Consider the following 57,671-nt stretch of genomic DNA (forward strand, 5'->3'; position numbering starts at 1 on the left):
CACCAGAGATTGATCCAATTATCGCGGCCAGCGGCCGCTCCCACGGTGTGCGCGCGGTATTGTAGGGGCGGATCTTGTATCCGCCCTTTGTGCTTGCGGTTAGCAGGGCGCACACAAGGTGCGCCCCTACGAACAGCCACCAGAGATTAATCCAAGTATCGCAGCCATGGACCGCTCCTTTCGTGTAGGAGCGCTTTTGTAGGGGCGGATCTTGTATCCGCCTGTTGTGCAATTGAGCCTGATCGCGGCCATGGGCCGCTCCTACAGGGGGCTGTTGCCCTGGCGATAAATTTCCAGGGAATATTTCTTTAGTGGAACTTTGTTCCTGCGGGATATTTTCCCGTTTTCTGCCCCGCCTTCCCGCCTGAAGTGCGCTTTATTTCCCGCCGGGCTGGTAATGGGTAAATTTTGTTCGCCAATGCCCCCTGCACCCTTATGGTTCATAACAGTGATGCTGCACCCAAATCGGGCCACATCGCCGTGCATTTGACCCGCCCCGACGCTTCGACCCGAGTCTCCACCACTTTTCTTTTTTACCGCTGATAACTTGCTTGGTCGCATGGCAGCGGTCGTGGGCTGTGCAGATAATAATGACTTCGAGGAAATCGAGAATGTACAGCGACAAGAGAGCGAAGAGCGCCATCTTCGGCGCGGCGATGCTGAGTTCATCCATCGCCATCGGGCAGCAATGCCAAAACCCCGCCCCCGTTTGGGAAGATAATTTCGACGGTACCGCAGTTGATACCACCAAGTGGGAAGTCATGCTCGGCGATGGCTGCAGTTACGGTATCTGCGGCTGGGGCAACAACGAGCTGCAGTCCTACCAGGCCGACAATGCCACCGTAGAGAACGGCATCCTGACCATCACCGCGCGCAAGGAGCGCGTGAAAGCCAAGAACTACACCTCTGCGCGCCTGCGCACCGCCAATATGCCCAACGGCGGCGAGTGGACCAACGGCCGCTTCGAGGCGCGCATGAAGCTGCCCAACAGCTCCGGCATGTGGCCGGCGTTCTGGATGTTGCCCACCGACCCGGCCGAAGGCTGGCCGATCAGCGGTGAGATCGACATTATGGAGGCTACCGGCCAGGCGGACATGTTCGTGTTCGGCACCCTGCACTACGGCGAGCCCTACCCCAACAATTCCCACACCGGCAACAAGGTGCTGAGCCAGCCGGAACCCTGGTCAGCCGACTTCCACACCTACGCGCTGGAATGGGAACCCAACGAAATGCGCTGGTACGTGGACGACCAGCTGTACGCCACGCTCACTCCCGATGACCTCACCGATGCGTCTTACTGGACCTTCGAGAACTACCAGTATCACTTCCTGCTGAACATGGCCGTGGGTGGAAGCCTGGGCGGCCCGGTAGACGATTCGCAGCTGCCGCAGACCATGCAGGTGGATTACGTGCGGGTGTACGACTACGGCCAGCCGAGCGTGGTGGGCGACCGCATTGTGGACAACGGCGAGAGCACTACTTATTCCGTGGCCGGGGCCATCGGCAACGGCGCCAGCTACAGCTGGTCTGTACCTGCCGACGCCACCCTGGTTGCCGGTGCCGGCAGCGACACCGTAACCGTACAGTGGGGCAGCAACGGCGGCGACCTGGCCGTGAGCGTTACCGACGACTGCGGCAGCCGCAGCCTGTCCCTGCCGGTGCACGTATCACCACAGATGGCGCAGGAGACGGTACTCGATGACTTCGAGGCGAACCGCGAGCTGGGCTACACCTACTTCGATGGTACCTTCCTCGCAGACGCGGCCAACCCGGCCCCGGACGCCACCAACGGTTCCTCCACCGTGGCCAGCTATACCCGCTCCGCGGCGGCCCTGTACGACGTGATCGCGGCCGATACTGCTGCGGTTGCAGATGCGGCGCCCCTGCTGGCGGGCACCAAGGCGTTCTATATGGACGTGTTCACCACCGCCGCCCCGGGTACCGAGATCCTGGTGCAGCTGGAGGACAGCAGCCAGGCCACGCCCGACAACTACCCCACCGGACGCCACTCCAAGTACGCGGCCTACGTGGGCGAGGAAGCGGGCTGGCAGCGCCTGAAGTTCCAACTGGCCGACCGCATCGACGGCGCCACGCCGGACAGCGCGGTGAACAGCCTGGTGGTCCTGTTCGACCCGAACAGCCTGAACGGCGACACCTACTATTTCGATAACTTCGATATCTACGGTGCCGCCACCGGTGGCAACCAGGCGCCCACGGCCAGCGCCAGCCACAGCTGTGATGGCCTGAGCTGCAGCTTCGATGGCACTGCCAGCGCCGACAGCGACGGCTCGATCGCGTCGTACCAGTGGGACTTCGGTGACGGCGCAACCGCGTCGACTGCCACCGCATCCCATAGCTACGGCGCGGCGGGCACCTACACCGTGACCCTCACCGTGACCGACGACCAGGGTGCGAGCGACCAGACCAGCTTCGACGTGAGCGCCAGTGACGGCGCGGCGGCCACCACCATGTATGTCTCCAGCGTGGTGAACGGCACCGCATCTGCCGGCAAGGGCCAGAAGTACGCCACCGCCACCGTGACGGTGCTGGACGACCTGGGCCGCGGCGTTAGCGGCGTGAGTGTGACCGGCAACTTCAGCGGCGACATCACCGAGGGCGGTGCAACGGCGACTACCGATGCCAACGGCATGGCCACCGTCACCAGCTCCGCCACGGCCGGTGGCAATGTGTCCGCCAGCTTCTGTGTCACCGACCTGAGCGGCGGCGGCCTGAGTCACGACACCGGCGCCAGCGCGGGCCTCTGCCAGTAAGTAAACAAAAAGAATGCAACCGGGTGGGCCCCCAGCCGCCCGGATTGCACGACGAGGTATCCTCTCCATTGATCATTGGGCCCCGTTTCCGGCTTTGCCGGAGCGGGGCCTTTTTTATTTCTGGTGCAGGCTCTGGCCCGGTTTAGTTTCGCGGCCATGGGCCGCTCCTACAAAGGGGGGAGTGCGGAACGTGCGGGTCCTGTTTTTTGTAGGAGCGGCCCATGGCCGCGAACCAGGCCTGAATTCCGGTAATACAGTTTTCCCGGGCGAAATCCCCTCTCCTGTAGGCCCGGTGCCGGCTGTGGGCAGGGCGCACACGAGGTGCGCCCCTACAACGAGGCGTCGATAAATATTGAGAGGTACGCCGCTGCGTTCCGGGGCGCAATGCCCCGGGCATATTGCGGCGGAAAAAATTCCGTAGGGGCGAACCTTGTGTTCGCCCGGCTTGGGGATTGCCTCCAGGCTCGGGGGTTGGCCGGGGACAGGGCGCACACAAGGTGCGCCCCTACGTGGGATGCCCCGATCGAGCAGGATCGCGGCCATGGGCCGCTCCTACGGCGTGCGCGAGGCTTGTAGGGGCGGATCTTGTATCCGCCCGTTTGTGCGTGCGGTGAGCTGGGCGCACACAAGGTGCGCCCCTACGGGTGCGGGTCAGGCTTCCGGTGTCTGTTTACCGGAATTGCTGACGCCGGGATTGAGGACAAAGTCGTCGCCGCGGGAGGCGCAGCCCTTGCCGGTCTCCCGGTCGCGGGTGCATTGATAGACGCGCACGTAGTCCACTTCCATCTGTTGCGGGAAGGCGCTTTCGTCGATGCCGGTGTCGTTTTCCTTGCCGGCCCAGTTGCCGCCAACCGCCAGGTTCAGCAGCAGGTGAAACCTGCGGTCGAACGGTGCGTGGGGGCTGTCGGGTTCGGCGGTGGAGTACCAGCCGTCGCTGGTCTGGGTGGCGTAATGCACGCCGTCCACGTACCAGCGGATCTCGCCCTGCTCCCACTCCAGCGCGTACTCGTGGAAGCCGTCGGCGGGGTTGGCGCCACCCGGCAGGCGATAGACCTCGCCGCTGTGCACGTTGTCCGGCGCGGGGCCGCCATAGTGCAGGGTACCGTGCACCCGGTCCTCGCCGCCCACATGCAGGTTGACCGCCTCCATGATGTCGATCTCGCCGGAGCTGGCCCACTTGCCGTAGTCCCAGTCGGTGGGCAGCATCCACACGGCGGGCCAGGTGCCCTGGCCCTGTGGCAGCTTCGCGCGGATCTCGAAGCGGCCGTATTTCCAGTCGCCCTTGCCGGCGCTGCGCAGGCGGCCCGAGGTGTAGGTGCCGTTGCCGCTGGTGTCGCCGGCATCATAATCCGGGTGATCGTCCATCACCGCCGGGCCCACCGCATCCTCGCGGATGGCCTTCAGGTGCAGGTGCCCGTCTGCCACCCACACGTTGTCCGGGTCGTCCACGTAACATTGCGACTCGTCGTTGCCGCCGCCCCAGCAATTGCGCTCGTAGCTCCACTTGTCGGTATCGAGTTGTTCACCGTCGAACTCATCGCCCCATACCAGGCAGTAGCCGGATTCCAGCGGCGCGGTGAGGCAGTTGCGGGCCCCGGCGGTCGCAGTGGCCGGGTCGCCACTGTCACTGCAGGCGGTGATGGCAACGGTGACGGCAGTGAGCGCGGTAAGGGCCAGGGGGCCCTGCCATTGTGTATTCACTGCTGCTCCCCCGCTGCCCGCTTCTGCTCCTCCCCATTATCTGCTGCATAGGTCAGGCCGTGGCCGAACGGGAACAGGGGATCGTAATTCTCGTCGCCCTTGTTGATCGGGATCTGCTTGAGGTTTTTCGGCCAGGTGACCGGCAGCTTGCCGGTGGGGGCGTAATCGCCGAACAGCACGTCCGCCACGCCGGCGCCCTCGGAACCGGGCAGCCAGGCGGCCACCAATGCATCCCATGCGGGCAGCTGGTCGGCGACCAGCAGCGGGCGGCCGGAAACCAGTACCACGACCGCGGGGATATCCGCGGCCTGTACTTTCTCCAGTACCGCCAGCTGCTCGTCGCCCAGGGTCAGCGGCTTGCACAGCTCGCACGGTGCCTCGCGGTAGTCGCCCATGCCCTCGGCGTAGGGCTGCTCGCCCACCACCACGATGGCCAGGTCGTGGCCCGCGGCACCTTCACCCTCTGCGCTGTAGGTGACCGGGCCACCGGCGACATCCTTGATGCCCTCGAGGATGGTGGTGCCCTCGGTGATATTACCGGCCTTGCCCTGCCACTCGATGGTCCAGCCACCGGACTGCAGGCCGATATCGTCGGCGTGGGCACCGGCGACGAATACCTTCTGGCCCCTGGCCAGTGGCAGCAGGTCGCCGTCGTTTTTCAGTACGACTAACGATTCGCGCACCGCCTGGCGGGCCAGGGCGCGGTGGTCCGGGTGGCCGAGCAGTTCACCGGCCTGCGGGCCATTGGCCAGCGGCGGCAGCGGGTTGTCGAACAGGCCCGCCTGCAGCTTGGTTTTCAGGATGCGGCTGACGGCATCGTCGATGCGCTCCATCGACACCTCGCCGGCCTCCACCGCGGCGGTGAGGTCGGTAATGAACTGCTGCCATTTCTCCGGCTCCATCACCATATCCACACCGGCGTTCACCGCACGCACCACGCGCTCGCGGTTGGTGTCTGCGGGGATCTCCTTCAGTGCCTCCCAGTCGGAAATGGTGAAGCCGTCGAAGCCCAGTTCTTCCTTGAGTACGCCGGTCACCAGCTCCTTGTGCTCGTGCATTTTCTTGCCGTTGACGCTGCTGTAGGAAATCATCACGGTGCCCACGCCGGCGTCGATCGCCGGCAGGTAGGGGGCGATATGCTGCTCGCGCAGCTCCTCGTCGGACACCCGGGTATCGCCGCGGTCCATGGCGTAGTCGGCATCACCGGTGCCATAGCTGGTGCCGCCGTCACCGACCCAGTGCTTGGCGGTGGCGACAATCTTGTTATTGGCCAGGGTATCGCCGTTCATGGGGCCGCCCTGCAGGCCGAACACCAGCGGCTCGGCGAACTCTGTCACCAGCTGCGGGTCCTCACTGAAGCACTCGTAACCGCGGCCCCAGCGCTCGTCGCGGGTGACGCACAGGGTGGGCGCAAAGGTCCAGCTGACACCGGTGGCGGCCACTTCCCGCGCGGTGGCTTCGCCAATCTTCTGTGCCAGTTCCGGGTTGCGCGTGGCACCCAGGCCGATGTTGTGCGGGAAAATCGTGGCGCCCACCACGTTGCTGTGGCCGTGCACGGCGTCGGTGCCGTAAATGATGGGGATACCCAGGCGCGTGGAGGTGGCGGCGTCCTGGTAGTCGCTGATCATCTGCACCCACTCCTCGCGGGTGTTGTCGCCGGGGAAGGAGCCACCGCCGTTGAGGATCGAGCCCAGGTGATAGTTTTTCACATCTTCCGGGGTGGCGTGGCGGCGCTCGGCCTGCGTCATCTGGCCGACCTTTTCCGCCAGTGTCATGCGGCCAACCAGCGCGGCCACGCGGCTGTCGATATCGCCCGCTTCCGCTTTACCGGATTCTGTTTCGGCGGGTTTCACTGCATCCGGCTCCGCGGTGCAGCCCCCCAGGGCCAGCAGCAGTGCCATTGCACAGGCGCCGAATCGGCCAGGATTATTGGCAAACATTTTCTCTCCTCCACTGGTCGGCCAGTCCGGGCTGCAACACTGCCGCTGCCCGGCTGGCGATTATTTTTCGTAGTGTAAATCACAATGCCCGGGCGAGTGCCCGGGCATTGCGTTGTGCCAGTCGGTGCTGGCGGTAAAGGGCAACGGTTATCAGCCCTGGCAGCGGATCACCGCGTCGCCGGCCTTGTTGGGCACGTACTTGATATTGGCCACGGCCAGCTCCAGCGCGCCCTCGCTGCGCAGTGCCACGGCGTTGGATACGCGGCTGAAATCGGCGCCCTTGTCGACGAAGCACTGCAGGTCGATGGACAGCTTCTGCCACTCGCCCGGCTGCAGTGCCTGCAGGGCATTCTGCAGCGGCAGTTCCGCGGTGCAGTCGTCACCACAGGCAATCACGGCGTTCACCGGTTGCTCGGGCTTGCTGTCCACGCGGATGTCCAGGGTCAGGGCGGCACCCTCTTTCAGGTAGCGGCTCAGGTCCTGGGGCTGTTCCGCGGCCAGCTGCACGCTGCCCGGGCGCAGGCCTTTCCACTGGATACGGCGCGCGTCTTCCTGGGATTCCATATCGATGGAGGCCACGGTGATGTTCTCATCGTCACCGCTGGCGGCGCGGTTGCCGGCGACGGTCACCGGTGCCTGGCCGGCCTCGGTGATCTGCAGCTGCCACGGGGAGCGCGGGCGGGACACCAGCATCCACGCATCTTCCAGGGCACCGTCGGCATAGGTCTGGCCGTCCTCGGTAAGCTCATTGCTCACCAGCGACTCCTGGCCGGCGCGGAGGCCGTAGCCCAGCTTGAACAGCGGTGCGTATTCCTTGTGGTAGGGATTCAGTACGGTCTGGTGTACCTGCTCCGGCCAGCTGAACGGCAGGGTGCCGGTAAAGTCGTAGCGCACATTGCCCTCAGCATCGGTGAACAGTACATCCGCTACACCGGCGCCCTCGGAACCCGGCAGCCAGGCGGCGACGAAGGCGTCGGACGCGTTCATTTCCTTGTTCACCCACAGCACGCGGCCGGACAGGAATACGCTCACTACCGGGATGCCCTGGGACTTGAGTTTTTTCAGCAGCGCCAGGTCGGCCTTGGTGGCCACCTGGTATTCCAGGCTGGACAGGTCGCCGTGCCATTCCGCGTAGGGGTTCTCGCCGAACACCACGATGGCCACATCCGGCTTTTCGCCGTTGGCAAAACTGTCGGCGGCAAACTCGCCCTGCTCGCTCAGGACCGCTTCACCACCGGCGCCTTTCACGGCTTGCTCGATCCCCTCGAAGATGGAGGTGGCACCGGGGAAATCCTCGCGGGTGGTACCGGTGCCCTGCCAGGTGATGGTCCAGCCACCGGACTGCTTGGCAAGGTTGTCGGCGCCATCGCCGGCGACCAGGATATTCTGGGTCGGCTTCAGCGGCAGCAGCTGGTCGTTGTTCTTCAGCAGCACCAGCGACTTGCGCACCGCCTCGCGCGCCAGCGCGCGGTGCTCGTCATTGCCGACGATATCTTCCTTGCCGGCCAGCGGGCGGTTGTGCTCGAACAGGCCTGCGCGGACCTTGACCCGCAGGATGCGGCGCACCGCGTCGTCAAGGCGCTCTGCGGGAATCTCGCCACTCTGCGCCTGGGCCAGGGTGTTCTTGTACAGCTCTTTCCAGTCGGACGGCACCATGAACATGTCCAGGCCGGCGTTGATGGCCGCGGCACAGCTGTCGACGGTGCAGCCGGGCACGAACTTGTGGCCATTCCAGTCGCCCACCACAAAGCCGTCGAAGCCCAGGCGCTCCTTGAGCACGTCGGTCAGCAGGTATTTATGGCCGTGCAGGCGCTCGCCATTCCAGCTGTTGAAGGAGGCCATCACTGCCTGCACACCGGCGGGCAGGGCACCGAAGTAACCGGCGGCATGCACCTCGGCCAGTTCCTTTTCCGGCACCTGGTTGTCACCGCGATCGATACCGCGCTGGGTGCCGCCGTCACCGATCCAGTGCTTGGCGGTGGCTACGAGTTTCTCGCCGCCGAGAAACTCCTCGGAGTTCTTCTCGCCCTGGGTCCCCTTGACCATGGCCTCGGCGTAGGCTTTCACCACAGCCGGGTCCTCGGAGTAACTTTCGTAAGTACGGCCCCAGCGGTCGTCGCGTACGACAGCCACGGTGGGGGAGAAGGTCCAGTCGATGCCGGTCACCGCCACCTCGCGTGCGGTGGCCTCGCCGATGCGGCGGATCAGGTCCGGGTCACGGGCGGCGCCCAGGCCGATATTGTGCGGGAACAGGGTGGCCCCCATGACATTGTTGTGGCCGTGCACGGCGTCGCTGCCCCAGATGATGGGGATGGCGGTGCCGCCGTCGGAGGTGTCCATGGAGGCCTCATAGAAAGCCTCGGAGAGAGCGTGCCATTCCTGCGGGGTAGCCAGCTTGTTGTTGTGCGGGTAGCTGCCGCCACCGTTCAGGATCGAGCCCAGGTGGTACTTCTTCACGTCTTCCGGGGTGACGTACTTGATCTCCGGCTGGATCAACTGGCCGACTTTTTCCTCCAGCGACATCTGCGCCATCAACTCATCGATGCGTTTCTCGACAGCCGGGTCTTTCGGCAGCGCCGGTTCCAGTTTCGGCCACACGCTGATATCGCCGCCGCTTGCCTCGACTTGCGCCGCGCTGCTCGTCTCGGGTTTTGCTTCGCTGGTCGCCGCGCGCTCGCCGCAACCGGCGAGGATTGCGCTGCACAGCAACAGGCCGGTGCCCATCTGCCGGGAAAAAGACATGGGTTCTCTCCTCATTTCTTCGGGAACTCTGTTATTCGTACTTTTTGTTCGCACTTGCTTTTATTCATTGCTGCCCGGGAACGCCGCCGCCCCGTGCAGGGCCGGGAACGGGTGGTGCACCAGGTACACCGGCAACTCGGCCAGGTAGCCGGACATGGGGCCCTTGGCCCGCAGCCGCCGCTCAAAATCACTGCGCACCAGCAGCGGGTGCATCTTCGGCAGTATGCCGCCACCCAGGTACAGGCCGCCGCGGGCACCGAGCACCAGTGCCACGTCGCCACAGAAGCCGCCCAGCAGGCCGCAGAATGTGTTTACCGCATCGCGGGCCAGCGCACATTCGCCCACCAGCGCCGCAGCGCCGATGTCAGCGGCGCTGCGGGCCGGCACAGCGGCATCCCGCACGGCGACCATTGCCCGGTAGATATTTTCCAGCCCCGGGCCACTCAGCAGGTGCTCCGCGGAGACATGGTCGAACTCGCGGTGCAGGTAGCGGATGATGGCGAATTCCTCGTCAGTGGCCGGGGCGATACTGGCGTGGCCGCCCTCGCCGGGGCGGGCCTGCCAGCCCGCTGCCGTACGCTGCAGGCCGCAGACACCCAGGCCGGTACCCGGGCCCACCACGGCGCGCACGGGCTCACTTTCCGGCAACGGGCCGGTGAGGTTGTCGATTCTTTCCAGGTGGGTGCCATCCAGGCCGGGACAGGCCAGGGCCAGGGCGGCGAAGTCATTCAGCAGGGAGACGCGGCGATAGCCCAGGGCCTCCGCCAGCGCGGCGCCGGTAAAACTCCATGGCAGGTTGGTGACCGCCACCCGGTCCCCGTCCACCGGCCCGGCCACGGCGATACAGGCCTCACCGATTTCCGCCGCCGCGGCGGCGGGAATCGCCTCCAGGTAGGCGCGGATGGCATGCTCAAGAGAGGCATGGCTGGCACAGGGCAGGGTGAGGATCTCCTCCACCGCGGCGTCGCCCGGGGAGGTAATGCCAAAGCGGGCGTTGGTGCCGCCGATATCGGCAACGAGCATCCGCTGCCGGCCTGTTATTGAAGTCACACCGGCGTCGTTTCCCGGCTTTCCTACCTGTATCGCTGCTGCCTGCATATCCGAACCCGCTTACCCCTTTAACCTGCTGGTTATCGTTATTCTTGGCCGCCACGTGTAACGCACGACCGGCAGCATGACAAAATGCAATTACCTGCCTTCGCTGCCAAGGGGCCGCGGCGGGATAGTCGGCGGGGTGGTCTGAATTCCGGACAAGAGGGAAGCTGCCCGGCGCGCAACTCAGGTGCGGTTGCGCAGCAGCGGGGAGAATGTGCCGTAGTAGACGATGTAGCAGTAGCACAGCAACGGCACCAGGAACGACAGCTGGATACCGATCTGGTCCGCCAGGATGCCCTGCAGCAGGGGCACGAAGGCACCGCCGACGATAGCCATGCACAGGATGCCGGAGCCCTGGCTGGTGTGCCGGCCCAGGCCCTGCAGGGCCAGGCTGAAGATGGTGGGGAACATAATCGAGTTGAACAGGCCCACGGCAATGATGGCCCACACCGCCTGCATGCCCGAGGTGGCCATGGCCAGCACGATCATCACCGCGGCTCCCAGCGCACAGGTGGCCAGCATCACGCCGGCGGAGATATAGCGCAGTAGCAGGGCACCGGCGAAGCGGCCGATCATGGCGCCGCCCCAGTAATAGGACACATAGCGCGCGGCCTCACCGGTGCTCATGCCGGCCACGCCGGGCTCGCCGAAGAAGTTGACCAGGAAGCTGCCGATTGCCACCTCGGCGCCCACATAGACGAAGATCCCGATGGCACCCAGGGACAGGCGGGGATGGCGCAGCAACTCCAGCTTGCTGTCGGCGCCGGGGCGCACCTGCGACGGCAGCTGGTGGCCGGGAATGCTGGGCAGGCGGATCCAGGAGAAGAACGCCACCATCAGCAGCAGCACCACCGCCAGCCAGAAATAGGGAGCCTCCACCAGCGCCGCTTCCTGCGCCCGGAAGGCCTGCAGCCCCTCGGCGGTGGAACGGTCGATACCCACCGAGACGCCGGCAAAAATCACCAGCCCGCCGAAGAATGGCGCCAGGGTGGTACCCAGGGAGTTGAACGCCTGGGTCAGGTTGAGCCGGCTGGGGGCGGTAGCGGCACTACCCAGGGCAATCACGTAGGGATTGGCGGATACCTGCAGGATGGTAATGCCCGCGGCCAGGACGAACAGGCCCAGCAGGAATACCTCGTAGACCTGCATGCGTGCGGCGGGGATAAAGATCAGGCAGCCGGCACAGGCAATCAACAACCCCATCACCAGCCCCAGCTGGTAGCCGACGCGCTTCAGCAGCTTGCCGGCGGGAATGGAGACGATGAAGTAGGCGGCGAAGAAGCTGAACTGGACGAAGATCGCCTTGGTATAGCTCAGCTCGAATACGTTCCGCAGGTGCGGCACCAGGATATCGTTGAGGCTGGTGATAAAGCCCCAGATAAAGAACAGGGAGGTGAGCACCACCAGGCCGGTGCGCGTCGGCACAGTGGCCGATGCGGCCGACTCGATCGGCGTTGCCATGCCCGCATGGGATCCGCCTATCTCGCCCGTGCCGGTGACTAACTCTTTCATCGGGAATCCGGTCTATTGCACCTGCCTAGCTCGCTGGAAACAGCCTGGTTAAAACGCGTGGCGGCTGCTCGCGCAAGCCGCCCGCGGGCGCGAACCTGTGCGGCTCGCAGCAAGAGTCCTGTGAGACTGTCTTTGCGTCGCTGGGTCGTTTTTATCACGGCGTTGCCGCTTTTCTTTTGCCCCGCACATGGCGGGGGCCCTGCAGAGGGCGGGACGACCCTACCCTACTACACCGGCGCACTCTAGCACAGCTGCAGTTTGCACCCCCCCCTGCGCAGCGGGCGCTCGCGGTGACCCGGACTGAAACTGCGCCGGACAGGATAGGCAGGTGTTTCCGTGACCGTATCCACCGGCCCGGTGGCCGCAACCGACAAGGCGGGCCAAAAACCCGACAGGGCGGATCGGGAGTCAGGTACGGCGCTGGCCGGCCCGGGGCCCGCGGGTTAATATCTGTGCAGCGGCAAAACACCGCTAAAGATGAGAGAGAGATAACATTTATTACCGGGCCACTATGGCAGAGACTCCCCCGCAGCAATCGGACCTGTCGGTCAGGCTGCATTCCCAGCGCTGGTTCTGGAAACTGCAGCTCATCAGCTGGCTGGGGATTCTGGTGGTTACCTTCCTTTCCCTGACTTTCTGGCACAGTTCAGTCGAGTGGCCGCGGTTCGAGCCCGGCAACACCCTGTTCCAGTGCTCGGTGGCCTTCCTGCTGTCGCTGCTGTTGCGACCGATCTTCGATATCGCCTGGGACACTCCCATCGCGCTGCGCACCTTCCTCTACCTGGTGGCGGTGGCGGTGATTGCCGGCATCTGGACCCTGGTGCGCATGGAGATGTATATCCGGCTCACCGGTGAGCACTCCCTGTGGTCCGAGTTCGGCGGCTGGTATTACGCCTCCCTGTTCGTGTTCCTGTTCTGGAGCGCCCTCTACTGCGGGGTGAAATACTACCTGCTGCTGGAGCACGAGCACGAGAAGATGCTGGAGGTGGCCGCGGTACACGAGCGGGAACAGATTCGCCGGCTGCACGCCGAGGCGGTGGCCAAGGAGGCGCAGCTGAAGATGCTGCGCTACCAGCTCAACCCGCACTTCCTGTTCAACACCCTGAATTCCATCAACGCGCTGATACGCTTCGAGCAGGCCAGCGAGGCCCGCGACATGGTGGTGCGCCTGAGCCAGTTCCTGCGCCACTCCCTGACCGAGGACCCGGTACAGAAGGTGACCCTGGAGCAGGAAATCAACGCGGTGCTGCTGTACCTGGAGATCGAGAAAACCCGCTTTGCCGACCGCCTGCAGGTGGAACTGGAGATCCCCGCGGAGCTGAATACTGCCCGCGTGCCCAGCATGCTGCTGCAGCCGCTGGCGGAGAACGCGGTGAAGTATGCCATTGCCCTGAGCGAGTCCGGCGGCCTGATCAAGATCGGTGCGCGCCAGCTGGACGACAGCCGGCTCGAGCTGCGCGTCTGCGACTCGGGCAGCCGTGACGACAATTCCGGGGCGGGCGCACCGGAGCAGGCCTCCACCGGCGTGGGCCTGGCCAATGTGCGCGACCGCCTCAGCACCCTGTATTCCAATAACTACAGCCTCAGCCAGGAGCGCAAGGAGAACGGGGGCATGATGGTCCGCATCAGCCTGCCGCTCGAACTCGCCGCCACCGGAGCCGGGGCAACAACACGACGGGAGGTAGTCGCATGAGCCACCTGAGAGCGGTGATCGTCGATGATGAACCACTGGCCCTGCGCCTGCTGCAGGCCATGCTGGAAGAGCTGCCGGATATCGAGGTGGTGGCCAGCTGCCGCAACGGCCGCGAGGCACTGAATGCGGTGGCCCGGCACACACCGGACATCCTGTTCCTGGATGTGCAGATGCCGGGCATGAACGGCTTTGATGTGGTGCGGCGCCTGCAGGGCGACACCATCCCGCTGGTGGTTTTCACCACCGCCTACGACCAGTACGCCGTCAACGCCTTCGAGGTGCATGCGGTGGACTATGTGCTCAAGCCCCTGGAAACCGAGCGCCTGCAGACCGCACTGTCGCGGGCGCGGGAACGCCTGCACGCGGGTGCGGGCCAGTCCGGCGCCGGCGGCAATGGCGAGAAGAACCGCCTGCTGGCTTCCATGGAGGATATCGAGCAGCGCGAACAGCCGGATACCGGCGCGCCAGCCGAGGCGCCGGCGCGGGAGGGCAAGGCCAAGCTGGCAATCAAGGACCGCGGCCGTATCACCATGATCTGCCAGGCGGATATCGAGTGGATCGACGCCGCCGGCGACTATATGTGCGTGCACGCCAGTGGTGAGACCCACGTGATGCGCAGCACCATGAAGGAACTGCAGGAACAGCTGTCGTCCGAGACCTTCAAGCGGGTGCACCGCTCGACCCTGGTGAACCTGAACTTTATCGAGCACATCAAGGTGCTGAGCAAGGGCGAGTACCTGCTGACCCTGGCCAGTGGCTCGGAGGTCAAGGTAAGCCGCAACTACCGCCAGCCGATCAAGGAATACCTGGACGCCAGCCGCGGCCAGGCCGCCGCGACACCCCGCTGACGTTTCCTCCGGGATGCGTGTGGCATCCCGGTTCCTCTCCTCCCTGTTATCGGCACGATCCATCCCGGTCGCGGCCAGCGGCCGCTCCTACGTCAGGGGGCGACAGGCAATCCCTATCGCGGCCATGGGCCGCTCCTACAGGAGAGTAGCCGCACTCCGGTGCACGATCCCCGTGTAGGGGCGCACCTTGTGTGCGCCCTGCTCTCCGCACGCACAAAGGGCGGATACAAGATCCGCCCCTACAAACCTCGCGCACTCCGTAGGAGCGGCCGCTGGCCGCGATCCAACTCAATCGGGGCATCCAACGTAGGGGCGCACCTTGTGTGCCCCTACCGGACCGGTTTTGAAGACCGCAGGTTTCCGGCAGGCATAAAAAAGCCCGGCAAGCTTGCGCTGCCGGGCGAACCCTTTCCTAGGGAGATGATGAAAAGCCTCTCAGCTTTCCATGGCGATACGGTGTCCACGGATACCGTAAAAGAGGATGTAGAGATAACAAACGATGGGCAGGACGAAGGCCAGCTGGATGCCGATCTGGTCGGCCAGCACGCCCTGCAGCAGCGGCACCACGGCGCCGCCGACGATGGCCAGGCAGAGGATGCCGGAGCCCTGGCTGGTCGCCGGGCCCAGCTTGGCCAGTGCCAGGCTGAAGATGGTCGGGAACATGATGGAGTTGCACAGGCCCACCGCGAGGATGGCGACCATCGCCACCTTGCCGGTGCCGCCTATGGCCAGCGCCAGCAGCACACAGGCGCCGGTGGCACAGATGCCCAGCACCTTGCCAGCGGGGACATGGCGCATGACAACCGCACCGATAAAGCGACCCACCATGGCGCCGCCCCAGTAGTAAGCCACGTAGTAAGCTGCCTTTTCCTCGGTGAGGCCGGCGATATGCGACTCGGAGAGGAAATTCACCAGGAAGCTGCCGATAGCGACCTCGGCACCCACGTAAACGAAGATGGCCAGGGCACCCAGTACCAGATGCGGGTGACGCCAGGCGGAATCACTGTTGCCAGACGACTCCAGGGTCGGTGCATGCCCATCGATGCGCGGTAGCTTCAGGAATGCAAAGGTGATGGCCAGCAACGCCAGTGCGCCCGCCAGGATCAGGTAGGGCAGCTCCACTGCCGCAGCCCGCTCCTCGGTGGACAGTTCGCCCGAACCGATACCGGCAACCGACAGGATCAGGAAGGCACCGAAGAAGGGCGCCACGGTGGTGCCCAGCGAGTTGAAGGCCTGGGTCATGGTCAGGCGACTGGCTGCGCTCTTCTCGTCTCCCAGTGCGGTGACATAGGGATTCGCGGAAACCTGCAGGATGGTGATACCGGAAGCCAGCACAAACAGCGCAATCAGGAACAGGGTATAGACCTGCAGGCGCTCCGCGGGCACGAACAGCAGGCAGCCAACCACCGCCACCGACAGCCCCACCACGATACCGCGCTGGTAGCCGATAGCGCCCACCAGCTTGCCCGCCGGCAGGGAGATCAGGAAGTAGGCCCCGAAGAAGCAGAACTGCACCAGCATCGCCTGGGTGTAATTCAGGTCGAAGACACCCTTCAGGTGCGGAATCAGGATGTCATTGAGACAGGTAATGAACCCCCACATGAAAAACAATGAGGTGAGTGCCACCAGCGCGAATTGCTGGCTGGACTGCGAGGACGAAGGCGCGCTGACCGCTCCCGTCTCCAGGTTTGTTCCCAGTGTTGCCATCTTTATTTTTCCCAGTACATCAATTTTTTGTTCGGGCTTATCTACCCCGCTGCCGCGCTCTCATCATTCGCGGCACCGGTTGTGCGAGGCTTGATTGGAGCTATTTCTATCACGCGAAACGGCGCGGGCGGGGGGCTTTTCGATAAGAAGGATCAAATGGGGGGTAGCAGGGACCAGGATAGACGCATGAATTCAGGCCCCGCAGCATCCGGCCAATTACCCCTGCCACGGGACAGTAGCGTAATCCCTGCTGGGACAAATTGAGATGACCCGGGTGCCACTGCGGTGGGGCACCCGGGTTGCAGCAACAGCCCGGTCAGGCCGGCATTGCCTTGCAATAGTGGTCGATAAACTGCCGGTGGTCGGGCAGGTTGTCCACCTGTCGGCGAACGCCCTTGCGGATATTGTCGAGAAAGCTCTTCAGTTCCTCATCGCCCATCAAATCCACTATCGGGTGGTAGCGCTCCGGCATCAAGCCCTGTCCAAGCATTACCTGCAGCCAAGAGCTCTCGCCAAAGAGTTCCGGCGGGAATTTAAACACTACCCCGCTCTCGCGAAACATCTCAAGCCGGTGCGCCAGCGAATCCGGGATTGGCATCGAGCGGCAATAGCGCCAGAACTTGCTGTCCGTGCGGTCGGTGACATTGTAGTGGAGGATGATGAAGTCGCGGATGTTCTCCATCTCCCGCACCGTCTGCGCATTGAACTCATCGATATCGGCCTGAACGATCCCCCGCGAGGGAAACAGCTGCATCATCCGCACGATATTGCGCTGGATGAGGTGAATACTGGTGGACTCCATCGGCTCGATAAAGCCACTGGATAAGCCCACGGCAACGCAGTTCTTGTTCCAGTGCTTGCGGCGGGTACCTGTCCGGAACGGGATGATCCGGGGTTCATTGAGCAGCTCGCCCTCGATATTGCCCAGTAGCAACTCCCGCGCCTGCTCATCGTCCAGGTAACGGCTGCAGTACACCAGGCCATTACCGACGCGATTCTGCAACGGAATCTGCCATTGCCAGCCGGATTCGTGCGCGATAGCCCGGGTAAAGGGCACCGCCGGCCTGGTGGACTCGGTCTGCACTGCCATAGCGCGGTCACAGGGGAGCCAGTGGGTCCAGTCCTCGTAGCCCGTATGCAAGGCACCCTCGATCAGAAGACCACGGAAGCCGGTACAGTCGACAAATAAATCACCCTCGATTACCTGGCCGCTGTCGAGCTGCAGGCCCTCGATAAAGCCAGTGTCGGCATTCAGGCGCACGTCTTCAATCTTTCCCTCGACCCGCTTCACGCCGTGGGACTCGGCAAATTTGCGCAGGAATTTTGCGTAGAGGGTGGCGTCCAGGTGGTAGGCATGGTTGCGGTCCTGGTCCGGCAGCACGGCGAAGCGGTGCTCACGCGCCGCCAGGTGTTCCTTGCAGTAGTCACCGATCGGGTACTCAATCCCCTGCTCAAGCCCCTTGAGCCAGAAGTGCTGGAAGCCGCAGGCCCAGCAGTCCTTACCCAGGAAGCCGAAGGAGTGCAGGTAATCCTCGCCCGGCACGCGCCAGTTCTCGAAATTAATACCCAGCTTGAAGGTGGCATTGGTGGCAGCCATGACCTCCGACTCTTTCAGCCCCAACAGCTGGTGAAAGACATGCAGAGTGGGAATGGTGGCTTCGCCCACCCCGACAGTGCCGATCGCATCCGACTCCACCAGGGTAATGTCCAGGTTTTTCCCGATCAGCTTGCCCAGCGCTGCCGCGGCCATCCAGCCTGCAGTACCGCCACCGGCGATCACCACCCGGCGAATTCTTTCTGTGTCCACGTTACACCTCAGCTTTTATTTTGTGGGCCCGCTGCCGACAGCGACGACACAGGCTCGCTTTCAATTTTTCATTCGTTCCAACAGGTCCGCCCGCAGCTTCTGTGCGGCCTGCTCATCCAGTGGCTCCTGGCGCAGGCCCCGGGCGCTTGCGGGGATATGGCTCGGGCGTCCCGGACCAGCTTCGAACACGTAATAATCGAACAGTGCTTTCCATGCCTGGCGCAGCTCTGGTGAGAGACCCCGCACGCTCAACATGGCATGCAGCAGCGCACTGCTCGGCGCCCCCGCGTAGTCCGGTGATTCGTTCCACCAGTGGCTGTAGAGCACATTGAGGGCATCCAGCCCCTCGACGTGGTGCCACCACATGCCCGGCAAAAAGAGCGCATCGCCGGGATTCAGCTCCGCCACCTGCGCCGCTTCCAGCGCTTCGCGGAACCCGGGGAAGCGCTCGAAATCCGGTTGCCGGAAATCAACCAGGCTGATCTCCTGACCGCCCGGTGCGAACCCAAGAGGACCCGGGTACAGGTTCGCCACCTGCTCCGGCGGGAACAGGGTAAAGCGACGGCGGCCGGCAATATTGCAGGCCAGGTTGTGGGGAAAATCGTAATGGGCCGCGATGCGCGTGCGGTTGCCGAGCCACAGGAAGCCGATAGGCGAGAGGTCTTCCAGGCCAGCTGAATTCTGCTCGGCAAACCCCGGGAACCAGCGAGTCACATCGGTAGAGGCCATGTAAAGCGTTGGCGGTGACGGCTCATCGGCACAGTCGAGCATTTCCTGCAGCAGGCGACGCAGGTCTACGCGGCCGTTGCGGAAATTGAACCCATCGAGTGCCTCGTTATAAAACACCCGCCCATCCAGAGCGGGCTCGCCGTAAGCCGCGTTGACGGGCATACCGTTGTAAAATTTGTTCAGGTAGGCAGCCGCATCTCGCGGCGAGGCCGCACAGGCTTTCACTGCAGGCCAGTCGCTGCAGAAGTTGCGCAGCACAACCGGCTGCTCCGACTGGAACAGCTCTGGCGGTACGACGCCGGGGCGGCAATCGTCCCGCTCGGCGGCGAAAGCCAGGCCGAATTCGGCGAGGCACGGCTGCTGGTTCACGCCTCGGCCACCCGACGATTCTTGGCTTCCAGGAGCTGCCGTACATTCGACTGGGAAGCCATGGCCATATAGATCGGCTCGAGGTAGCCCGCCTTGTGCAGGCTGGTAAGTGCGTCAGTGCCCAGGTCGCGAAGCTTGTCCTCATTGATGGTGTAAAAGCCCACCAACTGGTTTTTATCGCCGCTGTCCAGCTGCACCTCCAGGGTGAAGGGCTCGAGCAGCTCGTGCTCGACCAGGGCATCGATAAAACCTTCTGCCGCATTCAGGCCCTGGTGGATTGCCTCCAGCATGTCACCGATGTTGTCGAGATACGGGGAATTGCCGCCGAACTCCATGAACAATCGCTCGCCGCGCTCGGTATTTACGCGCGGATTCTCCATGTCGATGTGAATCACGCGCTGCTGTTTTTCAACACCGTCCTCGGTCACCGTTTGCCGGCCAATCAGGAAAGGCTGGCGGCGGATTGACAGCGGCACGTAGGAAGCCTGCCACTTGCCATGTTCCAGAAACAGGTTTTCTCCCTCGCGGAATCCCAGCAGCGCCAGGGCAAAAAATCGCCCGGTCTCCGGGTGCTTCTGGAAGAAAATGGGGTAGTAAGCCTGCAGGGAGCGGAATTCCAGGGGGAAGGTCAGGGCATACCAGACGTTGTCCCCGTATTCCTCTGCCCGCTCGGTGATTACCCGCAGGTCTTTATGTTCAACGCTGTTCAGCGGTACTGCCTTTGCCATTTTTTTATTTCCTCTCGGTTCATACCTGCGCCGGGCTCAGCATTGCTGGCCAGCGGCGAGGTGGATGCGTTGCAGCAGTTCGCGATTGCTGGGCAGGGTCCGCTGCAAGCGCTCCCGGTTTTGTATATTGTCGTAAAACTGTTTGTGCGCGGCCTGCTCCATGGCCGGTCGCACGGTCCACGGGAGGGGCTCGGTCACAAACCCCATGCCATAAAGAACATACTGGTAGCTGGCGGCTGGAAACAGTTCGTCGGCTATCTCTGTTTCCTCCAGCCACGGTGATCGACGCCGCCACAGCGCCAGGGATTCCTGCAAGCGCGCGGGAATACCGGCAGGATCGCGGTGATCCATCCAGTAGGCGCTATCCTCGCGCTCAGACAGCACATAGTGGAGCTTGAGGAACTCGATAATACGTTGCCAATGGTGCGCGAACTTGCGGTTAAAGCGCACCGCAACCGCCTCCATCATCGTGCGGTCAGGCGGTAGCTGTTCCGCCAGCATCCTGGCCGACTGTTCCACCAGGACCAGAGCCGATGCTTCCAGCGGTTCGATAAAACCTGCAGCCATACCGATGGCAACACAGTTCTTGTGCCAGAACTGCTCGCGGTAACCGGGCTGGAAGCTGATCTTGCGCAACTCTGCACGCTCGGCGCCGCCGGAACCCAGCGCCGGCTCAAGATAGCGCCGCAGAACCTGCTCGGCATCTTTGTCGCTGGTATGCGCACCGGAAAATGTATAACCCACGCCACGGCGGCTGGGCAACCCGATATCCCAGATCCAGCCGGCCTCTCGGGCAGTGGAAAGGGTGCAGGACGCGATGGGGCTGTCGGCCTCGGGATAGGGCACCTGCACCGCCAGGGCAGAGTCGTTGAACAGTACATCCCGCTGCTCCCGCAGACCGATACTGTAGTGCCCACCCAGCAACAGGCTGCGCGCACCGCTGCAGTCCACGAACAGATCGCCTTCCAGCACCGCGCCCGACTTCAGCTGCAGGCCTGTGATGTAGCCGTGCCGGTCGTTGCGGATATCGGTCACCCGATCCCTAAGGTGCTCAACGCCCAGGCGGGTAGTGCAATGCTCCTGCAACAAATCAGCAAACTTCCCCGCATCCAGGTGGTAGCCGTAGTTGAGGTTGAAAGCATACTCCGGCGTGGTGACCTGCTTCGGAGCCAGGTTCAGGCGGCTGATATGCCCCTGGGGACAGACCGCATCGCCGAACGACATTTCTTCCCGATGCGGTTGCCAGAATGGAACAGGGTTCTGCTGGTGAAATCCTGCGGGGACAGTGAAAGGGTGGAAATACTCGTCGCCACCGGATGCATCGCCCCCGCGGCACCAGCCCAAAAAGCGGGTGCCCTGCTTGAAGCTGGCATTGCAACGGAGCAGGAACTGGGTCTCTGAAATGCCGATGCGCTTGAGTGTAGAGCGCATCGAGGGCCAGGTTCCCTCACCCACACCGATGGTGGGTACATCCGGAGACTCCACGAGAGTAACCTGCAGACCGCGATCAGCACCCGCGGCATACTCTGCCGCCAGCACACCGGCGGTCAGCCAGCCCGCGCTGCCTCCACCCAGGATCACCACTTTCTTGACTGTTGTTTCACTCATATGCGGTACCACATGCCGAAAAGCACGATCCAGCAGCAGGGTATCATGAACAGAAACAGAAAAGCCGCTGTCACCAGCGGCTTCCCTGCTACCTCTGCTAGAAGATGTGCGTCACGCTATTGCTTAGAAAGCGTAGCGTGCACCCATCTGCCAGCGGGCCCCACCCTGGTATACACCCAGGGTCTGCTGGCTGGAACGGCCATACACACGGCTGTACTCATCGGTCACATTCAGGCCTTCGAGGAAGACCTCCAGACCTTCAACCTGCGGAACCTCGTAGCCGATGTTCAGGTCGATCTGGCTGTAAGCCTCAGTGTACGCCGGGTTGGCACCAGTGCCCTGACCACGGGAGTTCAGGAAGTCATCGCGCCAGTTGTAGGCGATACGCGCCTGGAAGCCGTTCTTGTCATAGAAGCCCACCAGGTTGGCAGAATCGCTCAGGCCGATCATCGCTTCCTGGTCCTGCAGCAGGTAGGGGTTGTACTCAACACCCGCCTCTACAATGGTGTAGTTAGCGATCACACCAAAGCCGGTCTCACCAAACATGTGCTGTACCGCGAATTCCCAGCCATCGATGGTTTCCTTCCGGTCACCGTTCTCGGGAATGCTCAGCAGGAAGGTCATTGCCGGGTCGGTCTCCGGGTTGCCGGTGATCGTGACGGTACCATCCGCGCCTACGTCTACGTAGGGGTCATCGGCGAAGTTGTCACCGATATACTGGCGAATATCATTCACATCAGTGAAGCCAGCATCACGGGCCGCCTGTACCAGTGCACCCTGTGCCGGGTTCGGGATACCGAAGATCTCGGACTCGGTGGTGCCGTTGGAGATGAAGTTGGCAATCCGCTTGGTGAAGTAACCCGCTGACGCGTAGCTGGACTCACCGTAGTACCACTCAACCGACAGGTCGAAGTTGGTGGACTCGAGCGGCAGCAGTGCCGGGTTACCGGCAGAGCCGCTGCCACCGTCGATACGGGCCAGGGAGCCAATGGAAGTACCGCCCTTGATGGCGTCGTAGCTCGGGCGACCGATGGTCTCGCTAGCAGCAGCGCGAACAACGACGTCCTCAGTGACATCCATCTTGAAGTTCACACTGGGCAGCCAGTAGTCGTAATCTGCGGTCTGGGACAGGAAGCCAGTACCGGAATTCACCAGCACAACCTCGTTGGCAGAACCCCAGATAGCCTGGTCGTAAGTCGGCGATGCGGATTCCGAATCCACCTCAGTGGTCTCGTAACGCAGGCCCAGGTTCAACTCATAGGGCATCTCGCCAGCACCGGTCTGGAACGCAGACTCGAAGTTATACTGCGCGAAGGCGGCAGTAGTGGTCTCTTCGGTAGTGCGGTCGGTGGCCTGGTCATAGGCGGTAGACGGGCAGAACTGGGTGCCGCAGTCGCCGACCAGCCCCGGCCAGATATCGTCACCGTACAGGTCTTCGGCGATCGCGCGCACAGTCTCGAAATCCCAGTCGAAGTAGACATTCTGTGCATCTGCACCGCCGATCTCGGAGAAATCACCAGTGGCGATATCGAACTTGTCTTGGATGGAATCGGCCGGGAACAGGGAATCGTCCAGGTCGCTGGCCGGGCCTGCACCGCCCCAGGCGTCGCGCTGCACTACTGCCATCTGCGAGCGATTGGTAACCGCCTGCATGCTCAGGCCGAAGTCGATGTCACTGGACTCATTCAGCTCGAAGTTACCGCTGAAGCGGAATGCATCGATATCGGAGCGGTCACGGGAGTTGGTGAACACGCTACCGGTGACCAGCATGTCGGACGGCTGTACGTCGTTGCCGCCACCGACAGACAGAGCCGGGAGGGCCTCAGTGAAATCGGTGGTAGCGCTGGTGCGCACGAAGGCCGCGGTGGACAGCAGGGCATCTGAACCCCAGGGGCTGTCGGGGCGACGCTCGGCGTCAGAGGTGTGGGCATCGAATGCCAGGGACAGGCTCTCGTTGACGTCCCACTCCAGGTTTACACCCAGGGTCTGGCCGCGGTAGGCCTCGGCGCTCTCACCGGCAGCCATGGACAGGTCAGCCGGGGCGCCGTAACTCTCGGAGTAGATCAGCGGAGTGGCGATAGGGCCATCGGACCAGACGTTTTCAGACGGGCCGAAGTTGTACCAGGCCGAGATATCGTTGTACTGCTTCGCGATATCGTTCGAATAGTACATGTAGTCCATGGTCGCAGTGATGTCGTCGGTCGGCGCCCACTGCAGGACCAGCTGGCCGTTGGTGCGCTTGCGCTGCTGCTCTTCGAACTTATAGACGGTAGTCTGCGGCACTGAGTAGATGTCGTCAGGACCGGGACGGTTAACCTGGTTTTCCTGGGGCACGCCGCCCCACTCAGCAGTACCGGCACCCCAGTTCTGGTCCACGGTACCCGCAAAGCTGCGCCAACCGGTGCCAACCAGACCCTGCTGGCTGCCGCTCTCGCGCTCCTGGACACTGGCGGCGATGACTACACCGAATTCACCATCGGCGAAGGTATCGGCATAGAAACCGGAGTATTCCGGGGTGATGTTAGCCTCTTCGGAGGACTCATCCATCACGCCCTTGGTGGCGAACTGCAGGCGACGCTCGCCAATCTCGAGCGGGCGGGCAGAAAGCAGGTTGATGGTAGAACCGATACCACCGCTCGGCACCAGGGCATTGCTGCTCTTGGCGACCTGTACACCACTCACCATCTCGGAGGCAATATTCTGGAAGTCGAAGGAGCGACCGCCGGTGGTGCGCGCCAGCTGGCGACCGTTCAGGGTAACCAGGTTGTAGTCAGGGTTAATACCGCGCACGGTAACCCGGCTGCCTTCCCCGTTAACCCGGTCGATGGACACGCCGGTGATCCGCTGCATGGATTCGGCCAGATTGGTGTCCGGGAACTTGCCGATATCCTCGGCCGAAATGGCATCCACGATACCATCGCTATCACGCTTGACGTCCATGGAACGGTTCAGACTGGCGCGAATGCCAGTAACCACTACTTCTTCCAGGGCTGCGTCCTGGGCCAGGGCACCCGAGGGCAGCATGGTTGCGCCCAGGGCCATGGAAATTGTGACCGCGAGACGGTCTTTGTGGAAAATTTTTCTTCTCATCAGCCTTTCCCCGAATTATTAGGTTCTTTTGACTCTCTCTGGATACTGCCCTGGCGAAGCCTGTTCTATCTTTATCGCGGTTACTGGCACGTCACTGGCCAGCTTTGCTGCTGTCGCCCGGCTACCACATCATTCCCGGGGCAGTGTTCCGGGTCTGATTCGGGGCGCGACAACGCTTCTTCGCTGCGATTGAATACTGCCGGGTTTGACGAGTACATCAATTCAGGGAGGGCACAAACAGGATATCCCGGATTAAATGCGCGGCAACAGGGATTTTGCGCGATCGGACGGTCCAAACTGGTGCAGCGAAAGATGACCGATGGTCCACAAACCGGCCGCTGGCCGGGACTAAAATAGCCCCAAATTAAGCCATTACATGTCGGAACCAGAGAAAATGAGTGATCCGTTCGACCTCGAGCGCTTTGTGAACGCCCAGGCCCCCTGTTACGAGTCGGTACTCGCGGAACTAAAGGCCGGCAACAAGCGCAGCCACTGGATGTGGTTTGTATTCCCCCAGGTCGAGGGCCTGGGCCACAGCCCCATGGCACAGCGCTATGCCATCGGCAGCCTGGACGAGGCCCGCGCTTACCTGCAGCACCCGGTACTGGGCACACGCCTCCGGGAGTGCTGCGAACAGCTACTGCAGCTGGAGGGACTTTCAGCACACGAGATCCTTGGCAGCCCCGATGACATGAAGCTGAAGTCATCGATGACACTGTTTGAACAGGTGGCGGGAGCGAACAGCCCCTTTGGGCGGGTGCTGGAGCGATACTATGGCGGCGAGCGGGATCGCCGGAGCCTGGAGCTGCTGGGAGCCTGAGCCGTCCAGATACAACAAGGGGATGCAGCCGCATGAGGCGCACGAGATCACTGCCTGACTTTCCTGTCCCAGCCCCTTTTACGGCCAGAAATGCTGCGATGTCCGCTTTCAACAGTAGAAAATATTTAATTATGTGATATAAATCACACAGATTTTGAGAACCAGTAACGCAGGAATCGCTTCCTGCACCAGCTTCGGGCCAGGGCGGCAGGGATCACAATCGCCTGTATCCACACTGTGGACGACGCGCCGGAACCTTCCCGACTGTGGCCGCTGAGAAAACCAACAACAGAAAGAGCAGTGGATGAAGCCGGATACGCAGCTACTGAAAGCCGTTTGGGAATCCTCCCGCCAGCATTTGAGCGACACCCATGTGGGACTTGAGAGGTACGACCTGGATAACCTGGTGTCCTCCGTATTCAGCAGTGGACCATTTTATTTTTACGTGGTCGATTTCAAGACCTTTCACCTGGATTATGTCAGCCCATCGATCACCGCTATCCACGGGCTCCAGCCGGAAACGGTCACTTTCCAGGATATCCTCGATTGTGTGCACCCGGACGACATGGGTTTTGTTTCCCGCGCCGAGCAACGGGCGATCGAAATCGTCTACGAGCGGATCCCACCGGAGAAACGCAAGCTGTACAAGATTTCATACTGCTTTCGCTTCCGTACAGCCGATGGTTCTTACCAGCTGTTCAATCACCAGGCGATCATGCTCACAGAGGATGAAAATAACCGCCTGAGCAAGAGCCTGAATATCCACACCAATATCAGTCACCTGAGTAGCGAAAGTAATCACCGGCTGTCGGTGATCGGCATGCTGGGGGAGCCCTCCTTCCTGAATATTGAGATCGAAAATGAGGCCCCCGTGCCGGCGGCTTCACAGCCACTGTTTACCGACCGGGAGATGGAAGTGATCCGCCTGCTATCCCAGGGAATGACCAGCCGGGAGATAGCGGCCAGGTTGTATATCGCGGTGGATACGGTCAAGAACCACCGCAAGAACATCATGAAAAAATCCGCCTGCAAAAATGTGGGGCAACTGATTACCAAGTGCATCACGCAGGGGCTGCTGTAAATATACCGGCATGTCATGACGTGTAATCATGACAGCTGCCAAATAGCCCCAAGGGGCTATTGTGAATGGCCGGCCAACCGGGAAAATGAAATCGACCTCCCAAGAAAGGACGCAGAGCCCGAGGTTTAGCGGTACAAGGATGTACCGCGCTTTCAGCTACTAGTGACTGCCATCGGTGCGGCTACTGACTGGCGCTGCTTTTCGCCATAGAGGCATTCCACCAGGGTGAGTGCAAATGCCATGGCCGTTCCCGGCGCCTGGCTGGTGACCAGGTTGCGATCACAGACAACCGGTTCACCTCTGGCGGCAAGAGCCTGCTCGCCAAGCTCTTGCCGAAATCCCTCGTGACAGGTAGCAATCCGCTGGTCCAGCATCCCGTGCCGGCCAAGCACGACTACCGGCGCCGCGCAGATTGCCCCCAGCCAGTGGCCAGCGGCCAACTGCTCCCTGGCCATCTCCACCAGCGCTGCACAGCCGGCCAGGTGTTCCGCGCCCGGCATACCGCCGGGCAGGACAATCAGGTCCCAGGCCCGCTCACAATCAGCCAGCAGGCAATCCGCCGTTATCACCACACCACGGGATGCGGTGATGGTTTGTGACGCCATGACCGAGGCGACAGTGACGTTCGCGCCGGCACGGCGCAGCACATCGATCACCGTGACCGCCTCGATCTCCTCACTGCCATCGGCAATGGGCACCAGTACCCGCTTTTCTGTTTTCACCTTGCCTCCCTGGCTTGTGCCTCCTGCTTAAAGATGTGCGCTGGCCCATCGGCCACGGGCTAGCGCCAGTACTCCCCGGTTACCGCATTCACGTACATCTTTTGCCGGTTGCGGGGACTCTCAAATACTACGATATCGCCATTGACCGCGATCAGGTTCCAGCGCAGATTGACGGCTTTCTGTACCTGCGCGGCGGCGGGGGAGTCCGCGAGTTTTTGCAATTCTGCCTCTGCATCAAATCCATTGGCAGCGGCCACACTGATACCCTCGCCGATAATGGCAAAGACCAGCTCCTCCTCCTGCTCCAGTGAAATGATCGGGTAGACGACCTCATCGTAGGCCCCGATACGATAGCTTTCTGCATCCGGGTCCAGCGGCGTCAACATGACAATAAAGCCCCGCTTGCCCGCCCGGATACTTTCGACCTGGCGGATGCGCTCGGCTTGCCCCAGGCGCGGGTCATCTGCAGCCAGGTCGACAACAAAGACCTTGTTGTCGGCCACCTTCTCCGGGGTCCAGGTGCGCAGGAATACGTTGGTGGTATTTTCACTGCCCCAGGACCACTGGGGATTGGCCAGGGGAGCGTTAAGCACTTCGGAAAAATAGGAAGTGATGTTCATTGCCATTCCGGAAACCTCAGCCTGTTTATTATTTTAATCAGGCCGAGGTTAGCACGATCAGGCAACCCGGTGGACGGCAATTACAGCCTTACCGACCAGAACAGCCGGATCACATTGGCCCCAAAGCTGTAGCCGGGTTCCTCCCCCGGGGCAATAGTGTTTTCCGGGTTGTGCACGGTGACATCGCGGAAATCATCGTACTCAAACAGGATATGGTCCCAGTAGAAGTTGATGGTGTTTTTGCGGTCGAACAGGGACCAGCGTTCAGGCAGCACGTAGGCGACGCCGATACCGATGGAGATATCGGAGAAATTACTCAGCTCCTTGTCCCGCGCACGGAAATTTGTGGCATCGCGGTAGGGAAAGAGGTCACTGTAAAAATCTGCAGCGTCCTGCTGGTAAAAGCGCAGCTTTCCCTCGAGGATCCATTCATCCTGCTCCCTCAGGGGGTGGGTATAGCGAAACTCGATATTGTCAGCCTCGACACCCCAGCTGTCCGCATAACGCCGGTATTCGGCCCGTATGGCAGCCCGGTAGGGCAGGCGATACTTTGCCCGCAGTGCCACTGCATCACTGTTGCGGGTGGTCGGGTAGATCTCCGGCTGGTAACTGAATCCCAGGGCCGAGGCGGGATCGGCGTAGCGTACTGTGCGATAGGGGTTGTTCAGGAAACCCTCGTCCGCGACCGTTTCCACACTCAGCTCGGCAATCAGTTTAGTGGTCAGGATCTGGTTCCAGTTGACCGCGTAACGCCGGTGCTGTGCATCGGCGGCGAAGTCCGGGTCACCATTGCGGAAAACATCGTCGTTGCCAAAGCTTACCCGCATATCCAGGGTGCTCAGCTCGCCGAAGAATGCCTGGCTGATACCAAAGGCTACTGTCTCCGCCTGGTAATCGTTCTCCGAGCTGTTGGTATAACCAATGCTGACCGTGGTCTTGTCCACCAGGTAGTCGGCGCCCAGGGAATATTCATCCCGCTGTTCCGAGTAGGGACTGGCGGTCGCCTCCACGTCGATGGAGGCGCCGGAGATCATATCGACGTAATAGTTGGCCGACAGGGATACCGAGTTGCCCACATTTTTCCGCACCAGTATCGACGGCCCGTCGATCGTCACCCCGCCGCCACTGTAAGAGTGGTACATGGTATCGGCGCGCTCCTCGGGGAGTACCGCGGCAAGCGCAATTACAGGAAAAGCCAGCAGGATTGCCAGCAGTCCACCGAACGTACCTGAATGACGCGAGCACCGCCGGGTGCCGAAATGTGGAGCGCAGCAGCCCTGAAGCGAATTTTTAGTTGCAGCCGCAGCCACCGCCACTCCCCCCTTCCGCACCCCGGGCCGCTTCGCGGGCCTCGTACACATGATTCATATAACCGGCAGCCACCGGGTCCATTTCGAACGCCATGATCGGGTCGGCCAGGTAATGCCGCTCGTAGGGGGCCACCCAGGGACTGACAGAACAGCCGCTGAGCAGCGCCATGCCGGTGCCGAGTAACGCCAGGCGACGCAGGGTGGAAAACATGGGTTACTCCCGGATCAGTTCCTTGATGATTTTCTTGTAGGCCGCCTCGTCGCCCTCGCGATAGCCGCGATGGATGTGGCGCACCTTGCCGCTGCGATCAATGAAGACACTACTGGGCATGGCATCGATACCGAACTTCTTGCTTACATCGCTGCCGCTGTCGAACAGGATGGGGAAATCAACCGGGATCTTCGCCAGCATCTGCTCTGCGTCACTGCGCTGGGCATCTACATTGACGCCCCAGACCTGGAAACCCGCGGCGCTGTAGCGTGCATGCAGGTCATCCAGCAATGGCATCTCCTGGCGACAGGGACCGCACCAGGAAGCCCAGAAATTGAGCATGATCACCTCGCCGCGTTGCTCAGCCAGGCGCAGGTTGTCGCCGCTGTTGGAGGCCAGGGTAAAGTCCGGCGAGGGGGCGTTGGCGCCGGCCAAGGATGCAGTCAGTGCCAGGGTTATGGTGGCTAGAAAACGAAACATGATGGTTCCCTGTTGTTATCTGGTTATGGTTTTCTGGACGTTGTTGTCTGGATGGTGGTGAACTCAAAAAGTCCTGGTACAGCCGGCCGCTCAGAAATATACCGACAGGCCCAGCTGGGCGGAGAGGTTGTTGGTCACCTGGGCCTCGCCAAACAGCTCGTGCTCAAAAATATGGTCGCGCACGTCCAGCCGCAGCGACAGCCAGTCGGTGGGCAGTACACGGATACCGGCACCGATGTTATAGGTAAAGTGGTCCTCGTCGGCGAAACTGGTATTGCCAATGCCGCCAACCAGGTAGAAACCGCCGTTCAGGGCCCAGTCGTCGAAAGCAAAGTATTCACCCGGGAACAGGTTCCAGGCCAGTGACAGGTTGTAGTAACTGAGTTCCCGCTCTTCATCGGTCAGCAGCGGCGCGGCACCGCTCAGGCGCTCAAAACTGGATTCCCCCAGCTCGGTCTGGCCGTAGCCGGCCTCCATAAAGAAGTCCTCGCTGATATGGTATGCGAGCGCGCCGCCGTAAACCGCGTTGGAGCCGAAATCCTCCACGTTCATAATGCCGCCGAGGAATGCGGTGACCTCAAAATTCTCACTGTCGATATCCGCCTCGCGAATCTCACGCCGCTCAAGGCCGGGCGAGACGATGTCATCCAGTACCGTCGTATCCTGCTGCGCACTGGCCGGTCCCGCGACCAGCGCTGCCAGGTATGCGGCCGCGATTACAGAAAGACGTCGAAGCCCAGTTTCCATTCGTAAATCTCCTGGTTGCTCTCCCGCGAGGTGAGCAGGTAGTGATTGGCTACTTCCGCGCGCAGGGCAAACTGCCGCGACAGGTGTGTGCGCAAACCAAAGCCGGTCAGCATTGCCGTATCCTGCCGGTCTTCCGTGGCGACAATGGTGGCGTTGGGGGAGGTAATATTGATTCCGGTGCCGAGCATGAAGTAGGGCGACACCCGCCACTGCGGAAACGGTTGGTGCAACACTGCCACCTGGTAAGTCTGGCTGTCGGAAAATTCTCCCACTGCCTGGGTGGCCCGCAGCTCGCCGGAAAGGTTGGCGGTAAAGCGGTAGCCCAGACTCACCCCCATGGCATTGGCGCCCTCGAAATCGCCGTAGGTAAAGCCGAGGTTAAAGCGTTGCGAGCGGTAGTCGCTGTAATCCGGCAGCGGGATTCGCACGGGCTCGCCCCCGGCATCACGGATCTCGGCCAGGTCGGCGATACGCGTCCAGCCACGGATATTTTTGCGGGTCGCCACTTTCACCCAGTCGGTGCGACGCTTCAGCAGCCACAGGGGCTCGCCGTGCTCGGCCACATGAAAGATCGGGTAGCCGCGCCCGGGGCCGGTGTAGATGTTTACGTAGGGGGACTCGACAAATACCTGCTCCGCGTCAGCCGGCGGTGCAGTGGGTGCGCCACTGGCATGACCGATCGCCGGCAGCAGTGTGCACACCAGGGCCAGGAGCAGCCGGCGAGCGAGGAAATCCGGATGATACAACGGACTGTCCATGATTCAGTTCACCGGCGCTTCGAACGGGTTGTTGTAATACTGCGCACCGATATCAATCCATTCAGAGATCAACCGCAGTTCCGCCGGCTCCAGGTAGCCCGCGTGGCTGGCGCCGGCTGCAAACACATCGAAGAAGCGACTGCCGTTGGCAGAATTACCGACGATACGCTCGATTTCCACCACCACCATCACCGGGATCGGGTTGCCGTTCTCGTCCAGCACCAGGTTGCCGTCCTCATCGGTCTCGTACAGCAGGTTGCCATCGTCGTCCCGGTCCTGCACCAGCACTTCCTGCAATGCACCGTCCACCAGTTCCTGGGTGGGATTGTCGAATGACAGCTCCACGTATGAAGTCATCCAGTCGGCATTAAAGGGTGAAGCCTGTGAGGCCAGGTCCAGTTGCGCGGCGGGTACCCGGGCCATGCCATTGGCGTCACGGCTGGAATGGCACTGCAGGCAGCGGTTGTCGGCCACTACATTGCCCGCGCCATCAGTAACCGGGCGCTCCCGTTCCCACAGCGGCTGGATATGCAGCGGGTAGTGGATCACGCTGCGGCAGCCGGGCGCCCAGCTGTCGCGACAGGTGGGGCTCACCGGCTGCGCGGTGGCCAGGTCGGCATAGGGGATAGTGGTGCTGGGGTCCTTGGCGCGGACGGCGGGGTCGGTCCACAGGTCCGCGAAAGCGATATCGCCCCCGAGCTCTGCCTCACCGGCGATGCGCGCCAGCAGCTGCGCCATGGTCTCGCCCATTTCCGCCACCAGCGCGGGCTCGGTATTGGGGAAAGGGATTCCGGAGGTGGCGGCACCGCCCCAGGCGGGATCCGGGTTCTTGTCCGGGCGCCCGTGGGGTACCTCGCTGTCGCCGGTGTGGCAACCGTTACACTGGCGCACCTCACCGGCGCGCAGCTGCAGCCAGCTGCGATGGCGCCCGGCAATGCGACGACCGTTGGCATCCACCACGCCGATCGCCAGCGGCATATCCGCCGGCAGTTTGACCCGCACCGAGCCGTCCGGCTGGATCGGCGTATAACCGAGGATTTCGCGCATGCCCTGGGCGCGGCTGCGACCGAATGCGGAAGCATCGAAATCGAGCACACTGTCATCCGGGATACCCACCCCCTTGATCACCCGCAGGTACCGGGCCGGTCGCTCGGCAGCGGTGGTCTCTGCGGGATCTGCAAGCGGCGGGATTCCGGCGATATCCTCGCCATCAAAATCGTAGACGCTGCGGATATCCAGCACACCCGCACCCTCGTCCACCAGTTCCCGGTCCAGCTCGGTGGCCGGAATCAGCTCCGGGATATACTCCGGCACTGTGCGCGGCTCCAGGGTGACACCCTCGCTGATCATCTGACCCTCTTCGGCCACCACGATCGGCTGCTGGGTGCCCTCTGCATAGTCATAGATCCACAGCCCGTAAAGCGGGTCTGCCGGCATAATATCGGGGATTGCCAGCCACTCGTCGGTACAGGGCCGCGGCAGCTCGGTCTCCGGTTCCAGCACCCGGCACTCACTCCAGCTCACCAGCAGGCGACTGGTACCGTCGTAAAACGGCCAGGCGGACGCAAACAGCCCATGGGGGGAGAGGGTGCCGTCAGTAATGACCTCGTCCACGGAAATGGAGGCCTGGCCCACCAGCTCCCGCGGTGCATCACTGCCCTCCACCGGCGGCGTGTAGGCCTCGGTGTATTCGATGCTGTCGATGGCCACCAGGTCACCGCCAAAAGTAATTCCCTCGGGGCCGCGCAGGGTCACCAGCAGGCGGCCGTCAGACAGTTCCCGAGGCCGTACGAACGCTGCCTCGCTTTCACCGGTGCCGGTCTGCTGGCTGTGGTAACCGTAGTGAAAGGCCAGGCCGGTGCCATCGGGATCGACGGTATAGAGGGAGAGATTGTCCACCCCGGCCATATTGTCCCAGCGATTGAACAGCACCCGGCCATCGTCCAGGACCGTCGGGTGCAGGTCGTGGCTCTGGTTGTAGGAAATCTGCCGGATATCGGAGCCGTCCCCTTCCATGACATGCAGGACGAAGGCCTCCTGTTGCAGGTCTTCTGCCAGTGATGAAAACTGCGGTTTGTTATCGTCCAGCAGCAACGCCCGCGAGCGACGCTGGCGTGTGGAAGTGAATACGATACGGCCGTCGGGCAGGAAGGCGGGGCCAATATCCTCCCCCTGCTCGGCAATCAGGTCGGAGTCGATAACCCGGCGCAGGGTGTCGGAATCACGCTCGTAGACCCAGATATTCCAGGTGGGCTGTTCATCGTCATCGGCATCCTCGATCTCCGGGGCGCGCATGGCGAACACCAGGGTTTCACCATCGGGCGAGACATTCAGGTCCTTGACGTCGTACTCGCCCTCAAACAAACCGGCCGTCAGCGCCCGTTCCGGCGCACTGGGCGTGGCGCGATCCTTGATTACCAGCTCCGCCCCGGGATTAAAATTGTCCGGGCGATAAATATTGTCTTCGCTGAGTGCACCGTCGTCCTCGAAACCCAGCTGCCTGCGCACAAACGCTACTGGAAAATCTACGACTACCGGGTCTTCGGCCTGGTCACCGCCGGTGCTCGAGCCGCCATTCCCGCTGCCACCACTACAGGCGTGCAGCAGGCACAGGACTGGCAAAGTGCAAATTAATCTCGCTGTAATATTCACTTACGCCAACCCCAATAAATTCCATTAACCTAGACTGCGGCCCATGGAATTCTCTCCGCCACCATGACAACACTCAAGGCAATCACGCTGAAAATGCCAACTGCAACCCACTTCTCGGCAGTGGCGCTGGCAAATCGGTAGCCAGCTCTTACCATCGCAGGTCTCAAACTCTCAGCTGGCTCCCTTTTCAATGGATATGAAACCAACCCGCGTGCGACGGCAACTGGCTACCGGTATCGCACTGGGCAGTGCACTTTGCTCGGCAATGGCCCTGGCTGCGCCACAGGAACAGGCCCTGCAGATGCACAGCCGCCTGACTGGTATCAAGCCCACTGAAACTGTCTTACTGGATATGGCCCGGGATATCGGCGATGGCAACCCGGAAGCCGCCGCCTATACGGCGATGGAAAACAACGCCTTTTACAATGTCACGCTGAAAAACATTGCCACTCCCTGGACCAATCGCGACCGCGATGTATTCGCACCGTTGAACGACTACACCGCAACGGTGATCGGGATCGTGCGCGACGACCTGGATTTCCGCCAGGTACTGTCCGGCAATATCATTTACACCGGTGACAGCGGGCTCGGCCTACCCGGTTACAGCAACAGCAACAACAATCACTACGAGGCCCTGGAGAGCGGAGGCTATTCCCTCCGGGACAGCCTGGTGCAACGCAGTCAGTCCTCGGTAACCGGCCTGCCGGCGGCAGCCACCGCCGGGGTAATGACCACTCGCGCCGGCGCCAAGGCGTTTTTCTATGCCGGCACCAACCGCGCCATGTTCCGCTACACCCTGCTCAACCACCTGTGCCGCGACCTGGAGCAGGTACAGGACACCACCCGCCCACCGGACCGTATTCGCCAGGATGTGAGCCGCAGCCCCGGCGGCGACAGTCGTGTCTTCCAGAACAATTGCGTTGGTTGTCATAGCGGCATGGATCCCATGGCCCAGGCATTTGCCTATTACGACTACGCCTACGACCCGGACAGCGATCCCACCGGCGAGAATGGCCGGCTGGATTACAACGTCGCCGGCGAGACCGACCCGGCCACCGGCAGCCGGGTCAAGGCCAAGAACCAGATCAACAGCGCCAACTTCCCCCACGGCTTTATCGTCCCCGACGATCGCTGGGACAACTACTGGCGCCAGGGACCCAACCAGCACCTGGGCTGGGACGCGGCCCTGCCTGGCGGCGGCAATGGTGCCAAGTCGCTGGGTGAGGAACTGGCCAGCAGCGATGCCTTTGCCCGCTGCCAGGTGACCAAGGTATTCCGCCAGGTGTGCCTGCGCGCGCCGGAGGACAGCAGCGACCGCGCTGCGGTGGATACCATTACCGAGAGCTTTGTGGGCGGGGGGTATCGCCTCAAGCAGGTATACGCCGATTCGGCGATTTACTGCGCGGGGGAATAGGACATGGCCATGACAAACCAGAGGATTTTCGCCGCGCCCCGCACCGCCCTGCTGACCAGCCTGGCCATGGCGGCCGCCCTGGCGGGCTGTAGTGGTGGCAGTGGGCAGGACACCGAGCAGCTCCCGGATACCAGTGGCAATACCGGTGGCGGCGTAACCTATTCCGGCCCGGCCCCGCGGGACGAGGATGTGCAGCAGTACAAGCGCTTTATCTGGGACAACCTGGCCGGCGAGGATCGCTGCGGCAGCTGTCATGTCGAGGGCGGCCAGAGCCCGCGGTTTGTGCGCGGCGACAATATCAACACCGCCTACGATGAGGGACGGGACCTGGTCGACCTGGCCCGCCCGGCGGAATCGCGACTGGTGACCAAGGTGGGCAGCGGGCATAACTGTTGGCTCGACAGCGCCAGTGCCTGCGCCGAGATCATCACCAACTATATCGAGGAATGGGCCCGGGAGAGCGGCAGCCTGGTCAATACCGTGCAGCTCACCGCGCCGGTAGAGCGCGAGCCCGGCCAGAGCAAGAGCTTCCCGACGTCCAGCGGCAGTTTCGGCAGCACCGTCTATCCACTGCTGCGCACCTATTGCGCGGGCTGCCACAGTGAGGATGCGGCCACGGCACAGCAGCCCTATTTTGCCAGTGTCGACGTGGAGCAGGCCTACGAGGCGGCGAAGACACGCATGAACCTGGACACCCCGGCCAACTCGCGCTTCTCGGTGCGCCTGGGGCAGGAATTCCACAATTGCTGGGATGACTGCGCCGCGAACGAGGATGAGATGACCGCGGCCATCCAGGCCTTTGCCGACAGCATCCCGCTCAGTGCCGTGGATCCCGACTGGGTGATCAGCAAGGCCCTGCGCATGACCGATGGCATTGTCGCCAGCAGCGGTGGGCGCATCGAGAACAACGCCATCGCCCTGTATGAATTCAAGACCGGCAGCGGCACTACCGCCTATGACACCTCCGGCGTGGACCCGGCCATCGACCTGACCCTGTCCGGGGATGTGGAGTGGCTGGGCTCCTGGGGACTGCAGATGAAGGGCGGCAAGGCACAGGGAGCCACGGCTACCAGCCGCAAGCTGTTCGATACCCTGACCGCCACTGGCGAGTACTCCATCGAAGCCTGGGTCGCACCGGCCAATGTATCCCAGGAGGGACCGGCGCGGATCGTCACCTATTCCGGCGGCAACAATATCCGCAATTTCACCCTCGGCCAGGCGATGTATAACTACACCTTCCAGAATCGCGGCGACACCACCGACGCCGATGGCATGCCGGCACTGGTTACCGACGACATGGCCGAGCGGGTCCAGGCCACCCTGCAGCATGTGGTGGCCACCTACGACCCACTCGAGGGACGCAAGCTTTACGTCAACGGGGAATATACCGGCGATATGGATCCCACCGACCCGGCGCTGCTGGGCACCTGGGATGACACCTTTGCCCTGGCGGTGGGCAGCGAGGTCTCCAATGACAACCAGTGGCAGGGCTCCGTGCGACTGCTGGCGGTCCATTCCCGCGCCCTGTCGGCGGAGGACATCGCCACCAACTACAGCGCCGGTGTGGGCGAAAAATACTTCCTGCTGTTCAAGGTGGAAGAGCACACCGGTGTGCCGCAGGGCTATGTAATGTTCGAGGTACAGCTGTTCGACAATTACGGCTACCTCTTCAGTGCCCCCAAGTTCATCAGCCTGGACAACAGCATTGAACCCACCGGATTTCCGCTCGAGGGCATGCGCATCGGTATCAACGGGCGCGAGTCGGAAGTGGGGCAGGCCTGGGCCAACCTTTCGACCACGATCAACGCCACGGATTACACGCCCGGGGAAGGACAGCTGCTGTCGCGCCTGGGGTCGATCATTTCGGTGGACAAGGGCCCGGAATCCGATGAGTTTTTCCTGACCTTCGAGCGCCTCGGCGATGCCACCTTCGCCCGGGTCGAGCCAACCCCGGCGCCGCCGGCGCAACCGGCCGACCTGGATCCGCAGCCGCGGATCGGCCTGCGCCGCTTCGAGCAGATACTGGCCAACCTGTCCCGTGCCACCGGCATTGCCAGTAGCCATCCGCAGGTTGCCGAGACCTGGGAGAAGGTCAAACGCCAGCTGCCGGTGGAAAGTGATATACGCGGTTTCCTGGCGGCCCAGCAGATGGGCATTACCCAGCTGGCGGTGAAATACTGCAGTGTGCTGGTGGACGACGCCAGCGCGCGCAGCAACTATTTTGCCGGCTTCGACTTCAGTGCCCCGGCCAGCTCCGCCTTCGACAGCGCCAGTAAGCGTGCGCAGGTCATCGACCCGCTGGTGGAAAACCTGCTCGGCCACCAGATGAACTGGCACGACGGCACAACCTCGCAATTGTCCACTGCGCCGGACCTGGCTGCGGTGGAAGGCGAACTGGACAGCCTGATCGGCACCATGACCGCCTGCGGCAGCAGCTGCGCGGCCAACCGCACCGAGACCACCGTCAAGGCAGTCTGTGCCGCCGCCATGGGCAGCGCGATGACACTGATCCACTGACAGCTATCAAGTACTGGACCGCGGCCCCGGCCGCGCAGGTGAACTGAAACTCCCAAGGCATTCCGGTGGGCCGGCATGCCGCCCCAGCCCGGACAGAGACCATGAGCAAGAAAAAGCATTTCGACCTCGACGAACCCCTGCGGCACCCGGACCACCACCGGCCGGTATCGCGGCGGGACTTTCTCGGCCAGGGTTTTCGTGCCGGCCTCGCCACCCTGATGGGCGGCTCGGTATTCAGCCTGTTCGCCAATCCGCAGGCGGCGCAGGCCGCACTGTCATCCGACCTGGAGGCGCTGCGCCAGCAGTGCGGTGTGAGTGCCACCGGGGCCGGCAAGATTCCGTTTATCTGCTTCGACCTCGCCGGTGGGGCCAATATCGCCGGCTCCAATGTGCTGGTGGGCCAGCGCGGTGGCCAGATGGATTTCCTCAGCACCGCCGGCTACGGCAAGCAGGGATTGCCCGGCGATATGGTGCCCTCCATCACCGACGCCGCCGGCAACAGTTTTACCAATACCGACCTGGGGCTGGCTTTCCACAGTGACAGCGGCATGCTGCGCGGGATTCTTGACAAGGTTACTGCCGGCACCGCAGCGGCGGTCAATGGCGCCGTGATCCCGGCGCGCTCGGAGAATGACACCGGCAACAACCCACACAACCCCATGTACGGCATCAACCGCGCCGGCGCCGACGGATCCCTGCTGGGCCTGATCGGTTCCTCCACCAGCGAGTCCGGGGGCAACTCCATGGCCCCCGCCGCCATGATCAACCCCGAGGTGCGTCCCACCAAGGTGGACCGGGCCTCCGATGTCACCGGGCTGGTGGACGTGGGCGACCTGGTGGGCCTGCTGAGCCAGGAGGATACGGTGGCGGTGATGGAGTCCATGTATCGTATCTCCGACGCCAAACTGGGGCGGGTCAATACCCGGGTCAGCGCCGACGCGGTGATCAAGGACCTGGTGCGCTGCGGTTATATGAAGAGTGCCGACCTGGCGGATCGGTTCGGCGACCCCGGCGCGCTCAACCCGGAACTGGACCCGGATATTGTCGGTCCCGCAGGCATCTTTACCAGTGCCGAACTGAGCGGCGACCGCGAGTTCCAGAAAACCGCCGCGGCGATGAAGCTGGTGATCAACGGCTATGCCGGCGCCGGCACCATCACCATGGGCGGATACGACTACCACACCGGCGACCGCGCCACCGGCGAGATCCGCGACCTGCGCGCCGGCCGCTGTATCGGCGCCTGCCTGGAATACGCCGCGCGACTGGGCAAGCCGGTAATGATCTATGTGTTCAGTGATGGATCGGTATTCAGCAACGGCATGCTCGACGATTCCATCGAGGGGCGCGGCAAGGGGGTCTGGACCGGGGATAACCAGCAGACTGCCGCTTCGTTTTTCCTGGTCTACAACCCGGCCGGGCGGCCGCAGCTGCTGGGAGGCAACGCCGCCGACCAGGCGCTGCACCAGCAGCTGGGCTACATGCGCGCTTCGGGCGACGTGGAAACGGCTTCCAGCCCGGCCGCCAACAACGTCAACCTGCTGGTGGAAACGGTGGTGCTGAATTACATGGCCCTGCACGGTGAGCAGGGAAATTTCGCCAACCTGTTCCCGAACCACGGCCTGGGCAATGCCAGCCTGATGGACAGCATGACCGCTTTCGCACCCATTGTTTAACGGCCGCAGCGCAGCGGTGACCAGGAATCCCCGATAAAAATCCAATGACCAAGTGGTATCGAAATACTGTCGCCGGTTGCCTGGCACTGCTGCTGGCAACCCCGGCGCTGGCCGAGTGGCACTATGCCCGTGAGGCCATCATGGGCACCGAGGTGACCGTGCAGCTCTGGCACGAGGACCGCGCCCGCGCGGAAGATTTAAAAAAGGCAGTGCTGGCTGAATTCCGGCGACTGGACGCGGCGCTGTCGCCCTACCGCGACAACAGCGAGCTGTCCCAGGTCAACCGCACCGCAGCAACAGGCGCGGTGGCGATTACCGACGAGCTGGCAGACCTGGTCGACAAGTCCCTGTGGTACAGCGAGCAGACTGGCGGCGCCTTCGATATCACCTACGCATCGCTCGGCCAGCACTACAACTTTCGCGCGGGTCGCCGCGCCGACACTGAAACCACAGAGAAACTGCTGCCGGCGATTGATTATCACCACCTGCAACTCGACCGGGAACAGGGCACGCTGGCGTTTGCCCACCCGGATACACGCATTGACCTGGGCGGTATCGCCAAGGGTTATGCCGTGGATCGCGCCGTGGCCATACTGCGCGGCGCCGGTGTGCACCACGCCAGTGTCAGCGCCGGTGGCGATGCGCGCATGCTCGGCGACCGCCGCGGCAAACCCTGGCTGGTGGGCATCCGCCACCCGCGGGAAAAATCGAAAAATGCCGCGGTGATCCCGCTCGAGAATACTGCCATCTCCACTTCGGGGGATTACGAGCGTTTCTTCATCGATAACGATGAATCACGAGTGCACCATATTTTCGACCCGACGACCGGACTGCCGGCAGAGACCGGGGAAACAGATAGTGACCGGCTGATCAGTGTCAGTGTGATCGGTCCCCGGGGTTTCGACACAGATCCGCTGTCCACCAGTGTCTTTGTGCTGGGCAAGAAGCGCGGGCTGGCACTGATCGATCGACTGCCGGAATTCGAGGCCATTGTGATCGACAGTAACCGGCAACTGTACTTCAGCAGGGGCCTGCAACAGCCAAAATAATTCGGGTATTCGTCGCCATGGGAGAATTGCCAACCGCATCACACCCGCGACATGATCCCCTGAGATAATTCACGGCAATCGAGACTATCGTAGGAGCGGCCGCTGGCCGCGATCTTGCAATTGACTGATCCGCAGCGGCTTTCGCGGCCAGCGGCCGCTCCTACAAGAGAAAATATGACAAAGGCTGTTCCCATGCGCCGCTGTATCCAGCAATTCGCTTTCCTCCTCGTTTTCGCCACCGGCGTGCCGGCACAGGCCGCCGATAACGCTTACTCCGCCGGTGCCGTGGAAGACCTGAAAGAGAATGTGCTCAAGCTCAATCGCGACCTGCTGATCCTCGAGGAGGACCTGCTCTATCCGGCACAGAGCCAGGTGGCCTTCTACGTCTCGATGGACGTGGGCCATTACTTCCAGCTCGATGCGGTAAAACTGCATATCGACAACAAGCTGAGCGCGAGCCACCTGTACACCGAACACCAGCGGGATGCACTGGTCCGCGGCGGCATCCAGCCGTTGTTCAAGGGCAACCTGAAATCCGGCACTTATACCGTGACCGCATTCTTTACCGGCATCGGGCCGCAGGGGCGCGAGTACAAGCGTGCCGCCACACTGGAGCTGGAAAAGACCGACGAGCCCGCGGTGATCGAGTTGCGCATCGCCGACTCGGCCGAACGCCAGCAGCCCGAGTTTGAGCTGGTGGAGTGGCCCGCGCCGTAAACCAACATGATGTTCCGCGTGTTTTGCTCCCGTCTTGTCCTCGCTGCGGCCCTCTCCGGCGCCGGGGCCAGCCCGTGGGCGCAGGATCGCGATGACAATGGGGATGGTGCCGGCCAGCAGGACAGGCCTTACCAGCAGGCCCAGGATATGCGCTACGGCGCCGGCCTTTACGATTACTTCCAGGGCAATTATTTCGATGCCCTGAGTACCCTGCAGGTGGCCGGACACCGGAGTGAACTGCATGCGCACCGCGACAACGCGGCCCTGATCGAGGGCGGCATCGCACTGGCATTCGGGCTACACGATCGCGCCGAAATTTTATTTAACGAACAACTGCAGCAGGTCGACAGTGCCGATAACGAGCGCTACCGCGCGGTAGCCTGGATGAAGCTGGCCGAGCTCAATTACCTGCGACGGGAATGGGACAGCAGCGCACGCCAACTGCAACTGTCCGGCGCCGCCGACACAACCGACCTGGGCCTCAACCTGGCGCTGCGCAACGGTGAGCTGGCGCGCGCTGAAGCCTTGCTGGACGGCCGCGGGCCGGTGGTGGAGGCCCTGCCGCCGGCAAAGCGCATCCTCGGCCACCTGAACCTGGCTGCGGCCCTGGCGCGGGGCGGGCGCCTGGCCGAAGCAACCACTCACTATCGCCTGGCGGTGGCGCTCGTGGACGGGATCGACGAACCCGCGGAGCAATTACTGGTATTGCGGGACAAGGCGTATACCGGCGCCGGCTACAGCCTTACCCTGCAAGAGGATTTCGCTGCAGCGATGACGGAGTTCCGCCGGGTGCGCCTGCACACCCCCTGGTCCGATCGCGCCCTGCTGGGGCTGGGGTGGGCGGCCATCAAGGGCGGCGACTACAACGCCGCCAACGACGCGCTGCACTTTTTAATCCAGCGCAGCCCGCTCTCCCCCGAGGTACAGGAGGCGCTGGTAGCACTGCCCTACAGTTATGAACAGCTGGCGCGCCCGCGGGCGGCGCTGCAAAGTTACCGCCATGCGCAACAGCAATACCAGCGGGCCCGGGACGACATTGCACGCCTGGCACAGCAGCTCGATACCCTGGCGCTGGCACCAGCCGCCGGCGCCGGTGAGGCGCAGCGCTATGGCTGGCTGTTGCCGGCCGAGGTGCCCGGCCCGGTGGCGGACAAGCGTCGCTACCTGAAGCGGCTGCTGGACAGCGACCGGTTCCAGCTGCGACTTTCCGAATTGCGCGACCTGCACCAGTTGCAGCGGGTACTGGAGCGCTGGCAGGCGCGCCTGCCGCTGTTCCAGCAGTTGCTGCGTGCCCGCAGTGAGCGTCGCCAGTCGATCCTGGCGGATTACCGCAGTGCCCAGTTCGACCAGCAGGTGGACCTGGCCCGCGAAAGGTACCGGCAACTGCGCGCGGGCCTGGAAAAGATTGAACGCGAGCGCGATGCCCTGGCACTGATGCAGGCTGGCGCAACGGAAGACGATCCGGCGGTGGAGCTGCTCGCCCTGCAACAGCGGGCAGCGCGGCTCTACCGGCAACTGCAGGCGTCGGGCAAAGTCGGTGAGCGGGAGCGGCAGGTACTGGCGCGCGCCCACGGGCTGCTGCTCTGGCAGGCCGCGCAGGCCTGGCACGACAACCTGTGGCGGCAGCAGCGCGCGCTCGACAGCGTCGGTGTGGCGCTGGAACAAGCGGCGGGCAATCGCCGGCAATTACAGCAGACTGCCGAGCGGGCTCCCCAGCTCAGCAGCCTGGGCGCGCGGGTGCAGTCTGCACTGCCCCGGGTGCGCAGCCAGCAGCGCGCGGTCAACCGCGCCAGTGCGGTGCTGGAAGCCGACATCCGGCGCGACCTGCGCGCTGAACTGGCACGGGTCGACCAGCGCCTGCGCCAATACAGTGCCCATACCCGGCTGGCTATCGCCCGGCTGCAGGATGCCGCCCTCCAGGAAGGCACCACCCACGAACAGGCACCAGGCGGGCGGGAAGCAGCCCCGGCCTCGGAACTGGCGGGGGGCGCACCGTGAAGCATCCCCGTCACCTGCTGGCCGCCGCAGTGTGCAGCCTGGCCCTGGCCGGCTGCAGCCAGCCACAGGTTGCCACCCTCGCGGACCTGCCCGGTGCCGGCCTGCCGGCTGAACCGGATATCCGGATTCCGCAGGTACAGATCGATACACTCCAGCGCAACTACAAGCAGGCGCTCGTGGACCAGCAGGATCCCGCCGTGCGCCGGCAGATCAGGATGCGCCTGGCCGACCTGGAAATGGAGCGGCTGGAGCAGCTGCAGGCTGACAACCCCGGGCAGCGGGTGTCCTTCCAGCCCGCCATCGAACGCTACCGCGCACTGGTCGCCGCACAACCCGGCGATGACTACCTCAATTACCGCCTGGCACGGGCCGAGGCACTGGACGGCAACCAGGGCGCCGCACTGCAGGCACTGGAAAATATCGCCAGCGCGAGGCCGGAATCGCCATTCATTGCCGAAGTACTGTTCCGCCGCGGCGAGGCCGCCTTCAACGACCGCCGCTACCGGGACGCGGCACGGGATTTCGACGCCGTGCTGGCCCAGGGCGAATCACCGTTTACCGATAATGCCCGCTATATGCTCGGCTGGTCGCAATTCAAGGCATCCGACTACCCGGCTTCGACGCGCACCTTCCTGGGCCTGCTCGACACCCTGCACAGCCGCGCACCGCTGGATGAACTGGACAGCGGCGACCGCCGCCTGGCCGATGACAGCCTGCGCGGGCTGGCGCTGGGATTCAGTTACCAGGGCGGCGCCGGCGCCATCGAGCCCTACAACCCGGACCGCGGGGCGCGTCCCTACCAGCACCGCATCTATCGTGCGCTGGGGGACTGGTACCGGGAGAAAGAGCGTTTCCGTGAGGGCGCCGACAGTTACCTGGCCTTCGTCGAAAACTATCCCGGCAGCGCCGAGGCGCCGGCGTTGCACCTGCGCGCCATCGAAACCCTGCAACAGGCCGGGCTGGACGCCGAGGTGATGCCGGCCAAGCGCGAATTCGTGCGGCGCTATGGCATCCACAGCGATTACTGGCAGGCGGCCGACGACACCCAGCGTGAACAACTGGGCGCCTGGCTGCGGCCCTGGCTGGCGGAGCTTGCGCGCTTCGACCACGCCCGCGCCCAGGCCCTGCAGCAAGAGCAGCCCGGCAGCCCGCGCGAACGGCGCCAGCTGGCCACCCGGGCACGCCAGGCCTATCTCGCCGCCGCAGCCATGTACCGCGAGTACACCGAGACGTTCCCGCAGGACATCGAGACGCCGGCAATGGCATTCCTGCTGGCGGAGTGCCTGGAACAGGCCGGCGACCGTGCCGGGGCCTGGCGGGCCTACCGGAACGTGGCCTCCACTTACCCGAAACACGAGCAGGCCACCGAAGCGGGCTATTCCGCGATCCTCAACGCCGAGGCGGTTTACCGGGAGACTGCCGCCCAGGCAAACGCAGGCGGGCAACGGGACGAGCAGGCGACCCTGTGGCGGGATCGTGCCATCGAGGCCGGGCAGTACTTTGTCGATACCTGGCCGCGCGACCCGCGCGCGCTGCCGGTATTGCTCGATGCTGCCGACAAGCTGTTCCAGCAACGCCGTTACGCCGAAGTGATCGTTGCTGCCGAGCGCGCAGCCAGGTGGCAGCCGCCACCGGACCTGCAGCAGCGCCGCAACCTCAACCTGCTGCTGGGCCACAGCTATTTCGAGCAACGGGATTACCCGGCCGCGGAACAGGCCTACGCCCGCGTGCTGGCGGGAACTGCGGCAGGCGTCCCTGCGGCAGGCGTTCCTGCGGCAGGTGATTCCATTGCGGCTACTGCCCGGCAGAAAATGCAGGCCGCCATCTACCGCCAGGCCGAGGCCGCCCTGGCGCAGGGAGACAGCGAGCTGGCAATCACTCACCTGCTGCGGGTCCGCGACAGCGGGCGCACCGACATTGCCGCCACCGCACAGTACGATGCCATCAACCAGCTGGTGACCCTTGAGCAGTGGCAACGCGCAGCCACCGAACTGGCGGATTTCCGCAGTCACTACCCCGCCCACGCCCTGACCCCCACCCTCACTGCCAAGGCGGTGGTGATCTACCAGGCCCTGCAGATGCCGGGCGCCGCGTCGGCCGAGCTGCTCAGGCTGGCGCAGTCGGACGCGGACCCGCAGGTGCGTCGCCAGTCGCTGTTCCTGGCCGCCGAGGGTTTCCGCGAGGCGGGCGAGACCGATCGCGCCATCGCGGCCTTCCAGCAGTACAGCGAACAGTGGCAGGAGCCCCGCGAACAGCAGCTGGAGGCGCAGTACCAGCTGGTACAGCTGACCGGCGAGGCCGGCGATAGCCGTGCCCGCACTCGCTGGCTGCAACGCCTTGGCCAGGCGCAGCCGCGGAGTGAGCGGGCCCGCTACCTGGCAGCCTATGCCCGCAGCGAACTGGCTGAACAGAGTTACCAGGCTTTTGCCGGCATCCCGCTGGCACTGCCACTCAAGGCCAGCCTGGCCAGCAAGAAACGCGCGCTGGAAACCACCGTCGCGGACTATCGCGAGGTGCTCGACCTGGGCGTGGCCGAGTTCTCCACCCAGGCCAACTTCCGCCTGGCGGAGGTCTACCGCACCCTGAGCGGCGACCTGATGGATTCCGAGCGACCACCGGGGCTATCCCCGCTGGAGCTGGAACAGTACGACATCCTGCTGGAAGAGCAGGCATTCCCGTTTGAGGAAAAGGCCATCGAATTGCACGAAGCCAATATCCAGCGCACCGCCGACGGAATGTATGACGACTGGGTGCGTCGCAGCTTCCGTTCGCTGGCAAAACTGCTGCCGGCGCGCTACCAGAAACCGGAACAAACCGCGGAGTGGAGCGATGCCCTGCACTGATGACAGCGTCGCGCGTGTCGTGACCCGCGCAGCCGTGGTGCTCACCCTGGTGTGGCTGGCCGCCTGTAGCCAGACCGGCCCGCGCGCGGGCGGTGATCCCGGGGCAACAGGCAGCGCCACGGCGCCGGGCACTGCCGCCAGCCCCAATCCCTACCTGGCCTCCCGGGTATCCGTGCCGGGCGCGGCCCGCAGCGGTATGGCACAGGCGCGGGAGCTGCTGGAGAGCGGCGATGCCGCTGCGGCCGAGAAACGGCTACTGGGCCTTACCGCAGAGTGGCCGGAATTGTCCGGGCTGTGGCTCAACCTGGGCATCGTCCAGCGCCACCTGGAAAAGTACACCGAGGCCGAGCAGAGCCTGCGCAGTGCCATTGCCGCCAACGATGACAATGTATTTGCCTGGAACACGCTCGGGGCACTACTGCGTGACCGGGGACAGTTCGACGCGGCAGAGCAACACTATCGCGGGGCGCTGGAACGCTGGCCGGACTTCGCCGCCGCCCACCGCAACCTGGGCATTCTCTACGACCTGTACCTGCAGCGTCCGCAGGAAGCACTGCAACATTACCGGCGGGCGCAGGAATTGCATCAGTTGCGGGACCCGGAACAGGAACCGGACCGGCAGCTGGCCGGCTGGATCGTCGACCTGGAGCGCCGACTATGACATCACCGCAACCACAACGCACCAGGCTCTACCTGGCAACCACACTGCTTGCGCTAACCGCGCTGGCAGGGGCGGCACAGGCCGAAGAGCCGATCGAACTGGAATCGACGATTATCGGCAGCCAGGAGCAACCCAAGGTGCTGTACATCATCCCGTGGAAACAGGCCGACAGCCTGCAGAAAATTGACGGCGGCCTGCCGCAGACCATCGACGATATATTCGAGCACCAGGAATACTCGGAGCTGCAGCGCGAAATGGAAAACTCGGGCCAGGACAACAGCGACTCGTCGCCGGAATAGGCCGGCAGGATCGCAGGCAACTGTGGCCAGGAATACTTTTTAAAAATTGCAGGGCGCGACTGTGCGCCCCAGCTATCCACCGAAAACCCCGGAGAACAACATGGAATTCACTCAGGCGCTGTTGCGTTTTTTCCAGAATGGCGGCCCCTTCATGTACCCCATAGCGCTGGTACTGGTGATCGGCCTGATCATGGTGATCGAGCGCTGGATCTTCCTGTCACTGGCCCGCAGTGCCAACCGCAAGGCCTATCGCCAGGTGCTGCCGCTGCTACAGCAGCGTAACTACAACGGCGTGCTGCAGGTGGCCCGTGACAACAAGGCGGCCATGGGCCGGATTGCCGCCGCCGGTATCGGCACCCTGCAGTACGCAAAGCGCGATGAGAATATTGCCCTGGCAATCGAGGAGGGCATCCTCGAGGCGGTACCGCGCCTGGAAAAACGCACCAATTACCTGGCCACCCTGGCCAACATCGCCACCCTGCTGGGCCTGCTGGGCACCATCATGGGCCTGATCGCCGCCTTTACCGCGGTAGCCAATGCGGACCCGTCCGAGAAGGCCTCGATGCTGTCATCCAGTATCTCCGTGGCCATGAACACCACGGCCTTTGGCCTGATTTCCGCGATACCCCTGTTGCTGGCCTACTCCATGCTGCAAAACAAGACCAATGAAATCGTCGACAGCCTGCAGATGGCCGGGGTGAAGTTCCTCAACCTGCTCACCATGGGGCGCGCACAGGCGGCTGAGCAACGCGCAGCCAAAGGCTGACGGCATGCTGAAACTGAATATTCGCCGACGCGGCGGCATCGACCCGGAGCTGGACATCACCTCGTTTATGAGCCTGATGGTCATCCTGGTGCCGGTGTTGCTGTTGAATATGGTGTTCTCGCATATCGCCATCCTCAAGCTGAACCTGCCGGGCCTCAGCGACGGTAATCCCGCGAGCGAGGAAAACCGCCAGCTGGAGGTGGTTTTGCGCGATCGCCATATCGATATCAATTACCCGGCCGGGGTGCGGGTACAGCGGGTCGAGCATGTCGATGGCGTACCCGATTTCGAGCGCATGTCCGATGTCCTGCAGGAAGTGAAGCGCCAGCTGCGGGAGAAGTCTGTGGACAAGAAAGACATCCTGATCCTGTCCCAGCGGGATACGCCCTACCGCACCCTGGTAAAAGCCATGGATACCGCGCGCAGCTATCGCGCCGTGGTCGCGACTTCAGTCGTGGATGCGGAACTGTTCCCACAGATTTCCCTGGGTGACGCAGCGGAACCCACGGCAACGGCAGCGGGGCAGTGATATGAACCTGAACGTCGGTAAAAAATTACAGGAGCGCCGCGAGCGCCAGAAAAAACAGCAGTCACGCCTCAACCTGGTATCGCTGATGGACATTTTCACCATCCTGGTGTTCTTCCTGCTGGTGAATTCCTCGGACGTGGAGGTGCTGCAGAGCGACAAAACCATCAAGCTGCCGGAGTCCACATCGAAGCAGAAACCGGAGCTTACCCCGGTGGTGCGCATCAACAACGAGACGCTGTTTGTGGGCAACCGGCCTGTGGCCAGTATTGGTGAGATCAGCAGCGACGCGGAGCAGATCGAACCATTGCTCAAGGAACTGCAGTACCTGGCCCAGCGCGCCGAGCCCCTGTCAGAAGCGCAGGCAAAAACTGGCCGCGCGGTGACCATCATGGGCGACGAGGAACTGCCATACCAGCTGCTGAAACAGGTGATGCGCACCTGTGCGGCGGCGGATTACCGGGATATTTCCTTCGCCGTGAGCCAGGCCGCGCCCGACGCGGCGGCTGGCGATGAAATTGCAGGGCGGGGGCCGGGAGCCAGATGAGTGCCGCAACCCTTTCCCGACCGGCCCCCTGGCAGTTACAGGAAACTGAGCTGCCCTGGACTTCCGCCGCGGCTGAAGATGCACGTTTCCGGCGCCTGCTGAAGTGGGGCCTGGGCGCCCTGTGTGTACTCGGCGTGGTCATCAGCCTGGTACCGGTGCCCGAGCTGACCCGCGAGCAGGCCGAGCGGGTTCCGCCACAGCTGGCGCGGGTGATCCTGGAAGAGAAGTCGAAGCCCAAGCCACCGCCACCCAAACCGGCCCCCGAACCGAAACGGGAAAAGCCACCTGAGGCAAAGGCGGAAAAGCCCAAACCGAAACCCGAGCCCCGGCCGGAGCCAGAACCGCAAACCAGGCCGAAGCCGGCTCCGGCAAAGGTGCAGATGGCGCGGGAGAAAGCCGCCAACAGCGGCCTCTTGCAGATGCAGGACGACCTGGCGGCAATGCGCGACACGGTCGATGTGGCAGAGGTTTCCCGCAAGGCAACCGCGAGCGGGGCCGCGGCGAGCAGCGCCCAGCAGGTCGACCGGGCGGTAATTGCGAACCGGGCGCAGACCCGCAGCGGCGGCGTCAGTGACAGCAACCTGAGTCGTGATACCGGCGGTGCCGAACTGGCACAGCGGCAGGCGACCCGCGTCGCAAGCGCCCAGGCCAGCAACGCCGCCCGGGCATCCGCGCGGGAAACCCGGCGCGAGACCTCGGTGCGCCCGGAGGACGCCATCCGCAGTGTCATGGAGAATAACAAGGGGGCGATATTCGCCATCTACAACCGCGCCCTGCGCCGCGACCCCACGCTGCAGGGCAAGGTTACCGTGCAACTGGTGATCGAGCCCAATGGCAGTGTTTCGGATATAAAGCTGGTGGGCAGCGAGCTCAATGCACCGGCGCTGGAACGCAAGCTGCTGGCGCGAATCCGCTTGATCAACTTCGGCGCGGCCAATGTGGAGCGGGCGACCCTCAATTACTCCATCGATTTCCTGCCTTCCTAAAGCCCTGCGCCGGACCAGCCCCGGCGGTCAGGGTAAGCGGCGCATATCGAGCAGCGGCATGCGCCGGCGGATCTCCGCCAGGCGCTTGCCGTGCAGGTCGGCGGCCAGCACGGTTTCCTCCTCGCCGGCCTCGGCCAGCACATCGCCCCAGGGGTCCAGTATCACCGAGTGCCCCCAGGTCCGCCGCCTCGGTGAGTGCTGCCCGCACTGGTCGGCGGCAACCACGAAGCAGCCGTTCTCGATCGCCCGGGCCCGCAGCAGGGTCAACCAGTGGGCACTGCCGGTGACATGGGTGAAGGCCGACGGCACCAGCAGGATTTCGGCGCCGCGGGCGGCGAGTTCGCGGTAGAGTTCGGGAAAGCGCAGGTCAAAACAGATACTCAGCCCCAGGCGGCCCCAGGGGGTCTCCACCACCTGCAGCGAGTCGCCGGCCTCGATACCGGCGGACTCACGGTAACTGCGCGCCGCATCCTCCACCTCCACATCGAACAGGTGCACCTTGTCGTAGCGCGCCCGGCACTGGCCACGGTCGTCATAGACCAGGCAGGCGGAGCGCACCCGGCCCGCGTCAACGGCACTGCCGTCCGGCCGCTGGTTCAGGGGCATGGCACCGGCTACCAGCCACAGGCGGTTTTCCCGCGCCCAGCGCTGCAGCGCCGCCTGGACCGGCTGGCGTTCGGGGTCTGCCTCCGCGCTGGCGAAGGTCTCTGCCACTGCCGCACTGCCGCCATCGGCCAGGTGGGCAAAATATTCCGGCAACAGCACCATTTTCGCCCCTCCGGCCGCCGCTGCCCGGACCAGCTCCCCGGCCCGCGCCAGGTTGGCGGCCACCGAGGCACCGCTGCTTATCTGGATGGCGGCAATTCGCAGGTCTCGCATGACAATTTGTCTCCGCTCGCGTTGTTGCTCTCTGCCCAGCAGCTTATGCCCTGGCCGGGGTGGATGCCAACGGCGGCAGCGCAGCGCACAAAAAAACCGGCGGGGCTGAACTGGCAGCCGCGCCGGTTTTCGCTGGCACCATAGCCCGGCTCAGTTAAGGTCCGCGGCGTACTCGCGCAGCACTGTCAGCGGAACCACTTCCAGAGCCTTGATATGGGTGCGCTGCAGGTATACCCGCGGGGCCATGCCCTCTTTCTGCGCCTCCAGCCAGCGGGCGGCACACAGGCACCAGCGGTCCCCCGGGGCCAGGCCGGGAAAGCCGAACTCCTTCTGTGGAGTGCTGAGGTCATTGCCCCGGCTGCGGGAGAATTCCAGGAACTCCTCCGTGACAGCCACGCACACGGTGTGCGACCCCAGGTCCTCGGCGCAGGTATTGCAGTGCCCATCGCGGAAAAAGCCCGTCAGCGGTTCCATGCCACAGGCCAGCAGGGGGTCGCCAAAGACGTTGATCGGTTCATCCATTTTCATCGTTCTCTCCCCTGTCTTGCTCTTTTTCTTCCATCTCCGGGAATCTCAGTTCAACCACCCGCCAGTGCAGGCCCTGGCGCTCCAGGATCAGGCGCAGCTCGGTTTTATCGCTGGCGCCGTAGTCGGCGGCGATGTGGTTAATACCCGTGAACCCCCAGCGGCGCAGCTGCAGGTATCCGGCATCCTCATCGGTTTTATCGTCGCTACCGGCCGGGGACAACTCGCGCCCGGGCTGTGGCGGGTAAAGTTCGCGCTCAAACTGCCAGAGCGCATCACCACCGCGCAACAGGGCAGCCAGAGACTCGCCGGTTACCAATCCCTCCAGCAAGGGTCCCAGGAACAGGTTGGCGCCGGCGCTCAGGAAGTCGCTGAGGTCCCGGGGCATGTCCTCGCCCATGGAGCCGCGCAGGCTCTGTTGCAGGTGGCGCTTCAGGTTGGTACGGACCGCGGGAAGGTCGACATAACCCCGGAAACGATCCATATCCTCACTATGTGCGGTGGCGGCAACCTGACTGGCGGCGTACCACGGCATGCCCACATAAGCGGCAGCCAGCAACAGCATTGCCAGCATCAACCATTTTCTCACTGGCTCTCTCCAGTCGGTAACTGTTGGCGCAGATATTAGCGAAAGGAGACCACCACTGCACGGGCCCTATTAGCAGACGGGCCGGTTGTTGCTACAGCCGCATTGTAATGGCGCGTGATTGTTCGCTCACCGGCTGTGTGAGATATTTGCACATCTGTACCCGGCCTACGGCAACCTGATCCGGGTACCCGCAGCAGTGCAGGCAGGTCGGAATGACTCGACGTCGACTCCCCTCACTGGACGCAAAATAAAAATACAGATCAATGGAGTATGACATGAGTGATATTTACCAGGCCCCGGAATCAGAACTCACAACCGGGGAGAATGGCGGCGAATACGGATCACTGGAGAAAGGGCTGGCGGGGGATTACAGCCTTTCGATTGGTGCGATTATCGGTGAGGCATGGCGCCGGATCAGTGGCAGGAAGCGCACCATCTGGCTGGGTACCCTGCTGCTGATCGTCGCGTATGTGATTATTGATTACGTCACCGGGCTTTTCACCGGCATCAACAACTGGAGCCTGGAGGGCACCTCCGTCGGCGTGAACAGCTCAATCTATAACGGCCCCTCGCTGTTGCACCAGCTTGTTATCACCGCGGTCACTGCCCCACTGACCGCCGGCCTGATGATGATTGTGGTCAAGATCGCGCGCGAAGAGCAGGTCTCCGGCTCCACCGTATACTCCTACTTTGACAGGATTGTACCGCTTGCCATCTGCAGTGTGCTGATGTCCGTCCTGGTCCTGATTGGATTTATGCTGCTGGTATTGCCGGGTATCTACCTTTCCATTGCTTACATGCTGGCCCTGCCGCTGATCGTGGACAAGGGCCTGGGTCCGTGGGAAGCGCTGGAAACATCCCGCAAGGCAATTACCAAGCACTGGTTTGCGTTCTTCGGGCTGGTCATCGTCTGTGCCCTGATTTATATCGCCGGTGCACTGGCGCTGATGATTGGCCTGATCTGGGCCGTTCCCACCGGCCTGCTGGCCCTCGGCATTGCCTACCGCAATATTTTCGGTGGTGCCGAAGACTGATCGGGACGGGAGGGGGGTACTGCGTGCTGGATACCCGCTACACAATCGAGACCCCCGAGGGCATAGACCTGCAGGCACAGGTGGCGGGGCCGGTGCCGCGGGTGCTGGCCTATGCGGTAGACCTGTTCTACCGCACTGTCATTACCATTGCCCTGTGGCTGGGACTTAACCTGGCCGGCATGGACACTGCCGGCTGGGGCATCTGGCTGCTGGGCTCTTTCCTGCTGGAATGGTTTTACCCGGTAGTATTCGAGCTCTGGCGCCACGGCCAGACACCGGGCAAACAGGCTTTTGGTCTGATGGTGGTCAATGCAAACCTGACCCCGGTCTCCTGGAGCGCTTCACTACTGCGCAACCTGCTACGTGTCGCCGACTTCCTGCCCCTGGCATACGCCACCGGGCTTACCACCATGACCCTGTCCCGGCAGTTCCAGCGCCTGGGGGATATGGCGGCGGATACAATAGTGGTCTACCGCCAACCGCAAGCAGACCGCAAGGCCCTGCCACAACTGGCTCCGTGTGTGCCGCCGCGGAACCTGGAGGCAGAAGACCAGCGCGCTATCATCAGCCTCACCGAGCGCCACCGCGAGATCAGCGAGGCGCGCCAGGAGGAACTGGCCGAGCTACTGCAGCCAGTCACTGACGCGTCGGGGCCCGCCGGGCTAAGGTACCTGCGTGCCATCGGCCTGTGGCTGCTGGGAGCTCGCTGAAATGAGGCAGAGGGAGTTCGAAAAACGCCACGAATCCGGGTGGCGGGAACTGGAGGCGGCACTGCGCACTGATGGGGGGACTGTCGCGGACCTGCCGGGCCGCTATCGCCAGCTCTGCCAGCAATTTGCCATGGCCTCCGAGCGCCACTACACCAGTGACCTGCAGGAGCGACTGAACCGGCTGGTGATGGCCGCCCACCAACGCATCTACCGTCGCCGCCCCCTTCGCCGCAGCGCCTGGGTGGACTACCTGCTGGGTGGTTTCCCCCGTGCGGTACGAAGCCAGGCGCGGGCGGTGTACCTGTCCACGGCGCTGTTCCTGTTGCCCGCACTTGTACTGGGCATCGGCTGTTACCTCAACGATTCACTGGTTTATACCCTGATGGAACCCGAACAGGTGAGCCTGTTCGAGTCCATGTACGATCCCGCCAACCGGGTTACAGGCAGGGAGCGTGGATCAGATTCCGACCTGTACATGTTCGGTTTCTATATCAAAAATAATATCGGCATTGCGTTCCGCACCTTTGCAGCTGGCATCATCTTCGGCGTGGGCGCTGTGTTTATCCTGGTCTTCAATGGTGTCTATATCGGCGCAACTGCCGGCCACCTCACTCGCCTCGGCTTCGGTGGCACTTTCTATCCGTTTGTCATCGGTCACGGGGCTTTCGAGCTGACCGCGATTGCCCTGGCAGGTGCGGCCGGGCTGTGCCTGGGACAGTCACTGATCGACCCGGGCGGCTACCCACGCCTGGTGGCACTGCGCAAGGCGGCTTCGAGGGCGATGCAAATCATGTACGGCACCTTCCTGATGCTGGTGCTTGCCGCTTTCCTGGAGGCCTTCTGGTCATCCAGCCAGTCGCTGCCGGTGGGCCTGAAACTGGCAACTGGTGCGGCACTCTGGATCCTGGTGCTGGCATACCTGGCTTTTGCCGGTCGCGGGGGGCAGCATCGTGCAACTTGATCGCCTGGCAATCCGGGCGCGCATGCGCAACCCGTGGGAGTCCACCGACCTCGGTATTCTGCTGGCACGACGCCACTGGTTCGCGATGTTCCTGGCCTGGCTGCTGCCCGCAGCTGCAGCATTTACCTTTGCCCTGGTATTTATCCCCGAATCCCCGGGCTGGGGCCTGCTGATAGCCTGGTGGCTGAAGCCGGCTTTCGACCGGTTGCCACTCTTTATTGCCAGCAGGGCCCTGTTCTCCGAGCCGGTCACTGCCCGCCACGCGCTGGGCCAGGTCCTGTCCCTCAACCGGCTCGACTGGCTGCCCTGGTTGACCTGGCGCCGCCTGAGCCCCACGCGCTCGTTCGACCTGCCGGTAACACTGCTGGAACGACTCACCGGTGCCCGGCGCGGCAAGCGCATCCGCGTGCTGCATCGCAAGTACGCCGGCACGGCCACCTGGCTCACCCTGGTCGCCGTCCATCTGGAAATGATCCTGTTTTTAGCCGCGATTGCTGTCCTCTACCTTTTGGTGCCGCAACAGCTGCAACTGGACTGGACGGGAATCATTGACGGGCACGAGCTGGCTGCCCAGTGGGTGGGGAACGGCCTGTACCTGCTGGCAATGGCCGCCATCGCCCCCTTTTACGTGAGCGCCGGTTTCTGCCTCTATATTGGCCGGCGCATCGAGCTGGAGGGATGGGATATCGAAATCCAGTTCCGCAAGTTACGTGAGCGTTGGCAAAGCGCCGAGCAGCGCCAACCCCGGGCCCGGAGTGTCAGTGCCGCCCTGCTCGCCCTGTGCCTCGCGACCGGGGCCACAATGTATCCGGAGCCTTCCCAGGCAGAATCCATTGAATCCCGTGAGGAAGCCGCAGAACGGATCGAAGAAGTCCTGCAACAGCGTGACTTTCACCAGGTGGAGGAAGTGAGTGGCTGGCGGCTGAAGGACCGCGAAACCCAGCATGAACAATTGCCGGGCTGGCTGGTGGAATTTATTTTCTGGCTGGCAGACCTGCTGCGCATGGAGGAGGAAGAAAAGGAGTACTCCTGGGGCCCACTTGTTGCCACCCTGGTGGAGGTGATGTTGTGGCTGGCGCTCGCCATACTCTCCATTCACCTGCTGTGGCGCCATCGCCACCGGCTGCAGTTCAGCTTCCGCAAACAGCCACCAAAACCGGCGGCAGATACCCCGGAGGTGCTGTTCGGCCTGGATGTCTCCCGCGAGAACCTGCCGGACGATATCTGCGGCGTGGTAATGGAGCAATGGCAGAAGGGCAATGCCCGGGCTGCCCTGGGACTGCTGTATCGAGCCACACTTTCGCACCTCATCAACCGCTACGGATTGGCGTTCGGCGACCAGTACACAGAGCACGAATGCGCAACCGTGGTGGAACAGACGGTCGGCCGCGGCGAAGCCGGCAGCCCGCTGGTGGAGTTCATGTGGCAGCTGACAAACGACTGGCAATTGCTCGCCTACGCACACCGCCTGCCTGATGAGCAGCGCGTGCAGCAGCACTGCTTGCGCTGGCGGGAGATATTCGACAATGAAGTCTAGTCACTTCCTCTACGGCGGTTTTGCACTGGCACTGGCTGCCGCGGTCACCCTCTTTGTTATTTTTTTCGAGCGCTACACCGAGGAGCGCGATATAGGCTGGAGCCAGGAAGCCCATCGCCATCCATTCCTGGCCGCGCAGCGTTTCCTGGAAAGCACCGGGCTGACGTTCCGGAGGGAAGATAACATTGATGCCATCGGCGGATTGCGACCGGGTGACACGCTTTTCCTGGGCAGCTCCAGTTATCTCTACAACGAAAACCAACTGCGCATGTTCATGCAGTGGGTCAGGCGTGGCGGCCATGCGATTGTGGTGGCACGGCAGAGCGAGCTCGATGCCGGCGACCCGCTGCTGGAATCCCTGGGGGTCACCATTGTGGAGGGAGAGCTGGATGCTATCCAGGAGTACCTGCTGCCGCTCTACTCCCGTCCCGGGGGTGGGGACAAGTGCGAGCTGAATCGCGCGCTGGCGCAATTGCTGGAGATCGAGGGAGACCCTTGCCAGCCCGAGATCGATCCCAAATATGTAAGCACCCTGGATATGGGTGATGGCGACTTCCGTGTGTTTTTTAATCCGGCGCTGATGCTGCAACACGCGGATGTCCAGGACCAGGGGCTGGCACCCGGCGGGCCGCTATTCCGGGCGACCCTGGAGAGCCAGCCCGAGGGCGTCCCGTTGATACAGTTCTCCCGTGGTGAGGGCCGGATTACTTTGCTCGCCGACGACACGCTGTGGCTCTCCCAGCGTATCGGCCAGTTTGACCACGCCTGGCTTCTATACCAGCTCGCCGGCGACAGTGAGTTCGTGCTGATGTCGCGCCCCCGCTTCGATTCCCCCGGCTCCCTGGTCGCCCGCTACCTTTCCGAGTTTTTCCTCGCCGGAGCCCTGGCACTGATACTCTGGCTATTGCACCGTGCCAGCCGCTTCGGCCTGCGCCAACCAATACCCGATACGGCTCGTCGCTCGCTGCGCGAGCACATCGCCGCCAGTGGTTACTACTACTGGTACGAGGACCAGTGCGGCCAATTGCTGCGCGACTATCGCGCGCGCATTTTACGACAGCTGTGCGCAGCGCCGGACAGCCCCGCACTGCGGCGCAGCATGTCCGCGCGACTGGCCGAGGCCACCGGGCTGGCACCGTCCGCTGTCGCCCTCTGCCTGTGGGGCGAGCCGCCCCGCGACGAGGAAACCTTTACCCGGCATATCCGCAGTCTGCAAATAATTGAGGCAACCCTATGAGTGAATCCACCGTCCCCACCAGGCCGGCAGCCACCAGCCAGCCCGGCGTCACCAGCCGGGACTGGGACCTTGCCATTGAACGCGCCAGTGCCCTGCGCGACACCGTCAACCGGGTCCTGGTGGGGCAGCGGGCGGTGGTCGACCAGGTGCTGGTGGGACTGCTGGCTTCCGGCCACCTGTTACTGGAAGGGGTTCCCGGCCTCGGCAAGACCCTGCTGGTGCGGGCCCTGGCAAAATGTTTTGACGGCGACTTCCGCCGCATCCAGTTCACCCCGGACCTGATGCCGGCGGATGTTACCGGGCATTCAATTTTCCATATGGGAGAAAGCCGCTTCGAGGTGCGCCGCGGGCCCGTGTTTACCAACCTGCTGCTTGCCGATGAAATCAACCGGGCACCGGCCAAGACACAGGCGGCGCTACTGGAGGTGATGCAGGAGTGCCAGGTCACCATTGATGGCGAGG

46 protein-coding genes (1 of these 46 running past the window's edge) are annotated in these 57,671 nt (G+C 63.0%); 24 read left to right on the top strand and 22 right to left on the bottom strand.

The features are described from left to right. Positions 1-611: 611 nt before the first annotated feature. A complete protein-coding gene (locus LVD10_RS04265) occupies positions 612-2,771 on the top strand; it encodes a PKD domain-containing protein (protein WP_305080571.1) in 2,160 nt (719 codons plus the stop codon). A gap of 651 nt (positions 2,772-3,422) precedes the next feature. Here LVD10_RS04265 and LVD10_RS04270 read toward each other — a convergent pair. From LVD10_RS04270 to LVD10_RS04290, 5 genes are all read right to left on the bottom strand, one after another. Beyond that, complete coding sequence (locus LVD10_RS04270; protein ID WP_237062022.1) at positions 3,423-4,472, bottom strand: glycoside hydrolase family 16 protein; 1,050 nt, start codon at positions 4,470-4,472, stop codon at positions 3,423-3,425. Further along, positions 4,469-6,412, bottom strand: coding sequence for a glycoside hydrolase family 3 protein (locus LVD10_RS04275; RefSeq protein WP_237062023.1), 1,944 nt, complete (start codon positions 6,410-6,412; stop codon positions 4,469-4,471). The genes LVD10_RS04270 and LVD10_RS04275 overlap by 4 nt, the downstream gene beginning before the upstream one ends. 150 nt (positions 6,413-6,562) lie before the next feature. Then, on the bottom strand, positions 6,563-9,154 hold the full coding sequence (locus LVD10_RS04280) for a glycoside hydrolase family 3 protein (protein ID WP_232940000.1): 2,592 nt from the start codon (positions 9,152-9,154) through the stop codon (positions 6,563-6,565). A gap of 60 nt (positions 9,155-9,214) precedes the next feature. Continuing rightward, the gene (gene glk, locus LVD10_RS04285) at positions 9,215-10,204 is read right to left on the bottom strand and encodes a glucokinase (RefSeq protein WP_232940001.1); all 990 of its coding nucleotides are present in this window, start codon (positions 10,202-10,204) and stop codon (positions 9,215-9,217) included. A 228-nt stretch (positions 10,205-10,432) separates the two neighbouring features. Further along, positions 10,433-11,761, bottom strand: coding sequence for a sugar MFS transporter (locus LVD10_RS04290; RefSeq protein WP_232940002.1), 1,329 nt, complete (start codon positions 11,759-11,761; stop codon positions 10,433-10,435). A 511-nt stretch (positions 11,762-12,272) separates the two neighbouring features. Between LVD10_RS04290 and LVD10_RS04295 the strand changes: the two genes are divergently transcribed. Next, entirely contained in the window at positions 12,273-13,454 is a 1,182-nt protein-coding gene (locus LVD10_RS04295; protein WP_232940003.1) for a sensor histidine kinase, read from the top strand. Further along, positions 13,451-14,302 (top strand): LytR/AlgR family response regulator transcription factor, encoded by an 852-nt coding sequence (locus LVD10_RS04300; RefSeq protein WP_232940004.1) that lies wholly within the window; start codon positions 13,451-13,453, stop codon positions 14,300-14,302. Before LVD10_RS04295 ends, LVD10_RS04300 begins: the two co-directional genes overlap by 4 nt. Positions 14,303-14,737: 435 nt before the next feature. Here LVD10_RS04300 and LVD10_RS04305 read toward each other — a convergent pair whose 3' ends face one another. The 6 genes from LVD10_RS04305 to LVD10_RS04330 form a co-directional block, all read right to left on the bottom strand. Beyond that, positions 14,738-16,009, bottom strand: coding sequence for a sugar MFS transporter (locus tag LVD10_RS04305; protein WP_237062025.1), 1,272 nt, complete (start codon positions 16,007-16,009; stop codon positions 14,738-14,740). Between the two features lie 316 nt (positions 16,010-16,325). Continuing rightward, positions 16,326-17,816, bottom strand: coding sequence for a tryptophan halogenase family protein (locus LVD10_RS04310; protein WP_334078430.1), 1,491 nt, complete (start codon positions 17,814-17,816; stop codon positions 16,326-16,328). 60 nt (positions 17,817-17,876) lie between these two features. Next, positions 17,877-18,914 (bottom strand): cupin-like domain-containing protein, encoded by a 1,038-nt coding sequence (locus tag LVD10_RS04315; protein ID WP_237062026.1) that lies wholly within the window; start codon positions 18,912-18,914, stop codon positions 17,877-17,879. Next, positions 18,911-19,642: a SapC family protein gene (locus LVD10_RS04320; RefSeq protein WP_237062027.1), complete on the bottom strand. Its 732-nt coding sequence runs from the start codon at positions 19,640-19,642 to the stop codon at positions 18,911-18,913. Before LVD10_RS04320 ends, LVD10_RS04315 begins: the two co-directional genes overlap by 4 nt. A 36-nt stretch (positions 19,643-19,678) precedes the next feature. Beyond that, the gene (locus tag LVD10_RS04325; RefSeq protein WP_237062028.1) at positions 19,679-21,250 is read right to left on the bottom strand and encodes a tryptophan halogenase family protein; all 1,572 of its coding nucleotides are present in this window, start codon (positions 21,248-21,250) and stop codon (positions 19,679-19,681) included. 123 nt (positions 21,251-21,373) lie between these two features. Then, a complete protein-coding gene (locus LVD10_RS04330) occupies positions 21,374-24,340 on the bottom strand; it encodes a TonB-dependent receptor (protein ID WP_232940009.1) in 2,967 nt (988 codons plus the stop codon). 394 nt (positions 24,341-24,734) lie between these two features. Between LVD10_RS04330 and LVD10_RS04335 the strand changes: the two genes are divergently transcribed. Next, positions 24,735-25,160 (top strand): DUF1810 domain-containing protein, encoded by a 426-nt coding sequence (locus LVD10_RS04335; protein ID WP_232940011.1) that lies wholly within the window; start codon positions 24,735-24,737, stop codon positions 25,158-25,160. 304 nt (positions 25,161-25,464) lie between these two features. Continuing rightward, positions 25,465-26,241 (top strand): LuxR C-terminal-related transcriptional regulator, encoded by a 777-nt coding sequence (locus tag LVD10_RS04340; protein ID WP_232940013.1) that lies wholly within the window; start codon positions 25,465-25,467, stop codon positions 26,239-26,241. Between the two features lie 152 nt (positions 26,242-26,393). Here the strand turns inward: LVD10_RS04340 and LVD10_RS04345 are convergent, their stop codons facing one another. The 8 genes from LVD10_RS04345 to LVD10_RS04380 all read right to left on the bottom strand — a co-directional run bounded on the left by LVD10_RS04345 (position 26,394) and on the right by LVD10_RS04380 (position 33,711). Then, positions 26,394-26,963: a DJ-1 family glyoxalase III gene (locus LVD10_RS04345; RefSeq protein WP_237062029.1), complete on the bottom strand. Its 570-nt coding sequence runs from the start codon at positions 26,961-26,963 to the stop codon at positions 26,394-26,396. 59 nt (positions 26,964-27,022) lie between these two features. Continuing rightward, positions 27,023-27,583 carry a hypothetical protein gene (locus LVD10_RS04350; protein ID WP_232940017.1) on the bottom strand — a complete coding sequence of 187 codons (561 nt, stop codon included), beginning with the start codon at positions 27,581-27,583 and terminating at the stop codon, positions 27,023-27,025. An 80-nt stretch (positions 27,584-27,663) separates the two neighbouring features. Further along, positions 27,664-28,725, bottom strand: coding sequence for a DUF3570 domain-containing protein (locus LVD10_RS04355; protein ID WP_232940019.1), 1,062 nt, complete (start codon positions 28,723-28,725; stop codon positions 27,664-27,666). A gap of 148 nt (positions 28,726-28,873) precedes the next feature. Further along, a complete protein-coding gene (locus tag LVD10_RS04360) occupies positions 28,874-29,104 on the bottom strand; it encodes a DUF4266 domain-containing protein (RefSeq protein ID WP_232940021.1) in 231 nt (76 codons plus the stop codon). A gap of 3 nt (positions 29,105-29,107) precedes the next feature. After that, positions 29,108-29,584 carry a TlpA family protein disulfide reductase gene (locus tag LVD10_RS04365; RefSeq protein ID WP_232940023.1) on the bottom strand — a complete coding sequence of 159 codons (477 nt, stop codon included), beginning with the start codon at positions 29,582-29,584 and terminating at the stop codon, positions 29,108-29,110. A gap of 90 nt (positions 29,585-29,674) precedes the next feature. After that, a complete protein-coding gene (locus tag LVD10_RS04370; RefSeq protein ID WP_237062030.1) occupies positions 29,675-30,331 on the bottom strand; it encodes an outer membrane beta-barrel domain-containing protein in 657 nt (218 codons plus the stop codon). Further along, positions 30,301-31,089: an outer membrane beta-barrel protein gene (locus LVD10_RS04375; protein ID WP_232940025.1), complete on the bottom strand. Its 789-nt coding sequence runs from the start codon at positions 31,087-31,089 to the stop codon at positions 30,301-30,303. The genes LVD10_RS04370 and LVD10_RS04375 overlap by 31 nt, the downstream gene beginning before the upstream one ends. Positions 31,090-31,092: 3 nt before the next feature. Continuing rightward, a complete protein-coding gene (locus LVD10_RS04380) occupies positions 31,093-33,711 on the bottom strand; it encodes an HzsA-related protein (RefSeq protein WP_237062032.1) in 2,619 nt (872 codons plus the stop codon). A gap of 226 nt (positions 33,712-33,937) precedes the next feature. Here LVD10_RS04380 and LVD10_RS04385 point away from each other — a divergent pair, with 226 nt between their 5' ends. From LVD10_RS04385 to LVD10_RS04445, 13 genes are all read left to right on the top strand, one after another. After that, entirely contained in the window at positions 33,938-35,155 is a 1,218-nt protein-coding gene (locus LVD10_RS04385) for a hypothetical protein (RefSeq protein WP_232940027.1), read from the top strand. Positions 35,156-35,164: 9 nt separating this feature from the next. Then, entirely contained in the window at positions 35,165-37,672 is a 2,508-nt protein-coding gene (locus LVD10_RS04390) for a LamG domain-containing protein (RefSeq protein ID WP_237062039.1), read from the top strand. 101 nt (positions 37,673-37,773) lie between these two features. Next, complete coding sequence (locus LVD10_RS04395) at positions 37,774-39,345, top strand: general secretion pathway protein GspF (RefSeq protein ID WP_232940029.1); 1,572 nt, start codon at positions 37,774-37,776, stop codon at positions 39,343-39,345. A 44-nt stretch (positions 39,346-39,389) separates the two neighbouring features. After that, complete coding sequence (locus LVD10_RS04400) at positions 39,390-40,394, top strand: FAD:protein FMN transferase (protein WP_232940030.1); 1,005 nt, start codon at positions 39,390-39,392, stop codon at positions 40,392-40,394. A 174-nt stretch (positions 40,395-40,568) separates the two neighbouring features. Beyond that, positions 40,569-41,111 carry an AraC family transcriptional regulator gene (locus LVD10_RS04405; protein WP_232940031.1) on the top strand — a complete coding sequence of 181 codons (543 nt, stop codon included), beginning with the start codon at positions 40,569-40,571 and terminating at the stop codon, positions 41,109-41,111. A gap of 18 nt (positions 41,112-41,129) precedes the next feature. Beyond that, positions 41,130-43,109, top strand: coding sequence for an ATP-binding protein (locus LVD10_RS04410; protein ID WP_232940033.1), 1,980 nt, complete (start codon positions 41,130-41,132; stop codon positions 43,107-43,109). Further along, entirely contained in the window at positions 43,106-45,952 is a 2,847-nt protein-coding gene (locus LVD10_RS04415; protein WP_232940035.1) for a tetratricopeptide repeat protein, read from the top strand. Before LVD10_RS04410 ends, LVD10_RS04415 begins: the two co-directional genes overlap by 4 nt. Beyond that, positions 45,939-46,613 carry a tetratricopeptide repeat protein gene (locus tag LVD10_RS04420; protein ID WP_232940037.1) on the top strand — a complete coding sequence of 225 codons (675 nt, stop codon included), beginning with the start codon at positions 45,939-45,941 and terminating at the stop codon, positions 46,611-46,613. Before LVD10_RS04415 ends, LVD10_RS04420 begins: the two co-directional genes overlap by 14 nt. Next, complete coding sequence (locus tag LVD10_RS04425; RefSeq protein WP_232940039.1) at positions 46,610-46,912, top strand: hypothetical protein; 303 nt, start codon at positions 46,610-46,612, stop codon at positions 46,910-46,912. Before LVD10_RS04420 ends, LVD10_RS04425 begins: the two co-directional genes overlap by 4 nt. A 100-nt stretch (positions 46,913-47,012) precedes the next feature. Next, a complete protein-coding gene (locus LVD10_RS04430) occupies positions 47,013-47,678 on the top strand; it encodes a MotA/TolQ/ExbB proton channel family protein (RefSeq protein WP_232940040.1) in 666 nt (221 codons plus the stop codon). Between the two features lie 13 nt (positions 47,679-47,691). Continuing rightward, a complete protein-coding gene (locus tag LVD10_RS04435; RefSeq protein ID WP_370636822.1) occupies positions 47,692-48,207 on the top strand; it encodes an ExbD/TolR family protein in 516 nt (171 codons plus the stop codon). A 1-nt stretch (position 48,208) separates the two neighbouring features. Beyond that, positions 48,209-48,751, top strand: a complete 543-nt coding sequence (locus tag LVD10_RS04440; protein ID WP_232940042.1) for an ExbD/TolR family protein — start codon at positions 48,209-48,211, stop codon at positions 48,749-48,751. After that, positions 48,748-49,737 carry an AgmX/PglI C-terminal domain-containing protein gene (locus LVD10_RS04445; protein WP_232940043.1) on the top strand — a complete coding sequence of 330 codons (990 nt, stop codon included), beginning with the start codon at positions 48,748-48,750 and terminating at the stop codon, positions 49,735-49,737. The genes LVD10_RS04440 and LVD10_RS04445 overlap by 4 nt, the downstream gene beginning before the upstream one ends. Before the next feature lie 27 nt (positions 49,738-49,764). Here the strand turns inward: LVD10_RS04445 and LVD10_RS04450 are convergent, their stop codons facing one another. From LVD10_RS04450 to LVD10_RS04460, 3 genes are all read right to left on the bottom strand, one after another. Continuing rightward, positions 49,765-50,616, bottom strand: a complete 852-nt coding sequence (locus LVD10_RS04450; protein ID WP_232940044.1) for a carbon-nitrogen hydrolase family protein — start codon at positions 50,614-50,616, stop codon at positions 49,765-49,767. Positions 50,617-50,766: 150 nt separating this feature from the next. Next, entirely contained in the window at positions 50,767-51,144 is a 378-nt protein-coding gene (locus LVD10_RS04455) for a DUF2237 family protein (RefSeq protein WP_232940045.1), read from the bottom strand. Beyond that, the gene (locus LVD10_RS04460; protein WP_232940046.1) at positions 51,131-51,730 is read right to left on the bottom strand and encodes a DUF2939 domain-containing protein; all 600 of its coding nucleotides are present in this window, start codon (positions 51,728-51,730) and stop codon (positions 51,131-51,133) included. Before LVD10_RS04460 ends, LVD10_RS04455 begins: the two co-directional genes overlap by 14 nt. A 275-nt stretch (positions 51,731-52,005) precedes the next feature. Between LVD10_RS04460 and LVD10_RS04465 the strand changes: the two genes are divergently transcribed. The 6 genes in view from LVD10_RS04465 to LVD10_RS04490 are tightly spaced (at most 23 nt apart) and all read left to right on the top strand, a layout consistent with a single transcriptional unit that may run on beyond the window. After that, on the top strand, positions 52,006-52,764 hold the full coding sequence (locus LVD10_RS04465) for a DUF975 family protein (protein WP_232940047.1): 759 nt from the start codon (positions 52,006-52,008) through the stop codon (positions 52,762-52,764). Positions 52,765-52,787: 23 nt separating this feature from the next. Then, positions 52,788-53,474: an RDD family protein gene (locus LVD10_RS04470; protein WP_232940048.1), complete on the top strand. Its 687-nt coding sequence runs from the start codon at positions 52,788-52,790 to the stop codon at positions 53,472-53,474. A 1-nt stretch (position 53,475) separates the two neighbouring features. Beyond that, positions 53,476-54,435 (top strand): stage II sporulation protein M, encoded by a 960-nt coding sequence (locus LVD10_RS04475; RefSeq protein ID WP_232940049.1) that lies wholly within the window; start codon positions 53,476-53,478, stop codon positions 54,433-54,435. After that, positions 54,425-55,972 carry a DUF4129 domain-containing protein gene (locus tag LVD10_RS04480; protein WP_232940050.1) on the top strand — a complete coding sequence of 516 codons (1,548 nt, stop codon included), beginning with the start codon at positions 54,425-54,427 and terminating at the stop codon, positions 55,970-55,972. Before LVD10_RS04475 ends, LVD10_RS04480 begins: the two co-directional genes overlap by 11 nt. Beyond that, positions 55,962-57,209 carry a DUF4350 domain-containing protein gene (locus tag LVD10_RS04485; protein ID WP_232940051.1) on the top strand — a complete coding sequence of 416 codons (1,248 nt, stop codon included), beginning with the start codon at positions 55,962-55,964 and terminating at the stop codon, positions 57,207-57,209. Before LVD10_RS04480 ends, LVD10_RS04485 begins: the two co-directional genes overlap by 11 nt. Further along, positions 57,206-57,671, top strand: the start of a protein-coding gene (locus tag LVD10_RS04490; RefSeq protein ID WP_237062041.1) for an AAA family ATPase. 551 nt of this gene lie beyond the right edge of the window; 466 of the gene's 1,017 nt are visible here — the first part of the coding sequence; its start codon is at positions 57,206-57,208; its stop codon lies beyond the right edge, outside the window. Before LVD10_RS04485 ends, LVD10_RS04490 begins: the two co-directional genes overlap by 4 nt.

Source organism: Microbulbifer zhoushanensis (assembly GCF_021729055.1).
Taxonomy (GTDB): domain Bacteria; phylum Pseudomonadota; class Gammaproteobacteria; order Pseudomonadales; family Cellvibrionaceae; genus Microbulbifer; species Microbulbifer zhoushanensis.

What these genes read in the sequence shown, in the direction of transcription:
- LVD10_RS04465 (WP_232940047.1), top strand. Translation starts at nt 52,006, where the DNA reads ATGAGTGATATTTACCAGGCCCCGGAATCAGAACTCACAACCGGGGAG.
- LVD10_RS04320 (WP_237062027.1), bottom strand. Translation starts at nt 19,642, where the DNA reads ATGGCAAAGGCAGTACCGCTGAACAGCGTTGAACATAAAGACCTGCGG.
- LVD10_RS04485 (WP_232940051.1), top strand. Translation starts at nt 55,962, where the DNA reads ATGAAGTCTAGTCACTTCCTCTACGGCGGTTTTGCACTGGCACTGGCT.
- LVD10_RS04335 (WP_232940011.1), top strand. Translation starts at nt 24,735, where the DNA reads ATGAGTGATCCGTTCGACCTCGAGCGCTTTGTGAACGCCCAGGCCCCC.
- LVD10_RS04475 (WP_232940049.1), top strand. Translation starts at nt 53,476, where the DNA reads ATGAGGCAGAGGGAGTTCGAAAAACGCCACGAATCCGGGTGGCGGGAA.
- LVD10_RS04290 (WP_232940002.1), bottom strand. Translation starts at nt 11,761, where the DNA reads ATGAAAGAGTTAGTCACCGGCACGGGCGAGATAGGCGGATCCCATGCG.
- LVD10_RS04405 (WP_232940031.1), top strand. Translation starts at nt 40,569, where the DNA reads ATGACAAAGGCTGTTCCCATGCGCCGCTGTATCCAGCAATTCGCTTTC.
- LVD10_RS04375 (WP_232940025.1), bottom strand. Translation starts at nt 31,089, where the DNA reads ATGGACAGTCCGTTGTATCATCCGGATTTCCTCGCTCGCCGGCTGCTC.
- LVD10_RS04350 (WP_232940017.1), bottom strand. Translation starts at nt 27,583, where the DNA reads ATGAACATCACTTCCTATTTTTCCGAAGTGCTTAACGCTCCCCTGGCC.
- LVD10_RS04325 (WP_237062028.1), bottom strand. Translation starts at nt 21,250, where the DNA reads ATGAGTGAAACAACAGTCAAGAAAGTGGTGATCCTGGGTGGAGGCAGC.
- LVD10_RS04280 (WP_232940000.1), bottom strand. Translation starts at nt 9,154, where the DNA reads ATGTCTTTTTCCCGGCAGATGGGCACCGGCCTGTTGCTGTGCAGCGCA.
- LVD10_RS04425 (WP_232940039.1), top strand. Translation starts at nt 46,610, where the DNA reads ATGACATCACCGCAACCACAACGCACCAGGCTCTACCTGGCAACCACA.
- LVD10_RS04305 (WP_237062025.1), bottom strand. Translation starts at nt 16,009, where the DNA reads ATGGCAACACTGGGAACAAACCTGGAGACGGGAGCGGTCAGCGCGCCT.
- LVD10_RS04295 (WP_232940003.1), top strand. Translation starts at nt 12,273, where the DNA reads ATGGCAGAGACTCCCCCGCAGCAATCGGACCTGTCGGTCAGGCTGCAT.
- LVD10_RS04450 (WP_232940044.1), bottom strand. Translation starts at nt 50,616, where the DNA reads ATGCGAGACCTGCGAATTGCCGCCATCCAGATAAGCAGCGGTGCCTCG.
- LVD10_RS04275 (WP_237062023.1), bottom strand. Translation starts at nt 6,412, where the DNA reads ATGTTTGCCAATAATCCTGGCCGATTCGGCGCCTGTGCAATGGCACTG.
- LVD10_RS04445 (WP_232940043.1), top strand. Translation starts at nt 48,748, where the DNA reads ATGAGTGCCGCAACCCTTTCCCGACCGGCCCCCTGGCAGTTACAGGAA.
- LVD10_RS04365 (WP_232940023.1), bottom strand. Translation starts at nt 29,584, where the DNA reads ATGTTTCGTTTTCTAGCCACCATAACCCTGGCACTGACTGCATCCTTG.
- LVD10_RS04300 (WP_232940004.1), top strand. Translation starts at nt 13,451, where the DNA reads ATGAGCCACCTGAGAGCGGTGATCGTCGATGATGAACCACTGGCCCTG.
- LVD10_RS04355 (WP_232940019.1), bottom strand. Translation starts at nt 28,725, where the DNA reads ATGTACCACTCTTACAGTGGCGGCGGGGTGACGATCGACGGGCCGTCG.
- LVD10_RS04440 (WP_232940042.1), top strand. Translation starts at nt 48,209, where the DNA reads ATGAACCTGAACGTCGGTAAAAAATTACAGGAGCGCCGCGAGCGCCAG.
- LVD10_RS04360 (WP_232940021.1), bottom strand. Translation starts at nt 29,104, where the DNA reads ATGTTTTCCACCCTGCGTCGCCTGGCGTTACTCGGCACCGGCATGGCG.
- LVD10_RS04390 (WP_237062039.1), top strand. Translation starts at nt 35,165, where the DNA reads ATGACAAACCAGAGGATTTTCGCCGCGCCCCGCACCGCCCTGCTGACC.
- LVD10_RS04265 (WP_305080571.1), top strand. Translation starts at nt 612, where the DNA reads ATGTACAGCGACAAGAGAGCGAAGAGCGCCATCTTCGGCGCGGCGATG.
- LVD10_RS04430 (WP_232940040.1), top strand. Translation starts at nt 47,013, where the DNA reads ATGGAATTCACTCAGGCGCTGTTGCGTTTTTTCCAGAATGGCGGCCCC.
- LVD10_RS04400 (WP_232940030.1), top strand. Translation starts at nt 39,390, where the DNA reads ATGACCAAGTGGTATCGAAATACTGTCGCCGGTTGCCTGGCACTGCTG.
- LVD10_RS04455 (WP_232940045.1), bottom strand. Translation starts at nt 51,144, where the DNA reads ATGAAAATGGATGAACCGATCAACGTCTTTGGCGACCCCCTGCTGGCC.
- LVD10_RS04330 (WP_232940009.1), bottom strand. Translation starts at nt 24,340, where the DNA reads ATGAGAAGAAAAATTTTCCACAAAGACCGTCTCGCGGTCACAATTTCC.
- LVD10_RS04420 (WP_232940037.1), top strand. Translation starts at nt 45,939, where the DNA reads ATGCCCTGCACTGATGACAGCGTCGCGCGTGTCGTGACCCGCGCAGCC.
- LVD10_RS04385 (WP_232940027.1), top strand. Translation starts at nt 33,938, where the DNA reads ATGAAACCAACCCGCGTGCGACGGCAACTGGCTACCGGTATCGCACTG.
- LVD10_RS04370 (WP_237062030.1), bottom strand. Translation starts at nt 30,331, where the DNA reads ATGGAAACTGGGCTTCGACGTCTTTCTGTAATCGCGGCCGCATACCTG.
- LVD10_RS04395 (WP_232940029.1), top strand. Translation starts at nt 37,774, where the DNA reads ATGAGCAAGAAAAAGCATTTCGACCTCGACGAACCCCTGCGGCACCCG.
- LVD10_RS04340 (WP_232940013.1), top strand. Translation starts at nt 25,465, where the DNA reads ATGAAGCCGGATACGCAGCTACTGAAAGCCGTTTGGGAATCCTCCCGC.